The 55,769-nt window shown below is 71.0% G+C and carries 57 protein-coding genes, 4 tRNA genes and 1 pseudogene (1 of these 62 cut by a window edge); 41 read left to right on the forward strand and 21 right to left on the reverse strand.

The window, feature by feature from the left end; all coding sequences use genetic code 11:
- Nucleotides 1–104 precede the first annotated feature (104 nt).
- The 5 genes from V1633_RS17545 to V1633_RS17565 form a co-directional block, all read right to left on the reverse strand.
- On the reverse strand, nucleotides 105–1,205 hold the full coding sequence (locus V1633_RS17545; protein ID WP_331215409.1) for a GDSL-type esterase/lipase family protein: 1,101 nt from the start codon (nucleotides 1,203–1,205) through the stop codon (nucleotides 105–107).
- Between the two features lie 72 nt (nucleotides 1,206–1,277).
- Nucleotides 1,278–2,258 carry an NADPH:quinone reductase gene (locus V1633_RS17550; RefSeq protein ID WP_331215410.1) on the reverse strand — a complete coding sequence of 327 codons (981 nt, stop codon included), beginning with the start codon at nucleotides 2,256–2,258 and terminating at the stop codon, nucleotides 1,278–1,280.
- On the reverse strand, nucleotides 2,258–2,560 hold the full coding sequence (locus V1633_RS17555) for an antibiotic biosynthesis monooxygenase (RefSeq protein WP_331215411.1): 303 nt from the start codon (nucleotides 2,558–2,560) through the stop codon (nucleotides 2,258–2,260). Before V1633_RS17555 ends, V1633_RS17550 begins: the two co-directional genes overlap by 1 nt.
- A 15-nt stretch (nucleotides 2,561–2,575) precedes the next feature.
- Nucleotides 2,576–3,133, reverse strand: a complete 558-nt coding sequence (locus V1633_RS17560; RefSeq protein ID WP_331215412.1) for a TetR/AcrR family transcriptional regulator — start codon at nucleotides 3,131–3,133, stop codon at nucleotides 2,576–2,578.
- A 62-nt stretch (nucleotides 3,134–3,195) separates the two neighbouring features.
- Entirely contained in the window at nucleotides 3,196–4,575 is a 1,380-nt protein-coding gene (locus tag V1633_RS17565; protein ID WP_331215413.1) for an FAD-binding oxidoreductase, read from the reverse strand.
- 348 nt (nucleotides 4,576–4,923) lie between these two features.
- On the opposite strand from V1633_RS17565, the gene V1633_RS17570 reads away from it, so the two are divergent.
- The 6 genes from V1633_RS17570 to V1633_RS17595 all read left to right on the forward strand — a co-directional run bounded on the left by V1633_RS17570 (nucleotide 4,924) and on the right by V1633_RS17595 (nucleotide 10,992).
- Nucleotides 4,924–6,414, forward strand: a complete 1,491-nt coding sequence (locus V1633_RS17570; RefSeq protein WP_331215414.1) for an MFS transporter — start codon at nucleotides 4,924–4,926, stop codon at nucleotides 6,412–6,414.
- A gap of 21 nt (nucleotides 6,415–6,435) precedes the next feature.
- Nucleotides 6,436–7,116 (forward strand): TMEM175 family protein, encoded by a 681-nt coding sequence (locus V1633_RS17575; protein ID WP_331215415.1) that lies wholly within the window; start codon nucleotides 6,436–6,438, stop codon nucleotides 7,114–7,116.
- Nucleotides 7,117–7,159: 43 nt separating this feature from the next.
- A complete protein-coding gene (locus tag V1633_RS17580) occupies nucleotides 7,160–8,677 on the forward strand; it encodes a pyridoxal phosphate-dependent decarboxylase family protein (RefSeq protein ID WP_331215416.1) in 1,518 nt (505 codons plus the stop codon).
- Between the two features lie 135 nt (nucleotides 8,678–8,812).
- A complete protein-coding gene (locus V1633_RS17585; protein ID WP_331215418.1) occupies nucleotides 8,813–9,562 on the forward strand; it encodes a lytic polysaccharide monooxygenase in 750 nt (249 codons plus the stop codon).
- Nucleotides 9,563–9,698: 136 nt separating this feature from the next.
- On the forward strand, nucleotides 9,699–10,349 hold the full coding sequence (locus tag V1633_RS17590) for a DUF305 domain-containing protein (RefSeq protein ID WP_331215419.1): 651 nt from the start codon (nucleotides 9,699–9,701) through the stop codon (nucleotides 10,347–10,349).
- A 67-nt stretch (nucleotides 10,350–10,416) separates the two neighbouring features.
- On the forward strand, nucleotides 10,417–10,992 hold the full coding sequence (locus tag V1633_RS17595; protein WP_331215420.1) for an NADH-quinone oxidoreductase subunit B: 576 nt from the start codon (nucleotides 10,417–10,419) through the stop codon (nucleotides 10,990–10,992).
- 19 nt (nucleotides 10,993–11,011) lie between these two features.
- On the opposite strand, the gene V1633_RS17600 is transcribed toward V1633_RS17595, so the two are convergent.
- Nucleotides 11,012–12,058 (reverse strand): glucose 1-dehydrogenase, encoded by a 1,047-nt coding sequence (locus tag V1633_RS17600; RefSeq protein ID WP_331215421.1) that lies wholly within the window; start codon nucleotides 12,056–12,058, stop codon nucleotides 11,012–11,014.
- Between the two features lie 136 nt (nucleotides 12,059–12,194).
- On the opposite strand from V1633_RS17600, the gene V1633_RS17605 reads away from it, so the two are divergent.
- From V1633_RS17605 to V1633_RS17625, 5 genes are all read left to right on the forward strand, one after another.
- Entirely contained in the window at nucleotides 12,195–13,046 is an 852-nt protein-coding gene (locus V1633_RS17605; RefSeq protein ID WP_331215422.1) for an NADH-quinone oxidoreductase subunit C, read from the forward strand.
- A complete protein-coding gene (gene nuoH, locus V1633_RS17610; protein ID WP_331215423.1) occupies nucleotides 13,046–14,011 on the forward strand; it encodes an NADH-quinone oxidoreductase subunit NuoH in 966 nt (321 codons plus the stop codon). Before V1633_RS17605 ends, nuoH begins: the two co-directional genes overlap by 1 nt.
- A gap of 311 nt (nucleotides 14,012–14,322) precedes the next feature.
- On the forward strand, nucleotides 14,323–14,478 hold the full coding sequence (locus V1633_RS37005; RefSeq protein WP_407952042.1) for a hypothetical protein: 156 nt from the start codon (nucleotides 14,323–14,325) through the stop codon (nucleotides 14,476–14,478).
- A complete protein-coding gene (locus tag V1633_RS17620; RefSeq protein ID WP_331215424.1) occupies nucleotides 14,475–14,789 on the forward strand; it encodes a helix-turn-helix domain-containing protein in 315 nt (104 codons plus the stop codon). Before V1633_RS37005 ends, V1633_RS17620 begins: the two co-directional genes overlap by 4 nt.
- Nucleotides 14,790–14,898: 109 nt before the next feature.
- Nucleotides 14,899–15,333 carry a hypothetical protein gene (locus V1633_RS17625; RefSeq protein ID WP_331215425.1) on the forward strand — a complete coding sequence of 145 codons (435 nt, stop codon included), beginning with the start codon at nucleotides 14,899–14,901 and terminating at the stop codon, nucleotides 15,331–15,333.
- Nucleotides 15,334–15,411: 78 nt separating this feature from the next.
- On the opposite strand, the gene V1633_RS17630 is transcribed toward V1633_RS17625, so the two are convergent.
- Complete coding sequence (locus V1633_RS17630; protein WP_331215426.1) at nucleotides 15,412–16,812, reverse strand: MFS transporter; 1,401 nt, start codon at nucleotides 16,810–16,812, stop codon at nucleotides 15,412–15,414.
- 141 nt (nucleotides 16,813–16,953) lie between these two features.
- Here V1633_RS17630 and V1633_RS17635 point away from each other — a divergent pair, with 141 nt between their 5' ends.
- The 9 genes from V1633_RS17635 to htpX all read left to right on the forward strand — a co-directional run bounded on the left by V1633_RS17635 (nucleotide 16,954) and on the right by htpX (nucleotide 26,307).
- The gene (locus V1633_RS17635) at nucleotides 16,954–17,952 is read left to right on the forward strand and encodes a LysR family transcriptional regulator (protein WP_331215427.1); all 999 of its coding nucleotides are present in this window, start codon (nucleotides 16,954–16,956) and stop codon (nucleotides 17,950–17,952) included.
- 156 nt (nucleotides 17,953–18,108) lie between these two features.
- The gene (locus V1633_RS17640; RefSeq protein WP_331215428.1) at nucleotides 18,109–18,330 is read left to right on the forward strand and encodes a DUF397 domain-containing protein; all 222 of its coding nucleotides are present in this window, start codon (nucleotides 18,109–18,111) and stop codon (nucleotides 18,328–18,330) included.
- A gap of 208 nt (nucleotides 18,331–18,538) precedes the next feature.
- On the forward strand, nucleotides 18,539–19,186 hold the full coding sequence (locus V1633_RS17645) for a NuoI/complex I 23 kDa subunit family protein (protein WP_331215429.1): 648 nt from the start codon (nucleotides 18,539–18,541) through the stop codon (nucleotides 19,184–19,186).
- Complete coding sequence (locus tag V1633_RS17650) at nucleotides 19,183–19,686, forward strand: NADH-quinone oxidoreductase subunit J family protein (protein ID WP_331215430.1); 504 nt, start codon at nucleotides 19,183–19,185, stop codon at nucleotides 19,684–19,686. Before V1633_RS17645 ends, V1633_RS17650 begins: the two co-directional genes overlap by 4 nt.
- Nucleotides 19,683–20,147 (forward strand): NADH-quinone oxidoreductase subunit NuoK, encoded by a 465-nt coding sequence (locus V1633_RS17655; RefSeq protein WP_331215431.1) that lies wholly within the window; start codon nucleotides 19,683–19,685, stop codon nucleotides 20,145–20,147. Before V1633_RS17650 ends, V1633_RS17655 begins: the two co-directional genes overlap by 4 nt.
- The gene (locus V1633_RS17660) at nucleotides 20,144–22,129 is read left to right on the forward strand and encodes an NADH-quinone oxidoreductase subunit 5 family protein (protein ID WP_331215432.1); all 1,986 of its coding nucleotides are present in this window, start codon (nucleotides 20,144–20,146) and stop codon (nucleotides 22,127–22,129) included. Before V1633_RS17655 ends, V1633_RS17660 begins: the two co-directional genes overlap by 4 nt.
- A complete protein-coding gene (locus V1633_RS17665) occupies nucleotides 22,126–23,670 on the forward strand; it encodes a complex I subunit 4 family protein (protein ID WP_331215433.1) in 1,545 nt (514 codons plus the stop codon). Before V1633_RS17660 ends, V1633_RS17665 begins: the two co-directional genes overlap by 4 nt.
- A 19-nt stretch (nucleotides 23,671–23,689) precedes the next feature.
- Nucleotides 23,690–25,315, forward strand: a complete 1,626-nt coding sequence (locus V1633_RS17670; protein WP_331215434.1) for an NADH-quinone oxidoreductase subunit N — start codon at nucleotides 23,690–23,692, stop codon at nucleotides 25,313–25,315.
- 110 nt (nucleotides 25,316–25,425) lie between these two features.
- Nucleotides 25,426–26,307 carry a zinc metalloprotease HtpX gene (gene htpX, locus V1633_RS17675; protein WP_331215435.1) on the forward strand — a complete coding sequence of 294 codons (882 nt, stop codon included), beginning with the start codon at nucleotides 25,426–25,428 and terminating at the stop codon, nucleotides 26,305–26,307.
- A gap of 155 nt (nucleotides 26,308–26,462) precedes the next feature.
- On the opposite strand, the gene V1633_RS17680 is transcribed toward htpX, so the two are convergent.
- Nucleotides 26,463–27,398: a hypothetical protein gene (locus V1633_RS17680; RefSeq protein WP_331215436.1), complete on the reverse strand. Its 936-nt coding sequence runs from the start codon at nucleotides 27,396–27,398 to the stop codon at nucleotides 26,463–26,465.
- Nucleotides 27,395–28,345, reverse strand: coding sequence for a MerR family transcriptional regulator (locus V1633_RS17685; RefSeq protein ID WP_331215437.1), 951 nt, complete (start codon nucleotides 28,343–28,345; stop codon nucleotides 27,395–27,397). The genes V1633_RS17680 and V1633_RS17685 overlap by 4 nt, the downstream gene beginning before the upstream one ends.
- 654 nt (nucleotides 28,346–28,999) lie before the next feature.
- Between V1633_RS17685 and V1633_RS17690 the strand changes: the two genes are divergently transcribed.
- Both V1633_RS17690 and cutA read left to right on the forward strand, forming a co-directional pair.
- Entirely contained in the window at nucleotides 29,000–30,268 is a 1,269-nt protein-coding gene (locus V1633_RS17690) for an MFS transporter (protein ID WP_331215438.1), read from the forward strand.
- Between the two features lie 98 nt (nucleotides 30,269–30,366).
- Nucleotides 30,367–30,711, forward strand: coding sequence for a divalent-cation tolerance protein CutA (gene cutA / locus V1633_RS17695; protein ID WP_331215439.1), 345 nt, complete (start codon nucleotides 30,367–30,369; stop codon nucleotides 30,709–30,711).
- A 65-nt stretch (nucleotides 30,712–30,776) separates the two neighbouring features.
- On the opposite strand, the gene V1633_RS17700 is transcribed toward cutA, so the two are convergent.
- Nucleotides 30,777–31,271, reverse strand: a complete 495-nt coding sequence (locus V1633_RS17700) for a YajQ family cyclic di-GMP-binding protein (RefSeq protein ID WP_331215440.1) — start codon at nucleotides 31,269–31,271, stop codon at nucleotides 30,777–30,779.
- A 146-nt stretch (nucleotides 31,272–31,417) separates the two neighbouring features.
- Here V1633_RS17700 and V1633_RS17705 point away from each other — a divergent pair.
- Nucleotides 31,418–31,498 (forward strand) — tRNA-Tyr (locus tag V1633_RS17705).
- A gap of 219 nt (nucleotides 31,499–31,717) precedes the next feature.
- On the opposite strand, the gene V1633_RS17710 is transcribed toward V1633_RS17705, so the two are convergent.
- On the reverse strand, nucleotides 31,718–32,146 hold the full coding sequence (locus tag V1633_RS17710; RefSeq protein WP_331215441.1) for a carboxymuconolactone decarboxylase family protein: 429 nt from the start codon (nucleotides 32,144–32,146) through the stop codon (nucleotides 31,718–31,720).
- Nucleotides 32,143–32,607 carry a MerR family transcriptional regulator gene (locus V1633_RS17715; protein WP_331215442.1) on the reverse strand — a complete coding sequence of 155 codons (465 nt, stop codon included), beginning with the start codon at nucleotides 32,605–32,607 and terminating at the stop codon, nucleotides 32,143–32,145. Before V1633_RS17715 ends, V1633_RS17710 begins: the two co-directional genes overlap by 4 nt.
- A 47-nt stretch (nucleotides 32,608–32,654) precedes the next feature.
- Between V1633_RS17715 and V1633_RS17720 the strand changes: the two are divergent.
- Nucleotides 32,655–32,771, forward strand: a pseudogene (locus tag V1633_RS17720) (GntR family transcriptional regulator); the annotation flags it as partial.
- Between the two features lie 252 nt (nucleotides 32,772–33,023).
- Here V1633_RS17720 and V1633_RS17725 read toward each other — a convergent pair.
- Together V1633_RS17725 and bla are read right to left on the reverse strand one after the other, a co-directional pair.
- Complete coding sequence (locus V1633_RS17725) at nucleotides 33,024–34,394, reverse strand: alpha/beta hydrolase (protein ID WP_331215443.1); 1,371 nt, start codon at nucleotides 34,392–34,394, stop codon at nucleotides 33,024–33,026.
- 121 nt (nucleotides 34,395–34,515) lie between these two features.
- Entirely contained in the window at nucleotides 34,516–35,460 is a 945-nt protein-coding gene (gene bla, locus V1633_RS17730; RefSeq protein WP_331215444.1) for a class A beta-lactamase, read from the reverse strand.
- A 237-nt stretch (nucleotides 35,461–35,697) separates the two neighbouring features.
- Between bla and V1633_RS17735 the strand changes: the two genes are divergently transcribed.
- The 3 genes from V1633_RS17735 (at nucleotide 35,698) to V1633_RS17745 (ending at nucleotide 39,269) form a co-directional block, all read left to right on the forward strand.
- On the forward strand, nucleotides 35,698–36,615 hold the full coding sequence (locus V1633_RS17735) for a LysR family transcriptional regulator (RefSeq protein ID WP_331215445.1): 918 nt from the start codon (nucleotides 35,698–35,700) through the stop codon (nucleotides 36,613–36,615).
- A 2-nt stretch (nucleotides 36,616–36,617) separates the two neighbouring features.
- Complete coding sequence (locus V1633_RS17740; RefSeq protein WP_331215446.1) at nucleotides 36,618–37,520, forward strand: serine hydrolase; 903 nt, start codon at nucleotides 36,618–36,620, stop codon at nucleotides 37,518–37,520.
- Between the two features lie 249 nt (nucleotides 37,521–37,769).
- A complete protein-coding gene (locus V1633_RS17745) occupies nucleotides 37,770–39,269 on the forward strand; it encodes an FAD-binding oxidoreductase (protein WP_331215447.1) in 1,500 nt (499 codons plus the stop codon).
- 213 nt (nucleotides 39,270–39,482) lie between these two features.
- Here V1633_RS17745 and V1633_RS17750 read toward each other — a convergent pair whose 3' ends face one another.
- Entirely contained in the window at nucleotides 39,483–39,977 is a 495-nt protein-coding gene (locus tag V1633_RS17750; protein ID WP_331215448.1) for a MarR family winged helix-turn-helix transcriptional regulator, read from the reverse strand.
- 79 nt (nucleotides 39,978–40,056) lie between these two features.
- Between V1633_RS17750 and V1633_RS17755 the strand changes: the two genes are divergently transcribed.
- Both V1633_RS17755 and V1633_RS17760 read left to right on the forward strand, forming a co-directional pair.
- Nucleotides 40,057–40,713, forward strand: a complete 657-nt coding sequence (locus tag V1633_RS17755) for a class I SAM-dependent methyltransferase (protein WP_331215449.1) — start codon at nucleotides 40,057–40,059, stop codon at nucleotides 40,711–40,713.
- Entirely contained in the window at nucleotides 40,710–40,976 is a 267-nt protein-coding gene (locus V1633_RS17760) for a glutaredoxin family protein (protein WP_331215450.1), read from the forward strand. The genes V1633_RS17755 and V1633_RS17760 overlap by 4 nt, the downstream gene beginning before the upstream one ends.
- Here the strand turns inward: V1633_RS17760 and V1633_RS17765 are convergent, their stop codons facing one another.
- From V1633_RS17765 to V1633_RS17780, 4 genes are all read right to left on the reverse strand, one after another.
- On the reverse strand, nucleotides 40,977–42,173 hold the full coding sequence (locus V1633_RS17765; protein ID WP_331215451.1) for an RNA polymerase sigma factor: 1,197 nt from the start codon (nucleotides 42,171–42,173) through the stop codon (nucleotides 40,977–40,979).
- Nucleotides 42,170–42,649, reverse strand: a complete 480-nt coding sequence (locus tag V1633_RS17770; RefSeq protein WP_331215452.1) for a YciI family protein — start codon at nucleotides 42,647–42,649, stop codon at nucleotides 42,170–42,172. The genes V1633_RS17765 and V1633_RS17770 overlap by 4 nt, the downstream gene beginning before the upstream one ends.
- 181 nt (nucleotides 42,650–42,830) lie before the next feature.
- Complete coding sequence (locus V1633_RS17775) at nucleotides 42,831–44,432, reverse strand: alpha/beta hydrolase (protein WP_331215453.1); 1,602 nt, start codon at nucleotides 44,430–44,432, stop codon at nucleotides 42,831–42,833.
- 58 nt (nucleotides 44,433–44,490) lie between these two features.
- Nucleotides 44,491–44,793: a hypothetical protein gene (locus tag V1633_RS17780; protein WP_331215454.1), complete on the reverse strand. Its 303-nt coding sequence runs from the start codon at nucleotides 44,791–44,793 to the stop codon at nucleotides 44,491–44,493.
- Between the two features lie 37 nt (nucleotides 44,794–44,830).
- On the opposite strand from V1633_RS17780, the gene V1633_RS17785 reads away from it, so the two are divergent.
- Nucleotides 44,831–45,439: a TetR/AcrR family transcriptional regulator gene (locus V1633_RS17785; protein ID WP_331215455.1), complete on the forward strand. Its 609-nt coding sequence runs from the start codon at nucleotides 44,831–44,833 to the stop codon at nucleotides 45,437–45,439.
- 22 nt (nucleotides 45,440–45,461) lie between these two features.
- Here V1633_RS17785 and V1633_RS17790 read toward each other — a convergent pair whose 3' ends face one another.
- The gene (locus tag V1633_RS17790) at nucleotides 45,462–46,433 is read right to left on the reverse strand and encodes a Vgb family protein (protein WP_331215456.1); all 972 of its coding nucleotides are present in this window, start codon (nucleotides 46,431–46,433) and stop codon (nucleotides 45,462–45,464) included.
- The gene (gene abc-f / locus V1633_RS17795; protein ID WP_331215457.1) at nucleotides 46,426–48,114 is read right to left on the reverse strand and encodes a ribosomal protection-like ABC-F family protein; all 1,689 of its coding nucleotides are present in this window, start codon (nucleotides 48,112–48,114) and stop codon (nucleotides 46,426–46,428) included. The genes V1633_RS17790 and abc-f overlap by 8 nt, the downstream gene beginning before the upstream one ends.
- Nucleotides 48,115–48,973: 859 nt before the next feature.
- Between abc-f and V1633_RS17800 the strand changes: the two genes are divergently transcribed.
- The 11 genes from V1633_RS17800 to rplA all read left to right on the forward strand — a co-directional run.
- Nucleotides 48,974–51,511: a putative bifunctional diguanylate cyclase/phosphodiesterase gene (locus V1633_RS17800; RefSeq protein WP_331215458.1), complete on the forward strand. Its 2,538-nt coding sequence runs from the start codon at nucleotides 48,974–48,976 to the stop codon at nucleotides 51,509–51,511.
- Between the two features lie 170 nt (nucleotides 51,512–51,681).
- Nucleotides 51,682–51,754, forward strand: a tRNA-Thr gene (locus V1633_RS17805).
- A gap of 26 nt (nucleotides 51,755–51,780) precedes the next feature.
- Nucleotides 51,781–51,853 (forward strand) — tRNA-Met (locus V1633_RS17810).
- A gap of 132 nt (nucleotides 51,854–51,985) precedes the next feature.
- Complete coding sequence (gene rpmG / locus V1633_RS17815) at nucleotides 51,986–52,153, forward strand: 50S ribosomal protein L33 (protein ID WP_046567246.1); 168 nt, start codon at nucleotides 51,986–51,988, stop codon at nucleotides 52,151–52,153.
- Nucleotides 52,154–52,296: 143 nt separating this feature from the next.
- Nucleotides 52,297–52,743 (forward strand): MaoC family dehydratase N-terminal domain-containing protein, encoded by a 447-nt coding sequence (locus V1633_RS17820; protein WP_331215459.1) that lies wholly within the window; start codon nucleotides 52,297–52,299, stop codon nucleotides 52,741–52,743.
- A 1-nt stretch (nucleotide 52,744) separates the two neighbouring features.
- Nucleotides 52,745–53,137: a MaoC family dehydratase gene (locus V1633_RS17825; RefSeq protein WP_331215460.1), complete on the forward strand. Its 393-nt coding sequence runs from the start codon at nucleotides 52,745–52,747 to the stop codon at nucleotides 53,135–53,137.
- Nucleotides 53,138–53,289: 152 nt separating this feature from the next.
- Nucleotides 53,290–53,362, forward strand: a tRNA-Trp gene (locus V1633_RS17830).
- A 268-nt stretch (nucleotides 53,363–53,630) separates the two neighbouring features.
- On the forward strand, nucleotides 53,631–54,017 hold the full coding sequence (gene secE / locus V1633_RS17835) for a preprotein translocase subunit SecE (RefSeq protein WP_407952043.1): 387 nt from the start codon (nucleotides 53,631–53,633) through the stop codon (nucleotides 54,015–54,017).
- A 38-nt stretch (nucleotides 54,018–54,055) separates the two neighbouring features.
- Nucleotides 54,056–54,772 carry a transcription termination/antitermination protein NusG gene (gene nusG, locus V1633_RS17840; protein ID WP_331215461.1) on the forward strand — a complete coding sequence of 239 codons (717 nt, stop codon included), beginning with the start codon at nucleotides 54,056–54,058 and terminating at the stop codon, nucleotides 54,770–54,772.
- A gap of 245 nt (nucleotides 54,773–55,017) precedes the next feature.
- Nucleotides 55,018–55,449 (forward strand): 50S ribosomal protein L11, encoded by a 432-nt coding sequence (gene rplK, locus V1633_RS17845; RefSeq protein ID WP_331215462.1) that lies wholly within the window; start codon nucleotides 55,018–55,020, stop codon nucleotides 55,447–55,449.
- Between the two features lie 77 nt (nucleotides 55,450–55,526).
- Nucleotides 55,527–55,769 carry the start of a 50S ribosomal protein L1 gene (gene rplA / locus V1633_RS17850; protein WP_331215463.1) on the forward strand. The gene runs 471 nt beyond the window's last position, so only the first 243 of its 714 coding nucleotides appear in the window; it begins with the start codon at nucleotides 55,527–55,529; the stop codon falls past the right edge of the window.

Consider the following 55,769-nt stretch of genomic DNA (forward strand, 5'->3'; position numbering starts at 1 on the left):
TCGGTAGCCTATTTCCTCCCTGGTTCCGCCCCGGTCTGGCCGTCAGGCTCGGGAGGTCTGCGCCCATCGAAGGGCCTGGACGTGTCGCCGACGTCCGGGCACCCCTACAGCGCGAGGTCGTCCAGGTTGACGGCGTCGGCCATGGCCTCGGCGCCCCTGTCGTTCAGGTGCACGCCGTCGCCGCTGTCCAGCGCGGGGTGGATGTGGTCGGGGGCGTGCGGGTTCGCGACGGCTCGGGCCACGTCGACAACGGCGTCGAAGGTGCCGGTCGTACGGATCCAGTCGTTCACCTCGCGTCGGATGGCAAGACCCTCCGGTGTGCTGATCCCGGGCGCGGCACCGGCGAAGGGGCCGATGGTGGCGGCGAGGATCTTCAGTCCGGCCGCGTGGGCGCGGTCGGCCAGGGTGGTGAAACCTTCGACGAGGGCGTCGGCGGTGACCGGGGGTTCGCCCAGCATGCCGGGAAGACCGAGGTCGTTGATGCCGAAATGCACCAGGACGTGGGTCAGCGCGGGTATCGACAGGACATCGTGGTCGAAGCGCGCCAGCGCGTGTTCGCCGACTCCGTCGCGGGTGAGGCGGTTCCCGGCGATGCCCTGGTTGACCACCCATCCTCGGTCGAGGCGCCGGTTGAGGAAGTCGACCGAGCGGCGGTTCGCGCTGGTGGTGGTGCCGACTCCCTCGAACCAGGAGTCGCCGAAGGCCACGGCGATCGCGGTGTCCGGCGGGGCGGGCACGTCGACGCCCGCGATGTGGAACCTGGCCGCCACCCGTTCCGACCAGGCGGGGGCGGGCGACGCGACGTGGTTCCCGGCGACTATCTGGGCGATCTCCGCCGGCAGGTGGGAATAGGTGGCCAGCCCGGTCCTCTCCGGGAAGTAGAGGCTGACGACCAGGTCCGTGCCGGCGGCGACGGCGAGATCGACCGGATCGGTGACGGCCTCTCCGCCCGGTGCGATGACGTACCGCTCGGCGCCGTCGAAGGTGAGGGCGGCCTGCCGGTGCCCGACGGCGACCGTCGCGGCGCCGATGGTCAACGGGGCGCGGCCGTAGCGGTTCGTCAGACGTACCCGGATGGCTTCTCCGCCGCCGGCCATGTGCAGCACCTGACGTACGGTCTGGTCGGCGAAACCTCGAGGCTCACCGAACTGGAGCTGTTCGTAGGGACTGATGACCCCGGTACGGAAACCGGCTGTCCAGATCATGGTCGTTCCATCGGGTCTCGGCGTGGGTGGCAGGGTCTCGGGTCGGTGGCGGGGAGGGCGTGGCCGGGTTCCTCAGACGTCCAGCACCACCCGGCCCCGGGTCTGGCCGTGCTCGACCAGTTCATGGGCCTGTGCGATCTCCGCCAACGGCAGCCGGGCGGAGATCGGGTAGCGCAGGTCACCGGCGACCAGGGCGGCGGTCAGTTCGGTCGCGGCGGCCTCGTTCGCCGACTCCGGGAAGTCGTCGTTGCTGAGGAACCGGACCGTGATGTTCTTGAAGCCGAGCGGCCAGTACGGGATGCGTGGCTCGGCCGCGCCCGTGGCGTAGGTGGCGATCACGCCGCCGACGCGGAGGATTTCCAGATTGGTCGCCAGGTTGGCGTCGAAGGCCAACTCGGCCACCCGGTCGACTGGTTCGCCACCGGTGTATTCGAGGATCCGGGCGGCCACGTCGCCGTCGGCGGTGTCGACCGCGTGGTGCGCACCCGCGGCGAGCGCGTGTTCGACCTGGTCCGGGGTGCGTACGGTGGCGACCACGATGGCGCCGCCCCGGCGGGCCACCGCCAGCGCGGCCCGGCCGACCGCGCCGAGGGCTCCGGTGACGAGTACCCGTTGGCCGGTCACCGGCCCGTCGGCGAGGATCGCCCGGTGGGCGGTGATGCCGGGGATGCCGAGTCCGGCGGCCTGCTCGTACGGCACGTCGGCGGGCAGCGGCACGGCGTGCCGGGCCGGCACCACCGTGTGTTCGGCGGCGGTGCCGAACGGGCGGTACGACTGGGCGAGGTAGACCCAGACCCGTTCGCCGATCCGGGACGGGTCGACGCCGAATCCGACGGCGTCGATGACGCCGGCGCCGTCCCCGTGTGGGACTACCCGGGGGAACGACATCGTCGACCCCCACCAGCCCTGCCGTTTGCCCAGGTCGCCGACGTGGATCCCGGAGACCGCCACCCGGACCCGGACCTCGCCCTCGCCCGGCCACCGATCGGGCAGCTCGCCGACCTGGAGCACCTCGCGCGCCGGGCCCTGCCGGTCGTACCAGGCCGCGCGCATCAGGCGTCCGCCGGTTCGGTCATGGTGCCCTCCTCGACGCTGACCACCTCGTCGATCAGCGAGAAGAACGCCTGGATGCCGGGCCGGTCGCCGCCCCGGCGCCTGGACTCGGCGAAGTCCTCGGGCGAGCGCCAGAAGACGATGTCGAGCCAGACGTCGGCGGTCAGCCGGATGAGCTGCGCGCCGAGGAAGCCGGTGCGGTCGGTCTGGAAGTCGCGCAGCATCGCCGGCCGTGCGGCCAGCAGGGCGTCGGCGCGCTCGGCGGGCGCCCGGAACCGGGTCATCTCGACGGTGGTGGTCATCGTTCCTCGATCCGTTCAGGTACTGGGTATCTGGTCCTTGACGCCCAGCATCAGCCTGAGCTGGGTCAGCAGGACGTCGCGGAACTCGGCGGCGAACGGCGTGGGAGGACGCTGTACGCGGAAGATGATCAGCCCGGCCAGGGCGGAGAGCAGGAAGTCCGTGACGGCCTCGGCGTCGTGGGCCAGCGTGAACTCGCCGCGCTCGGCGCCTTCCCGTACGGCGGCCAGGAACGGCGCCCGGTACCGCGTCTGCACTTCGGCGCTGTAGTCGCGGAGGTCGTCGTCGCGCATCGCGGACCGCCAGAACTCGACGAGGATCTGCCGGGTGCTCTCCGCGTTGTGCAGACTCCGGTCCGTCAGCGCGACCAGTCGCCGCCACGGGTCGGCCTCGGCGGTGGCGACCTCGTCCAGGGCGTCCACCTCCCGGTCGGTGAAGACCTCCATGGCCTCGATGACCATGTCCTCCCGGGAGCCGAAGTAGTTCTGCAGGGTGCTGATCGCGACGCCGCTGGCCGCCGAGACGTCGGTGAACCGGGTGTGCTCGTAGCCCCGGGCGGCGAGTACAGCCGCCACGGCTTCCAGGACGGCGGCCCGCTTCGCCCCGCCCGCACGTCTTCTCCGAACCGCCATCCCCGTCATGCCTGCGGGGGGATGTTGTGGTTCCAGCGGAACATGTTCTGCGGGTCCCACCTGGTCTTCGCGGCCCGGAGCCGTTCGTAGGTCGGCTCGTCGTACGCCAGCCGCACGCTCTCGACGGAGGTGTCGGCCGGTGACAGGTAGCTGGGGTGCTTCCGGCCGTCGAGCCGGGTGAGCCGGCCGGCCAGTTCCAGGCCCGGGTCCCGGTCCAGGGCCGGTGCGCCGGGCGGGACGGCGGTCAGCGCGAACGCGGCGAAGGCGACATCGCGCCGTACCGCGTTCGGGTGCTCCGGAGGTCTGCCGAACGCGCCGCCGAGCTGGGTCAGGTTGACGAGCGTGATGCGCCCGTCGGAATCCGGGCCCGCGAGTTCGATGACCGCCTCCACCGCCGACGGCGACAGCTCGTCCAGGGTGACGAAATGCTCGACGGCGGTGCCGGGATCGGTCGGGTCGTTGGCGATGGTGGCGATCCGTGAGACGGGCATGGTGGTCACGGTGTCGGCGAGCACCGGGGCGACCGCCCGCATCGGGGCGATCAGTGTCTCGCCCTCGGCTGCCGGGCCGAGGTGGGAGAACCGTACGAAGATGCTGAGCTTCCCCCGCATGGATTCCGGGACGAAGGGCAGGTCGGGTGCGCGCAGGAAGACGACCGAGGAGGTCAGGTTGTCGGGCGCGTGGGCGGTCAGCGTCCGGTAGGCCTCCAGTACCTCGCGCGCGTTCTCGCCGGAGAACTGGAGGGATCCCGCGTACAGTTCGGTGACCGGGAAGAGGCTGAACTCGATCGCGGTGACGACACCGAAGTTGCCCTTCCCGCCGAGCAGGGCGAAGAACAGATCCGGGGCGGAGTCCGCCGTGACGGTACGGATTTCGCTGTCCGGGGTGACGATGTCGATCGCCCGGACGTGGTCGGCCGCGTAGCCGAAGGCCCGGCCCAGGGTGATGCTCACGCCGCCGCCGAGCGTGTAGCCGACGACGCCGACCTGCGGTGAGGACCCGGCGAGCGGGGCGAGCCCGACCTTGGCGGCCTCCTCGACCACCTGTCCCCAGGTGACGCCCGCTTCGACCCGGGCGGTCCGCTGCTCCCTGTCGATCTTCAGGCCGGTCATCCGACGGGTGGTGATCATGACCGCCTCGGACGGAACGGACAGGGAGGGCCCGTGTCCGGTGTTGAGGACCGCGACCGAGCGTTTCTCCTCCCGTGCGAAGCGGACGGCCGATCGCACGTCCGCCGCGTCGGTGGCCGCGACGATCACGTACGGGTGGTGGGCGACGGTCGTGTTGAACACCGCCGCCTCGTCGGCGAAACCGTCGTCACCGGGGAAGAGGACGGGCCCTCGAACAGCGGCCAGCGCGGACGGGATGTGGGCAGGGTGGGACATGTCGGGCCTTCCTTGACCAGGCTGCGGCGCCGGACGCGAGCCAGCCTGTCGTCAGCGGCTGACGGGCGGCGTGCCGTACCTGTCGGTGTCGCGGGTACCGGTCCGCGGGGTTGTCGTCGACCACGCGGGAGGCCCGTACGAGCCACCGGCATGGAAATACGGTATCGCCGTACCGGATCGGCCGGGCAACCGTCGACCTCAAGTGTTAGGCAGAACACCCTGTTTTGCCTGGCTTATGGCTGACCCGGACCGGGCCCCGACCCGGGGCGGCGGTACGCCGATCGGTCGGCAGGTCCGCACGAACGCGGGAGCCCGTACCCAAGATCGTGGCAGATAACATTCCGGCGCATGGATGCCCCGCAGGCCGGCAGCGGTCCGACGGTTCGCCCGGTGTCCCGGGCCGGTCTGCCTCGGCGGGTGCACGCCGGCTACGCCCTCGGCTCGCTCGCCACCGGTGCCTTCGGCACGGTGCCCGGCCTGGTGCTGCTGCCGTACCTGACCGACACCCTGGGCGTGGCCGCCGGGGTGGCGGCCCTGCTGGTACTGCTGCCGAAGGCGTGGGACGTGCTGGTCAACCCGGTCGCCGGCCGGATCTCCGACCGGACCCGTTCCCGGTGGGGCGCCCGGCGGCCGTACCTGCTGTTCGGCGGGCTCGCCCTGGCGGTGCTCTTCGCCGCCATCTTCGCCGCCCCGTTCCCGGGCGACGCTGCCGGCGGCGGCGTCCCCGGACCGGCCGCCGCCGGGTACGTCGCGGTGGCGTTCCTGCTCACCGCGACCGCGTACGCCTTCTTCCAGGTGCCGTACGTGGCGATGCCGGCCGAACTGACCCCGGACTACCAGGAGCGGACCCGGCTGATGACCTGGCGGGTCGCCGTACTCGCGGTGGCGATCCTGGTCTCCGGCGCGGCGGCGCCACTGGTGGTCGGCGCCGGCGGTGACGGCGTTCCCGGGCACCGCTGGCTGGGACTCTTCGTGGCGGTGCTGATCGTGGCCGGCGCGGTGGGGGCGTTCCTGGGCACCCGCTCCGCGCCGACGGACGCCGTGGTGGCGAGCGAGCCGACCCTGCGGGCCCAGCTCGCGGTCGCGGCCGGGAACCGGCCGTTCCGGCTGCTGCTGGTCTGCTTTGTCGTCCAGTCGGCGGGCATCGCGACCGTGCTGGCCGGGGTGAACTACTTCGCCGAGCAGATCCTGCGGGATCCGGAGACCGGGCCGACGTTGCTCTTCGCCTGTTTTGTCGGGCCGGCGCTGCTGGTGATGCCACTGTGGAGCCGGGCCGGCGCCCGGCTGGGCAAGGTCCGGGCGTTCGGCGTGGCGTCGCTGCTGCTGGCGCTGGGCGCGCTGCTGCTGGTCGCCGCGCCGGTGCTGCCGGCCTGGGTGGTCTACCTGGTGGTGGCGGTGATCGGCGCCGGCTACGCCGGGCAGCAGGTGTTCGCGCTGGCGATGCTGCCGGACTGCATCGCGTACGACACCGCGCGGACCGGTCGCCGGCAGGCCGGTGTCTTCACCGGACTCTGGACGGCGGGTGAGACGTTCGGGCTGGCGCTCGGGCCGGGCATCTACGGCCTGGTCCTGCAACTGTCCGGGTACGTCTCCTCGTCGACGGGTACCGCGGCGGTGCAGCCGGACAGTGCCCGGGTCGGGGTGCTGCTCGGCTTCACGGTGCTGCCGGCGCTGCTGATCGGGCTGGCGCTGCTGGCGGTACGCGGCTACGACCTCACCCCGGAGCGGCTGGCCGCCGTCGGCGCCCCGGCCGGCCACCGGGAGAACGCCCCGGCCGGCCACCGGGAGAACGGGCCGGAGTTGACCGCCGTACCGGAGCGGCACCCTGACAACGGGTGATTATCTGATTACGGTTTGCTGGTGACGGAGGCGGAGGGTGACCCGGGCCGGCCCGGCACGCTCGGGCGGGTGTCCGAGACCGACCGGTTGAAGGCGTTCAGCGACGGCGTGTTCGCGATCGTCATCACGCTGCTCGTGCTGGACCTGCGGCTGCCGCCGCACGAGCCGGGCGGCCTGCTGCGGGGCCTGCTGCACGAGTGGCCGGCGTACCTGGCCTTCACCCTGTCCTTCGGTTACATCGGGGTGATCTGGCTCAACCACCACTCCCTGCTGCGGCTGGTCAGCGGCGTGACCCGGGCACTCAACTGGATCAACCTCGCGGTGCTCTTCGGCGCCGTGGTCCTCCCGTTCTCGACGATGGTGCTGGCCTCGGCGATGACGCGGGAGAGCAACGACTTCGACCACCGGGTGGCGGTTGTCCTCTACGCCCTCAGCGCCGGCCTGATGTCGCTGCCCTGGATGCTCCTCTTCGAGTACCTGCGGCACCATCCTGAACTGCTCGCCAGCGGGGTGACCGTGGAGTACGTCCGCAGCCAGGTGCTCCGGCCGCTCACCGGCCTGATCCTGTACAGCCTGAGCGGGATACTCGGCTGGTTCGTGAACCCGACCCTCGGCCTGGTCCTGATCATCGCGATGGTCATCTACCACGCCTTCACCAGTGAGGGCCTGCGCAGAGGACGTTCCGGTCACCCGCGACGTTGACCATGCCCCGGATTTCCGGGCGACGGCTGTTACGGTGGCCGCCATGGTCGAGGCGCTGCCGGCTGAGGGTGTACCCGCGGATCAGATTATGGCCGAGCTGCGTGACCTGCGGACGGCGGATCTGCCGACGCACGGCGGCCGGCTCTTCGCCTACGTCTACGACCCGGCGCTGCCCGGTCTGGACGAGCTGGCGACGGCGGCGTACGCGTTGTCGGCGCACGTCAACGGGCTCGACCCGACCGCGTTCCCGTCCCTGCTGACAATGGAGAACGCCCTGGTCGGGGCGGCGTCCCGGCTGCTCGGCGGTGGTCCCGGCACGGCAGCGCCGGATGTGGTCGGCAGTGTCACCGGCGGGGGTACCGAGTCGCTCATCCTGGCGGTCAAGGCGGCCCGGGACGCCCGGCCCGAGGTGACCCGGCCCCGGCTGGTCGTGCCGGCCACCGGGCACGCCGCGTTCGCCAAGGCGGCGCACTATCTCGGGGTCGCCCTCGACCAGGTGCCGGTGTCGGCGGAGACGTTGCGGCCGTCGGTCGACGACGTCCGGGCCGCCATCGGGCCGGAGACGGTCCTGGTCGCCTGCTCCGCGCCGTCCTACGCGCACGGGGTGGTGGATCCGGTGGCGGAGATCGCCGAAATCGCGGCGATGGCGGGGGTGCGCTGCCACGTGGACGCCTGTTTCGGCGGCTGGGTCCTGCCGTACCTGCGTCGGCTCGGCGTACCGGTGCCGCCGTTCGACTTCACGCTGCCCGGCGTCACCTCGATCTCGGTCGACCTGCACAAGTACGCGTACACCCTGAAGGGGGTGTCGGTGCTGCTGCACCGGGACGCCGCGGCACGTCGGTCGCAGTACTTCGCGTTCGCCGGATGGCCGGGTTACACAATGGTGAATCCGGTGATCTCCTCCACCCGTTCCGGCGGGCCGATCGCCGCCGCGTACGCCACGCTGCGGCACGTCGGCGACGACGGTTACCTCCGGCTGGCCGAGCAGACCCTGGCCGGGGTACGCGGAATCGCCGCCGCGGTGTCCGGGGTGGACGGTCTGCGGCTGCTCGCCGAACCGGAGTCGACGGTGGTCTGCTTCACCCGTACCGACTCCGGCCCGGACCTGTTCGTGCTCGCCGACGAGCTGGCCGGGCGCGGCTGGCACTGCCAGCCCCAGTTGTCCTACGCCGGCCTGCCGGCCAGCATCCACCTGTCGGTGACCGCCGCGGTGGCGCCCCGGGTGCCGGAGTTCGGTCCGGATCTGCGCGCCTCGGCCGAAGCGGCCCGCCAGGCGGGGCCGGTACGACTGCCCGCCGAGGTGCTGGCCCTGGCCGGCGCGCTGACCCCGGAGCTGCTGACCCCGGAACTGGTCGCTGGTCTGGCCGCCGGGCTGGGTCTGGGTGCCGCCCCGGGGGAGTCGTCCGGGGATGCCGGCGGTCCGGCCGGGGACGGTGGTGCCAGCGGGCCGTTGCCGGTGCGGATGGCGCTGGTGAACACGCTGCTCGACGCCGTACCGCTGGCACTGCGGGAGCGGTTGCTGGCCGAGTTCCTCGGCCTGTTGCAGCGACCCACGTACTGATCCGCCCGCCGGCCGGAAGCGCCCGGGGCCGGGGTCCGGTATCGATCCATCGACAAATGTTGCCGCGATGTATTTACTGTTAAGAATCCTTCTTTTATGTTGAGGAGACCTTCCCGATTACCTGAGGAGCCCGTGATGCGAAGATCCGTGGTTCTGACCCTGGGGACGGTCGCGGCCGTCCTCGCCAGCGTGCTCGTGGCCGCGCCGGCCGCCCAGGCACACGGCTACATCTCGTCTCCGCCCAGCCGGCAGGCGCTCTGCGCCCAGCGGGCGGTGCCGGACTGCGGCCAGATCCAGTGGGAGCCGCAGAGCGTCGAGGGTCCGAAGGGCCTGCGCAACTGCCACGCCAACATCGCGCACTTCGCGGTCCTCAACGACGACGGCCGCGGCTGGCCCGCCACCTCGGTCGGCAACACGGTGACCTTCAACTGGGTCATCACCGCCCGGCACTCCACCAGCACCTGGGAGTACTACATCGGTGGCTCCCGCATCGCGGTCTTCGACGACGGCGGACGGCAGCCGGGGGCCACGGTCTCGCACACCGTCAACCTCGGGGGCCGGACCGGTCGGCAGAAGGTGCTGGCCATCTGGAACATCGCCGACACCGCCAACGCCTTCTACAACTGCGTCGACGTGCAGGTCGGCGGCGGTGGCGGCAACCCGAACCCGAACCCCACCCCGACCCGTACCACCACGCCGCCCACGCCTCCGCCGACCACCAACCCCACCCCACCGCCGGCCGGCGGCACCTGGCGGGCCGGCACGGCGTACCAGGCCGGCAACACGGTGACCTTCAACGGGGCCACCTACCGCTGCCGTCAGGCACACACCGCGATCCAGGGCTGGGAACCCCCGAACGTCCCCGCCCTCTGGGAACGGGTCTGACCCTCGACACCCGTGACGGGTCCGCGCCGAGCACGACGCGGGCCCGCCGCACCGGTTCACCCCACGGCAGGCCCGTCACCCGCAGACCGGCCCGGACCGGGACCGGGACCTGACGGAATCGGATCGGAGGAGAAGGATGGCGCGCTGGCGTCGTACCGCACTCGTCGTCGCGATGCTGACGCTCGGCGGCTGCGGGTCCGTCCCCGCCGCCGCGCCGGTCGGCGCGCCCGCCGCACCACCCGGCCCGGCCCCGACGTCGGCGGCGCCCGGGGCGTCGACCACATCCGGGTCGCCCGGGGCGTCGGCTGCCTTCAACGCCGCCGACGTGATGTTCCTGCAGATGATGGTCACCCACCACGGTCAGGGCCTGGACCTGGTACGACTCGTGCCCGACCGGGCGCGGCGGACCGAGGTGACCGTCCTGGCCGCCGCCATCGAGGTGACCCAGCGGGCCGAGCAGGAGACGATGCGGGGCTGGCTGCGCGACTGGGGTAGGCCGACCGAGGCGGACCCGAACGCGCACGCGCACGCCGACCACGGCGGACTGCCGGTGACCGGACCGGAGCAGATCGCCGCGCTGGGGTCCAAGACCGGGGCGGAGTTCGAGACCGCCTTCCTCAACCTGCTGATCGGCCACCAGCACGGCGCTGTCGAGATGGCCCGGACGGAGCTGCGGTCGGGGACGTACCCCGAGGCCCGCGAGCTGGCCCGGCGGATCGAGCTGTCCCGGACCGCGCAGATCGACCAGATGTTGAAGCTGGTGGGTCAGGCCGGTTCGGCGGGGTAGCTGTACCCGTCCGGGCCCTCGGCGTTGTGGTTCACTGTCGGGTGAGACCACGAGAGGGGGGCGGGTCGTGCAGCTACCGGCGGTGCTCGGCGAACCGATCCGGTTCGTGCTCAACTGGGGCCGGCGCTACTCGCTCTGGGTCTTCAACTTCGGGCTGGCCTGCTGCGCCATCGAGTTCATCGCCACCAGCATGGGCCGGCACGACTTCATCCGACTCGGCGTCATCCCGTTCGCGCACGGGCCACGCCAGGCCGACCTGATGGTGGTCTCCGGCACGGTGACCGACAAGATGGCCCCGGCGATCAAGCGGCTCTACGACCAGATGCCCGAACCGAAGTACGTCATCTCGTTCGGCGCCTGCTCCAACTGCGGCGGGCCGTACTGGGACTCGTACTCGGTGACCAAGGGCGTCGACCAGATCATCCCGGTCGACGTGTACGTACCGGGCTGTCCGCCCCGGCCGGAGGCGCTGCTGCACGGCATCCTGATGCTGCAGGAGAAGATCGCCGCCGAGCAGTCCGGTTTCGGTGGTGTCGCCCGCCCTGACGAGCTCGCCTCCCCCGCCGACCAGCGGCCCGGCCCCGGCGCCGGGCGCAGCGTCGAGGCGCTCACCGCCCCACCCGTTCCACCGCCCCAGGGCTGAGCGGGGCGCGGCCACCCGGTCACCGCTGGAAGTCGATCACGACCTTGATGTCGTCCGGCTCCCGCTGGTACGCCTCGGCGTACGCCTCCACCGGCACCCGGCGGCTGATCATCGTGTCGAGCCAGTCGGGATCGGCGGCGGCCAGCGCCTCGGCGGCGAGTTCCCAGTGCCGCCGGTTGGCGTTCACGGTGCCGAAGACGACGTTGTTCTCCAGGACCAGCGCCCGGTTGAGTGCCCCCGCGTCGAAGTCGATGGTCCGGCCGCCGGTGGAGACGCCGGTCAGGCAGACGATGCCGTTCGGCGCCGCCTTGCACATCGCGTCCAGGATCACCGGCGGGGCGCCGGTGCACTCCAGCACGATGTCGAACTCGGACTCGATCCTGGCCACGTCGCCGGTGTGGAAGCGCGCGCCCAGCGCCTCGACCAGCGCCGGCTTCGCACCGCTGGCCGTACGGTTCAGCACGTGCACCTCGAAGCCGCGCTGGCTGGCCAGCAGGGCGGCGAGCAGCCCGATCGGTCCCGCCCCGGTGACCAGTACGGTGTGCGGCTCCCAGGTGGACCGGGAGCCGATCCGCTCGATGTGTTCCCATGCCTTGGCCAGGATGCTGGTCGGCTCCAGCAGCATGCCCAGCCTGCCCAGTTTCGGGTCGAGGCGGACGGCGAACTTCGGCGGCACCCGCCAGCGGTCCCGGGCGAAGCCCGGCAGGCCCTTGATGCCGTGCTCGGTGTAGCGGCCGTTGCGGCACATGTCCCACTCGTCGGCGGCGCAGTTGGAGCAGGGCACCGGGTCCGGGTACCGGACGATGCCGGCGACCAGGTCGCCGGGGGTGAGCGAGCCGGTCGGGTCCTCGATCACCCGGCCGAGTGACTCGTGCCCGAGCACCAGGCTGTCCAGGCCCGGCGGCGGCTCGCCGTGGCCACCCTCGATGACCTCGTGGTCGGTACCGCAGACGCCGACGGCGATGGCCTCGACCAGCACCGCACCCTCGTCGGGGCCCGGCTCCGGATGGTCCCCGTCCAGCCGCAGCGAGTCGGGCCGGCCCGGGATCACGGTTATCGCACGCACCTGGTTGATTGTTCCCTCCCGGCCCGTCCGGCATGCCCCGAACCAGCCGACCTCGTTCTGCCGGGGGAGGTGTTGACGTCCTGGTCGGAGGTGTTGACCGGCGACGTGGACGCCGGATGGCCATAGGATCGCGGGCATGACGCCGGAAGAGGTCGGGAACCGGTTGGCCACCCTGCTCGCGGGCGCGGATGCCGCCGCGGCCGCAGACGCCGACGCCGACGCGGCAGTGGATGCCGACGCCGACGCGGCAGCGGATGTGACCGTCGGCCGGTCCGGCGGCCAGGCGTACGCCCGGGCGACCGTGGACGTGCCGCGGGGCAGGTGGCGGGCGGCGCTCCGGACGGCCCGGGACGATGACGAACTGGCCTGCGACTTCTTCGACTGGCTCTCCGCCGTCGACGAGTTGGCCGCCGGCTTCGACGTGGTGGTGCACCTCTGGTCGACCCGGCACCGGCACGGGCTGCTGCTGCGTACCCGGGTGCCCCGGGAGGAGCCGGCCGTTCCCTCGGTGGTGGATCTCTTCCCCGGTGCGGCCTGGCACGAGCGGGAGACGTACGAGATGTTCGGCATCACCTTCGACGGGCATCCCGACCTGGCTCCGCTGCTGCTGCCGCCGGAGTTCGAAGGGCATCCGCTGCGCAAGGAGTTCGTGCTCGCCTCCCGGGTCGCGAAGGCCTGGCCGGGGGCGAAGGAACCGGGCGAGTCCGAGGCCGGCACCGCCCGCCGGCAGGCGATGCGGCCGCCGGGCGTACCGGCTCCGGGAGAGTGGGGACCTGCGTCGGCCGTACCCGGGGTGGAGAGTCCGCCGGAGCGTCCGGCCCGGCGGCGGCCCACCACCGGCACCCCCGGCACGCCGCCGCGCCGCCCGGTCTCCGGCCCGCCGGTCTCCGGCCCGCCGGTTTCGGGGCCGCCGGTTTCGGGGCCGCCGGCCGCCGGGGCGACACCGCCAGCCGGCCCGGGGACGACCGACGACGGGGAGGAGTCCTGATGCCGCTCTGGCTGGAACTGCTGATCCGGGTCGTCGGGGTGGTCGCGGCGTTCCTGGTCCTGCCGCTGGTGGTCGGGCAGGCCGAACACAAGGTGATGGCGCACATGCAGGGCCGGCTCGGCCCGATGTACGCCGGCGGCTTCCACGGCTGGGCACAGCTCATCGCCGACGGGGTCAAGTTCGTGCAGAAGGAGGACGTCACCCCGCGTGAGGCGGACCGGGCGGTGTTCCGGCTCGCTCCGGTGGTGGCCCTGGTGCCGTACCTGCTGGCGCTGCTGGTCATCCCGCTCGGCCCGAACGACCTGGTCGGGCAGCCGCTGGACATCGGGCTGTTCTTCGTGCTCGCGGTGGTCGGCGTCGGGGTGGTCGCGGTGCTGATGTCGGCGTGGGCGTCGGCGAACAAGTACAGCCTGCTCGGCGGGCTCCGGGGCGCGGCCCAGCTGCTCGGCTACGAGCTGCCGCTGGTGCTGGCGGCGGCGAGCGTGGCGATGGCCGCCGGTACGTTGAGCCTGCCCGGCATCGTCGAGGCGTGGCAGCCGTGGTGGCTGATCTGGCAGGCGCCCGCGATGCTGGTCTTCTTCGTCGCCGGGCTGGCCGAGATCCGCCGCCCGCCGTTCGACATGCCGATCGCCGACTCGGAACTCGTGTTCGGCTACATGACCGAGTACACCGGGCTGCGGTTCGCGTTCTTCCTGCTCGCCGAGTACGTCGGCATCGTCGTCATCGCCGCGCTGACCACCGTGCTCTTCCTCGGCGGCTGGCAGGGCCCGTTCGGCGACGAGTACCTCGGCTGGCTCTGGACCCTGATCAAGGTGTTCCTGGTCTCCTTCGTGATCATCTGGTTCCGGGTGACGTACCCCCGGCTGCGTGAGGACCAGTTGCAGCGGCTCTGCTGGCTGGTCCTGGTGCCGGTGGCGCTTGGCCAGCTCGTGCTGACCGCCGGGGTCAGGCTCGCCCTCGCCTGACGCGCGATCGGCTGCCGCTCGCCGATGGCCAACACCTCGCCCGGCTATTTAGTCCGGGCTATACTCCAGTCTGTGTCCAGACCGAGGTGGACTGTCAAGGTCACCGGCGATGTCCGGACATGGCTTCGTGAACTGCGGCGGTCTGACCCGGAGACCTACCGCTCGGTGAACGTCGCGATCGACATCCTTGCTGAGGTGGGGCCGGGTCTGGGGCGGCCTCTGGTTGACACCCTGCGAAATTCTTCGATCTCGAACCTGAAGGAGAGTTGCGGCCTCGTTCCGGTCGGGACGTCGCAGTACGGATCCTGTTCGTGTTCGACCCGTGGTCTCAGGCTGTCTTGTTGGTGGCCGGCGACAAGGCTGGCAACTGGTCGAGTTGGTACGCCGGGGCGATCTCTCAAGCAGAGCGAGTGTTTGCTGATTGGATCATCGGCGAGGCGCAGCGGAGAGAGGACAAGGAGCAGTGACGGAGTTTCATGACTGGGAGGCGGTCCGGGCGGAGCTCGATGACGGGGACGAGGCTGCGTTGCTGGCTGAGCGGGCGCGTACGGACGCGTGGGTGAATGCCTTCCACCTGGCTGAGGAGCGTAAGCGGCTTGGCCTCACCCAACGTGACGTTGCCCAGGCGATGGGAGTCACGCCCGGTCGGGTCAGCCAGATCGAGAACGGCGACCTTGATGTGAACGAGGTCGCGACGCTCGCCCGGTACGCGCAAGCTCTTGGCGCGAGGCTGCGGATCATCTTCGACTACGGCACCGACCTACGGCAGATCGCCTGAACATCGTCAAGATTGCGGCTTCAGGGCTGGTCCCGGCGGACGTTGGCGCATCGGAGCGGCGGTCGGCGCGGGGACAAGGGATCGATGACTTTCGCCTAGGCTGCCGCGCATGCGATTCAACAAGGTACATCCGGCCTTTGTGGCGTTACTGGTGGTGTCGTTCATCGGCCTCGCCGTCAGCTTCCTGCTCATGGTGAACGCGTCCGGTGCCTGCATCGCCGACAACGGGACGCACACCGTGGACGCCGCCTGCGTCCGTAAGGCGGAGAACGAGGAGAGCGCTGGCCTGATGATCACGCTTGCGAGTCTCACCATCATGCTCGGCGGGGTCGGCTTCCAGGTCGGCCGTACGAACACGCAGCCGATGGGCCTGCCGTTGCCCGTACCGTCGATGGCGGGCGCGGCGCCGGCCAACCCCGGTCAGCCCCAGCCTTACGCGCCGTTCCAGCAGCCTGCGGGCTACCCCACTCCCGGCGGGCCGACCCTACCGGGTCAGCCCGGCCCCGGCGGAAACCCGAACCCTCACCACCCGCCGCGCTTCTGACCACGGCGGCATCCGCCGGAACGCGATCGGCGGCGAACGGGAGCGGGTGTCGAGGGGAGGGCCGGTCGGTCGAGGGCTTCACGAACCGCTGGCGGTCCGCCGTCGCCGCAGGCCGGTGGCCACTGCCGCCACGGCACAGACGCCCGCGCAGAGGACCAGGGCGGTGGCGGGCCCACGACCGGCCCCGGAGCCGTCGACGGTGACGAAGGCGCCGGCCACGGCCACCCCGAAGGTTGCGCCGACCTGCCGTACCGCGTTGAGCAGCCCTCCGGCGGCGCCCGCCGTCCCAGGCGGTGCCGTGCTGACCACGGCGGTGGCGAGCGCGGGCAGGGCAAGCGACACCCCGAATCCGGTGCCCAGCAGCCCCACCACCAGCAGCGGGTATGACGCCTCGGTCGCCACGGCCGCGCCGAGGGTCAGCCCGGCCACGGTCAGCAGCACCAACCCGGCCAGCACCGGCTTCGCCGGACCGGTCCGGGCGACGATCCGGCCGGTCAGCAACGGGTTCACCGCGAACGGAACGGTCATCGGCAGGAACGCCAGGCCGACCTCGACCGGACTCAACCGCAGCGTCTGCTGGAACACCAGGGGCAGCACGAACAGCATTGCGGACATCGTGAAGTTGACCGCCGCTCCGGCCAGCAGCGCGGACCGGATACCGGGAGCCCGGATGACGGCGGGGGCGAGTACCGGGGCCGCGCTGCGCCGTTCCCGTACCGCGAAGAGCACGCCGGTGGCGCCGGTGGCGACCGCCGCCGCGACCCCGTGCCGTACCGCACCGGAGCCGAACGCGATGAGTGCGTCGGTCAGCAACCCGAGCGCCACGCACGCGACGAGTTGGGTGGGCCAGTCGACGGTCCGCTCTCCACGGGGGCACCGCACCAGGGCACCGCTGGTCAGCGCCAGCACGACGCCGGCCAGCGGCAGGTTGACCAGGAAGATCGCCCGCCAGCCGGCGAGGTCGACCAGCACACCGCCGACGATCGGGCCGGCTGCCAGCGCGGCACCGCTGGTCGCGGCCCAACCGGCAACCGCCTTCGCCCGGGCGGCCGGCTCCGGGTAGAGCTTGGCGATCATTGCCATCGAGGCGGGCACGGTCGCGGCCGCAGCGGCCCCGAGCAGCCCGCGCAGCACGACGAGGGTCCCGACGTTCGGCGCCAGCGCGCACAGCAGGGAGACGAGACCGAAGACGGCGATGCCGGCCCGGAACGACCGGTGCGCGCCGTACCGGTCGGCGACCGCGCCGGCACAGAGCAGCAGACCGCCGAAGACCACGGTGTACGCGGTGACGACCCACTGGAGGCCGGCCACCGAGCCGTTTAGTGATCTCGCCAGGTCGGGTTCGGCCACCGACAGCACCGTCATGTCGAGCAGCACCATGAAGTAGCCCAGCGAGATGCCGAGCAGGGCGTACCTTCTCGTCCCGGGTCCGGCCGGCACGTCGGGTCGGGTGGGGCGGGTGAGGGGGACGGAGGTCATCAACTTCTCCCGAAGGTCGGAAACGGCGCTGCCAGCCTCGATCGGTGCCGTCCCCGGTTCCACCGGCGTTGCCGTACGCCGCGTTCGGAATATCCGTACGCGGCGGCGGCGTTGAGCCCCACCGGACGGGAGGGGAAGCCGGTGGAACTGCGTCAACTGCGTACCTTCGAGGCGGTCGCACTCCGGCGTACCGTCACCGACGCCGCCGTCGACCTCGGTCTGGCGCCGTCCTCGGTGTCGGAGCAGATCCGGGCCCTGGAGAAGTCACTCGGGGTGGCGGTGTTCGACCGGGGCCCCCGGGGCATGCGGCTGACCCCGGCGGGTGAACGCCTGCTGGGCTGGGCCCGGCGCCTCCTCGATCAGGCCGAGCAGGCCCGCCGGGAGGTCACCGCCGCGCCGTCGGTGCTGCGGCTCGGTGCCCTGGAGACGATCGCCGCCACGCACGTACCCGGAGTGCTGGCCCGACTGACCGAGCGCCGACCCGACCTCACCGTCGAGGTACGCGCCGACGGCGCCCGCGACCAGCTCCTCCACGCGGTCGGGACCGGCGACCTGGACGCCGCGCTGCTACTGGACACCGGTGACCGGCTGGGCGACCTCGGCTTCACGCTGCCACCCGCACCGCTGGACTTCGTCGATCTGGAGCCGGTGCCGCTGGTGCTGGTCGCCGCCCCAGACCATCCGCTCGCCACCGCCACCACGAGCGACAGCGGCACCGCCACCAGCGGCGCCACCGACAGCGCCGCCGCCACCGCCACCACGAGCGACAGCGGCACCGCCAACCGGCTCACCCGTGCGGCGCTACGCGGCCAGAAACTGCTGGTGAACATGCCCGCCTGTTCGTTCTGGCTGGCCGGCGAGCGGTTGCTCGGCGCGGATGTCGAACGGGTCCGGGCCGGCGGTGTGCCGGTGATGCGGGCCTGGGCGGAGCAGGGGCTCGGCATCGCCCTGCTGCCCGAGTTCGCGGTCGCCGACCAACTCGCGGCCGGCGGCCTCCGCAAACTCGCCCTCGACATCCCGGAACTGCACCTCCGGCTGGTGTGGCGGGCCGACCGGGAGAGCGACCCGGCGGTTCGCCAACTCCTCTACGCGGCCAGCGCCCAGCGGCCGATGGCCGGGCCGACGTCCCGCAGACGCTGACCGGCGCTGACCCGTCGAGGTGAAGGTTCCGATCTGGGACGTCCCAGGTTGCGACAACCGATCTCCCGTATTGACAGCCCTTGCTGCGCTCGGAATGGTGTGACTGTCGTTTGATGTCGACAGTTGTGCCTTACTGGCCGATCGGGAGGGGATCAGGTGGTCGACAACGGGCCGAGCGTGCCCCGTCGCCAGCTCGGGCGGAGCGGCGCCGTCTGGCGCAAGAGCAGCCGCAGCAGCAACCAGGGTGCCTGCGTGGAGGTCGCCACCAACCTGTCCGGGGTGGTCGGCGTACGGGACAGCAAGGACCGGCAGGGGCCGGTGCTCGCCGTCGAACTGTCCTCCTGGACGGCGTTCGTGGAGTTCGTCAAGCGGCACTGATGTGGCAGCGGCACTGACCAGTGCGGATCAGGCCCCGGCCGTGCTGTCGGGCTTGCCGTGTGTCTGGTCGGCCACCGCCGAGGCGAAAGGTGACCGGCTCCGGAGGCGCTGGGCGGGAGGGCAGCCAAATCCGTCACGCTCGGCCACCGCACCGCTTCAAGGGCGGGGGTGGTCGCGCTCGAACGGCCGACACGGCAGGATATGGCGCATGAGCATCCCGGGCGAAGGACTGGCGAAAGGGCTGGCGGTCACCCTCAAGACGATGACCCGCCGCTCGCACACCCAGCAGTACCCGGATGTCGAGCCTGACCTGCCGCCCCGCTCCCGGGGCGTCATCGCGCTGCTGGCCGAGAACTGCACGGTCTGCATGCTCTGCGCCCGGGAGTGCCCGGACTGGTGCATCTACATCGACTCCCACAAGGAGGAGGTGGCGATGCCCGGCGCGGCCCGGCCGCGTCAGCGCAACGTGCTGGACCGTTTCGACATCGACTTCTCGCTCTGCATGTACTGCGGCATCTGCGTCGAGGTCTGCCCGTTCGACGCCCTCTACTGGTCGCCCGAGTTCGAGTACGCCGAGTACGACATCCGGAACCTGCTGCACGACAAGGAGCACCTCGGGGAGTGGATGGCGACCGTACCGCCGCCGCCCGCGCACGACCCGAACGGTGAACCCTCGAAGGAAGAGACCGCCGCCGCCCGCAAGGCGGTCGGCCCCGGCACCGCCGGGGACACGCCGGGCCGCCCGGCGGTACGGGCCCAGCGTCCCGCCGCCCGCCGTCCCGGAACGGGCCCGGCATCCGCCTCCGGGACAACGCCGGAGGCCGGCACGCCACCCGACGCCGAGGAATCCTCGTGACCGCCGCCGACGTCCTGATGCTGGCCCTCGGGGCGGTCGCGGTCGGTTCCGGGGTGCTGGTGGTCTCCACCCGGCACCTGGTCCGGGCCGGGCTCTACCTGGTGGTCAGTCTGGCCGCCGTCGCCGGCCTCTTCCTGGTGCTGACCGCCGAACTCGTCGCCTGGGTGCAGTTGTTGATCTACGTCGGCGCGGTGGTCGTCCTGCTGCTCTTCGCGGTGATGCTGACCCGGGCGCCGATCGGTGCCGCCGACGACCTCGACCGACCCGGCTGGCCGGCCGCGCTGATCGGCGGCGGGACCGGGCTCGGCCTGGCCGCGCTGCTGGTGGACGCGTACCGGTGGTCGACTGTGGAGCTGCCGGAGCCGGGGACTGCCGAACGGCTCGGTACCGAGCTGTTCAGCTCCTGGGTGCTGCCGTTCGAGGTGCTCTCCGTACTGCTGCTCTCCGCCCTGGTCGGCGCGATCGCGATCAGCGTACGGATCCCGGGGCGGCGCCCGTGAGACCCGTCATCCCGTACGTCGTCGCCGCGCTGCTCTTCGGCCTCGGCGTGTACGGCGTACTGCGCCGCCGCAACGCGGTCCTGGTGCTGATGTCGGTGGAACTCATGCTCAACGCGGTCAACCTGCTGCTGGTCACCGCCAACACCGCCCCGCTGGCCACCGCGCTCGGCCGGGCCGCCCCGGCGCCGGTCGCCCCCGAGCCGTCCCCGGCCGCCGAGACCGCCGCCGCCCTGCCGTTCACCGGGCAGGCGTTCACCCTGTTCGTGATCGTGATCGCCGCCGCCGAGGTGGGCGTGGGGCTGGCCATCGTGCTTCAGCTCTACCGGCTGCGCGGCACGGTGGTGGTCGACGACGTACGCCTCGACGCGCACACCCCGGACGCCGGGCCGCAGGCGATCGTGGCCGCCCCGCCGGCCGCACCCGCCTCGGGCGGGCCGGCGACGAGGGGAGCGGGGACGTGACCGCCGTGCACACGCTGGGCGTGCTGCTGCCCGCCGTACCGTTCGGGCTGGCCCTGCTCGGGCTGCTGCTGCCGCAGCGGTCCCGGGCCGGCGCGGCGGCGCTCGGCATCGTCGGCGCGGCGGTGTCGCTGGCGGTCGCGGTGGCGCTGGCGGTCACCCTGGACGGCCGGGCCACCGACGCGGCCGTCGAGTGGATCAACTTCGGCGGGTTCTCCGTCACCCTCGGCGTCCGGCTCGACCCGGCGGCCGCCCTGGTCGCGGTCGCGGTCGGCGCGGTGGCGCTGGCCGTGCAGGTCTACTCGGTCGGCTACCTGCGCGACGACGACCGGTACGCCCCGTACGCCGCGCAGATCAGCCTCTTCACCGCCGCGATGCTGCTGGTGGTGGTCTCCGGCGACCTGATCCTGCTGCTGGTCGGCTGGGAGGTGATGGGCATCTGCTCCTATCTCCTCATCGGTCACGACCGACGGCTGCCGGAGGCGCCGGCCGCCGCCGTGAAGGCGTTCCTGGTGACCCGGGTCGGCGACGTCGGCTTCCTGCTCGGCATTGTGCTGCTCGGGGTGACCGCCGGCAGTTTCCGGATCGCCGACGTGCTCGGCCACGATTACTCGACCGGCCAGCTCACCGCCGCCTGCCTGCTGCTGCTCGCCGGGGTCGCCGGCAAGAGCGCCCAGTTCCCGCTGCACACCTGGCTGCCGGACGCGATGGCCGGCCCGACCCCGATCTCCGCGCTGATCCACGCCGCGACCATGGTGGCGGCCGGCATCTACGCGGTCACCCGGCTCTTCCCGCTGTTCGAGGCGGCCCCGGCGGCGCTGGCCGTACTCGGCGTGATGGGGGCGGTCACCCTGCTGCTCGGGGCGCTCGCCGCCACCGCCCAGGACGACATCAAACGGGTCCTGGCCTGGTCGACGGTGTCGCAGATCGGCTACATGGCCGGGGCGCTCGCCGTCGGCTCGCCACCCGCCGCACTGTTCCACCTGCTCAGCCATGCCGCGTTCAAGGCGCTGCTGTTCCTCGCCGCCGGTGCGGTGATCCACGCGGTCGGCAGCAACCTGATGTCCGCGATGGGCGGGCTGCGCCGGCCGATGCCGGTCACCTTCTGGTGCACCCTGGTCGGGCTCGGCGCGCTGGCCGGGGTGCCGCCGCTGGCCGGTTTCTGGAGCAAGGACGGCATCCTGGTCGTCGCCGAGCAGGCCGCCCGGCACCCCACCGGCCCGGCCGCCGCCTGGGTCGGCTGGCTGGTCTGGATCGCCGGCCTGGTCGGGGTCGTGCTCACCGCCTGGTACGCCACCCGTCTGCTGCTGCGCACCTTCCTCGGCCCGTCCCGGGCCCAGCCCCACCCGATCGACGGTGCGCCGACCGACACCCCGGCGGCGGTGGCACTGGACGCACCCGCCCCTGGAGCGGACCGCACCCTCGGCACCGCGCCGCTCGACGCCCCGGCGAGCGCACCCGCCCCGACCCGGGCCGGCGTGCCGCACGACCCGCCCGGGCTGCTCCGCTGGCCGATCCTGCTGCTCGCGGTACCGAGTGTGGCGCTCGGGCTGGCGGTCTTCGTCACCCCGTTCCGGTCCGCGCTCGCGCTGGACGAGGCGCACCTGGACGGCTTCGTGATCATCCCGGTGGCGTTGCTGGTGCTCGGGGCGGGACTCGCCTGGTGGCGCTGGCGGGCTGACCCGACCGTCGACCCGGCGACCGGACTCGGGCCGCTGCGTCCGGCCCTCGCCCACGCGTTCTGGCTCGACCAGGTCCAGCACGCCCTCGTCGTACGACCGGTCCGGGCGCTCGGCCGGCTGGCCAGGCGTACCGACGAGGTGGTGGTGGACGGGGCCGTCGAGGGGACCGGCCGGGGCACCACGGGTCTCGGCACCGGCCTGGCCCTGCTGCACCGGGCCGGCGTACCCCGGGCGGCGGCCGCGGTGCTGGCCGGCGCCCTGCTGCTCGGTGCCGCCGCACTCGTCTGGGGAGGTGCGACGTGAACCCGGACGGGACCGTCGCCCTCGGCGGGGTCGCCCTGGTCGCCACCATCGGGTTGCCCGCGCTCGGCGCGATCCTGCTCGCCCTCCTCCCGGCCCGAGCCGACCGGGCCGCCCGGATCACCGGTACGGTCTTCGCCGCCGCCACCCTCGTGGTCGCCGCCCTGCTGGCGATCGGCGCGAACACCGGCGGCTGGTTCGGCTACCAGCCACCGTCCGCCGGCCCACCCGGGGTACGCCCCTGGCACGACCTCGACCTGAGCTGGGTACCCGGCCTCGACCTGCGCTTCCACCTCGGCGTCGACGGGGTCTCCTACCCACTGGTGGTGCTGACCGCGCTGCTGACCCTGCTCTGCTGCGGCTACACCCTGTGGCGGGTGCCGACCCCGGGACGCGGCCGGACCCTGGTCGCCCTGCTGCTGGTCGTCGAGGTCGGCATCCTCGGCACCTTCCTCGCCCTCGACCTCGTGCTCTTCTTCCTCTTCTTCGAGGTCGTGCTGCTCCCGATGTACGCGGTCATCGCCATCTGGGGCGGCGAGGACCGCCGGCACGCGGCCCGGAAGTTCGCCCTCTACACCCTGTTCGGGTCGGTGCTGCTGCTGGTCGGCGTCTTCACCGTGGTGACCGCCGCCGGCACCGCCGACCTGGTGGCGCTGACCGGTGGCGACGGACTGTCCCGGGGCACCCAGCTGGCGGCGTTCACGCTGCTGGCGATCGCCTTCGCGGTGAAGAGCCCGCTCTGGCCGCTGCACTCCTGGCTGCCCGACGCGCACACCCAGGCGCCGACCGTCGGCAGTGTCATCCTCGCCGGCGTACTGCTGAAGATGGGGACGTACGGGCTGATCCGGGTGGCGGTCGGAGTCGCCCCGGAGGGCGCCCGCTGGGCCGCCCCGGTGCTCGGCATCCTCGCCGTCGCGGCGATCATCGTCGGTTCGCTGGTCTGCCTCGCGCAGAGCGACCTGAAACGGCTGATCGCGTACTCCAGCGTCGGGCACATGGGTTTTGTGCTGCTCGGCATCGCCACGCTGACCGCCACCGGCATCCAGGCGGCGCTGATCGGCAACATCGCGCACGGCGTCATCACCGGACTGCTGTTCTTCCTCGCCGGGGCGATCAAGGACCGTACGCACACCGGCGCCCTGACCGAGCTGAGCGGGCTGCGCGAGTCGACGCCCCGGCTGGCCGGGCTGCTCGGCTTCGCCGCGATCGCCTCACTCGGGCTGCCCGGCCTCGCCGGCTTCTGGGGCGAGGCGTTCGCCGTGGTCGCCGCCTGGCAGCGCGGCGGTCCACTCTGGACAACCCTGGCGGTGCTGGCCGCGTGCGGCGGGGCACTCACCGCCGCCTACCTGCTCCGGCTGCTGCGCCGGGTCAGCCACGGGCCGGCCAGCCCGGCGGTGCTCACCCTGACCCCCGGCCTCAGCCACGCCGAGCTGCTCGCCTGGAGTCCCCTGGTGCTGCTCGCGCTCGCCATCGGCCTCGCCCCGACCCTGGTACTCGGAGTCGCCGAGACACCGGTCGGCGCCCTGCTGGAGGCGATCCGATGAGCCGACGGCGGGAGTTGGCGTGACCCAGACCGTGGACAACGTGGCCCTGCTGCCGGCGTACCTGGCCGCCGGTACGGCCGTACTCGTGCTCCTGGCCGACCTGCTGGTGGCCCGGCGCGGCGCGACGGTGGCCGTCTTCGCGACCGGGATCGTCGCCACCGGCCTCGGCGCCGTCGTGGTCGGGGTCGGCGACGACCGCCGCCGGACGTTCTGTGTCGGCGAGGCCTGCTCCTACCAGTGGACCGGTCGGGCGGCCCTGGTCGGCTGCCTCTTCGCCCTGCTCACCCTCGGGGTGCTGGCGTTGTCGACGCCGCTGCTGCGCACCGGGCAGGTGCCGCCGGGGGAGTACTGCTTCCTGCTCGCCTGCTCGATGACCGGGGGTGTGGTGCTCGGCGCGGCCGGTGACCTGATCACCCTGATCGTCGCGTTGGAGACGCTGACCCTGCCGCTCTACGTCCTGGTCGGGATCCGGCAGCGCAGCGTCGCCGGAGCCGAGGCGGCGCTGACCTTCTTCGTGGTCAGCGTGGTGGCGACCGCGGTGACCCTGCTCGGCGCGGCACTGCTCTACGCCGTCACCGGAGTGGTGCACCTGAGCCTGCTCGGTGCCGCCTTCGAGGCCGGGCCGACCCTGCTGGACCTGCCGCTGGCGGTGGTCGCGGTGGCGCTGGTGGTGCTCGGGCTGGTCTTCAAGGTGGCGGCGGTGCCGTTCCACGCCTGGGCCCCGGCGACGTACGACGGTGCTCCGGTGCCGGTCGCCGCGTACCTCTCCACCGCCTCGAAACTCGGCGGGGTGGTCGCACTGCTCGCCGTCGTCGGCAGCGGCGTGGTCTCGGCGGTGGTCCCGTCCGCCCCGACCGCGTTGCCGGCCACCGCCCCCGGGGCAGCCACCCCGCTGCCGGCCGAGGTGACCGGCCCGGTGCTGGTGATCGTCGCGGTACTGACCATGACCGTCGGCAACCTCGTCGCGCTGCGCCAGCGCCGGATGGTGCGACTGCTCGCCTGGTCGTCGGTGGCGCAGGCGGGCTACATCCTCGCCCCGCTCGGCGCGTTGGCGCTGTCCGCCGGCCGTACCCCGGAGGCGCTCGACACGGCTGTCGCCGCCGCGGTCGCGTACACGGTCTTCTTCGTGCTGCTGGAGTTGGCCGCGTTCGCCGCCGTGGTCGCACTGCGGCCGGTGGTCGCCGACGGCGGCGAGATCGACGACTACCGGGGCGCGGCCCGCCGCCGGCCGTGGATCGGGGCGGCGTTCGTGCTGGCCCTGGTCGGGCTGGCCGGACTGCCGCCCGGGTTGGCCGGGCTGTTCGCCAAGGTCACCGTCGTCCGGTCGCTGCTGGACGGCGGCGCCGGCTGGCTCGCCGTCGTGGTGGCGCTGAACGCGGTGGTCGGACTCGCCTACTACGTACGGGTCGCCGCGACCCTGTACGCCCCGGAACCCGACGCGCTCCGGGCCGGTACGGCTGCCGCCGCCCCGCCGGTACCGGACGATCCGGCCGCGCCGGCGGCGCCCGCCGACGGTGCCGCCCTGCCTGGTCCGGCGGTGGTCCGGCCGAGTTGGGCGGTAGTCGCCGCGCTGGCCGGCGCGACCGGGGTGGCGATTGTCGTCGGCTTCGCCCCGCAACTGGTCCTGGACGTCGCCGCCCTGTGACAACAGGGCGTTTTCCCAGGTAGTTCACAGTCATATCCGGATTGTTGAGGGGGTATCCGGTTGTTGAACCGGTCAGCGGGTCCACCGGCCCGCGCACCGAAGGAGTTATCGTGCATAGCCATCACAACGGGCTCAAAACAGCCGCGCTACTTGGCCTGCTCACCGCTCTGATCCTCGGCGTCGGTTACTGGTTCGGCGGCAGCGGCGGTCTGGTGATCGCCGTGCTGATCTCGCTGGCCATGAACGCCGTCAGCTACTTCTGGTCGGACAAGCTCGCGCTGCGCGCGATGCGGGCGCAACCGGTCACCGAGGCCGAGTTCCCGGCGCTCTACCAGATGGTTCGGGAGCTGGCCACCGAGGCCGGTCAGCCGATGCCCCGGCTGTACGTCAGCCCGACCATGCAACCCAACGCGTTCGCGACCGGGCGTAACCCGCAGCACGCGGCGGTCGCGGTCACCCAGGGCATCACGCAGATCCTGGACTACCGGGAGCTGCGCGGCGTGATCGGACACGAACTGTCGCACGTCTACAACCGGGACATCCTGATCTCCAGCGTGGCCGCCGGCCTCGCCGGCATCATCACCATGCTGGCGTACGTCGCCTGGTTCATCCCGCTCGGCGGGAGCGACGACGAGGACGCGCCGAACCCGGCCGTGCTGCTGCTGACGCTGATCCTGGGCCCGATCGCGGCCAGCCTGATCCAGTTGGCGATCAGCCGTAACCGGGAGTTCCAGGCGGACGCCTCCGGCGCCCGGCTGACCCGGGACCCGCTGGCCCTGGCCAGCGCCCTGCGCAAGATCCACGCGGGTACCCAGCGGCTGCCGTTGCCGGCCGACAACCGGCTGACCAGCACCGCCCACCTGATGATCGACAACCCGTTCAAGGGTGGTGGCGTGGCGAACCTCTTCTCCACCCACCCCAACATGGACGAGCGGGTACGCCGCCTGGAGCAACTGGCGTACAGCGGCGGCCCGGTGCAGTACCAGGGCTGACACCGCTCGCCCGACCTCTGACGGCCCCGGGCTCTCCAGCAACCGGTCGGCCCCGGCTCTCCAGCGCTTGAGAGCCGGGGCCGATTCGTCTGTCGGGAGGGTTTCCGGTGGGGCCGTTCGTGGTCCCCGGCGGTTGTCGGGTCGGCGGGGTCCCGTCAGTGCGTCCGCTCGCCGACGTCGGCCCGGGTGTCCCCGGCCAGGTGTGAACCCAGCGCGGCGAGCGCGGCCGCGGGATCGTCGGCGAAGAACCGGACCGTCCGGACCTCGGCGCGACGTCCGAGCGGACGCACGGCGGTCATCGGCGCGGTCAGCTCCAGCAGCAGGTTCGTCTGGGCGCCGACCGCGACCGCGAGTTGCTCTCCGGTGACCCGGATGGTCCCGGACTCGTCGTACCGGCGGATCCGACGGGCTTCGCCGACCAGGTGGCGGGGGACCCGCAGGTCGAAGAACGCCCCGTAGCGGATCCGCACCTCGTCAGGGGTGATCACGTGCGGTCGGGTGACGATGGCCGCGACGACCGCGAGCACGGTCAGGATCCCGTACGCCTCGACGACGACGAGCAGGGTGCGCAGCGCCACCGGGGCGCCGAGACCGCGGAGCAGGATCTCCACCGCGACCAGCTCGATCACCATCACGATCAGGAGCACGGTTGTCATCCCGGTCTGGGCCCCGGTGTACGGGACGGCGGTGCCGCCCCTCGGCACCCCGTGCCGGCGACCGCTGACCCAGAGGGCGAGGCTGACCAGGTTCTTCACGTCGAAGCTCATGATCCGGCGTACCGGCTCAGGAAGCAGCCGGTCGTAGACCGTCCACAGCGCCGCCCGGCGGGACGTACCGGCCCGGCGGGCGTCCCGGAACAGCCGGTAACCGGCGAGCAGCTCCACCCCGAGAGCCGTCGCGACGAGAAATTCGGCCACCACGACCAGCGGACCGGGCAGCGGCACCCCGGAGAGCAGCAGCACGAGGAGCAGCAGCTCGGCGGGTATGAGGGAGTAGAGCACTCCCCGGGCGAGCCGTACCAGCCGGTCGACGCGTACCGCCCCGGGCGGCTCCGCCCGCCGACGCTCGGCGGTGTCTCCCTGACCGGTCACGACGGTTCCCTGTACCGGCGGGCGGGCTGTCGCCCGTCCAGCCCGGAAGCCGCCAGCCCGGGAGCCGGTCGCGGCCCTGACTCCGGCCTCGGCTCCGGCCCTGGCTCCGACCTCGGCCCTGGCTCCGGCGCTGGCGGCAGCCTGTCCGGGTCGGTCAGCCGTCCGCGTAGCCGGCGCATGAGGAGTCGGACGACCTCGGCCTGGGCGGGGGACAGCTCCGTCGACATCATCGCCAGCCACTGCTCCGCCCCCGCGTCGTCCACCTCGGTCAGCAGGGTCGAGAGCAACTCGGTTGGAAGACGCGTGGCGAGTTCCCCGGCGACCTCGTCGGCGAGGACGGCGACCCGGGGGTCCCCGGGCGCGGCATCGGCGAGTTCGTCCAGCCGGGCGTAGTGGGCAGCGGCCCGCGCCGCCGCCTCGGGTGTGGCGAGCGGTCCGAACAGCTCGGCGTAACCGGCGCGGGCGGCCGACGATGATCCGGCCCCGGCCACGGTGCTCCCGGTCGGTCCGTCCCCGGCGAGGGTGAGCAGGTCCCGGTCGAGCCGGGCGATCGGCGAGTCACCTTGCGGCAGGGTACGCAGCACCGCCGCCAGCTCGGGAGGGACCGTCGAATCGACGTCGAGTTCCGCCTCGGCCAGCAGTGCTGCCAGCCGGTTGCGGCGGGCGGTGATCGCCGCCTGCTGCCGGGCGAGGTCGGCGTCCAGTTCCTCCAGTACCTCGCGTAGTTCCCGGCCCTGGGCATCGGCGAGGATGTCCCGGATCTCGTCCAGCGACAGGCCGAGTTCGGCGAGCCGGCGGATCCGGGCGAGCAGAACCGCGTCCCGCAGCCGGTACTCGCGATAACCGTTGCCGAGCCGCTCCGGTTCCGGCAGCAGCCCCAGATGGTGGTAGTGCCGGACGGTACGGGTCGAGACCCCGACCATCGCGGCGAGTTCGCCGATCCGCATGACACCAGTAGAAACGTTGTCGCCACGTCAAGGTCAATGTCGGCCGGCGGGTGGACCGCGACGGCACCCTCGGGGACGGCCACGCCGCCGGTGGTGGCGGGTCCGGGGGTGCTGCCGACCGCGACGAGGCCAGGGGCGAGGAAATCTTCTCCGGCGATGACGGGTCGGTGCCGGTAGCGTGGAAGGGTAACCGTCGGGATCGGTGAGAACCGGAGGTGCGACGGATGACGGAGATCGTCGTGGAATCGGCGGGGATCGCTCTGTTCGTGATCATCGCCGTTCTGGAGGTGGCGTTTTTCGGTTGGGCACTGACGGACGTCCGTCGGCGGTTCCCCGCCCGTCGTAGGACTGACCGAGCCGGCCACCGCTGACCGAGCCGTCGGAGCCAGCGTCCGGCTGTGTCCGCCACACCGGCCCGTACCGGTACGTTGACGGGTCCGCGTTGCCGCGCCCGTCTGCCTACTGCGCTGGCGCCCGCTCGTGCTGCGCCCGTCTGCCTGCCACGCTGGCTCCCGCTCCCGCACCGCTGTACGTGCCTGTTGCGGCACTAATCCAGTTCAGTCGGTTAACGTGCTCGCGTTAGGGTCGGTAGGACCTTCACCCGTTACGTCACGGGATCCGTCGTGACCGTCGAAACCCCAGGAGTGCCCGCTCGTGACCGCGCTGCGTCAGTACCTTCAGGTGTGGCGGATCCCCGGTGCGCCGATGCTCCTGATCGCCGGCATCGTCGGGCGACTCGGCATCGGCATGACCCCGCTCGCCCTGCTCATGGTCGTCGAGCAGGTCACCGACCGGTATTCCCTGGCCGCCGTCGCCGGTGGCGTGTACGCGCTCGCCGGTGCCGCACTCAGCCCGATCGCCGGCCGGATCGCGGACCGGGTCGGACCGAGCCCGGTGCTGCTGGTCACCGCCGTGGCCCACCCGGTGGCGCTGATCGGCCTGCTGCTCGCCAGCCGGGCCGGAGCCGACGCCCTCGTACTGATCTTCTCCGCCTCGGCGGTCGCCGGGGCGACGTACCCGCCGTTGACCGCCGCCATCCGGGGCGCCTGGAACGACCTGACCGACCCCGCCTCCGGCCGGTACGGCCTGCGCAACACCGCACTGGCCGCCGAGACCTCGCTCTTCGAGATCGTGTTCGTGGTCGGCCCGACCCTGGTCGCGGTCTTCGTGCTGGTCGCCGACGCCGCTGCCGCGCTGCTCGGGGCGGCGGTGGTGACCCTGGTCGGCACCGTCACGGTGGCGCTCGGCAAGGTGATGCGAGGCTGGCGTCCGCACCCGCAGGACGCGCACGCCAAGGGCCTCGGCCCGCTGCGGGTCGGCGGATTCCCCGCGCTGCTGTTCTGCGTGGCCGGCCTCGGCATCGCGTTCGGCGCCGCCGGGGTGGCCGTGCCGGCGTACGCGACCGCGCATGATGCGTCGAACGCGGAGAGCCTGGCCGGGATCCTGCTCGCCATGTGGGGGACCGGCAGTGCGATAGGCGGGTTCTGGTTCGGCACCCGGCCGCAGGCCCGGAACGCCGCCCGGCAGTTCGCCCAGCTCCTCGGCCTGCTCGCGGTCACCTTCGTGATCTTCGCGGTGATGCCCGGTCCGCTCGCGCTCGGCGTGGCACTGATTGTCGGCGGGGCGACCATCGCCCCCGCACTGACCCTGGAGAACACCATGGTCGGTCGGATCTCGCCGGCAAGCATGCTGAACGAGTCGTACACCTGGGTGGTCACCGTGGCGGTGGCGGCGAGCGCCGCCGGCGGCGCCGGGGCCGGCATCCTGGTCGACCTGGTCGGCGTACCGTGGGCGTTCGTCTTCGCCGGGGTCGCGGTCGCGGCCGCCGCGGTGGTCGCGGCGCTGCCGACCGGTTCGATCGCCCGGGCCGAGGCGCGGGCCGAGGTACGTCTGGAGCGTGCCCTCGCCACCGAACCGAGCTAGCTCGTTCCCGGTTCGGTGTCTTCCGTGCGGGTCGTCCCGTTCCTCGGCGGCGCGACCCGAGGTGCCCGGCGGGCGGCAAAGGGTCGTAGCCTCCTGCCATGGAGGAGACCTGCGAGGTGATCATCACCGCGGCGGAGGCGGACTGGCTGGCCGAGTTCACCCGTCGCCTGGTGACGGAGCGGCTCGCCGCCTGCGGACACAACACCGCCACGATCCGCTCGATCTACCGCTGGGAGGGGAGCGTCCACGACGAGGACGAGGCCCGGGTGGCCCTGCACACCCGGCGGACCCTGGTGCCGGAGATCGTGGCCCGGGCGAATCAGGAGCACCCGTACGAGGTGCCCTGTGTGATCGCCCTGCCGATCGTCGACGGCAACCCGGAGTACCTGCGCTGGATCATCGCGGAGACCCGGGAACCGGCGGAGCCGGCAGCGGAGGACTAGACAGAGCTACACGGGGGCGGCCCGAGTCCGGGCCCGCCCCCGTGTGGCTCGTCACGCTCCGGCGGTCACCGGTAGTTGGTGAACTGCAGCGCGACGCCGAAGTCCTCGCCCTTCAGCAGCGTGATCACGGCCTGCAGGTCGTCCTTCTTCTTGCCGGTGACCCGCAGCTGGTCACCCTGGATCTGCGCCTGGACACCCTTCGGGCCCTCGTCGCGGATCTTCTTGCTGATCGCCTTGGCCTTGTCCGACTCGATGCCCTGGATGATCTTGCAGTCGATCTTGTACGTCTTGCCCGACGAACGCGGCTCGCCGGCGTCCAGAGCCTTCAGGGAGATGTTCCGCTTGACCAGCTTCTCCTTGAAGACCTCCAGGGCCGCCTTGACCCGCTCCTCCGTCTCGGCCTCGAGGCTGACCGCCTCGTCGCCGGACCAGGAGATAGCGGCGCCGGTGCCCCGGAAGTCAAACCGGCTGGTGAGCTCCTTCTCCGCCTGCCGGAGGGCGTTGTCGATCTCCTGCCGGTCGACCTTGCTGACGATGTCGAACGACGGGTTGGCTGCCATGGTTGCGCTCCTGCTGTTTGCGTCATGAAGGTGTGCCGGGGCCGCCGGGTGGCGGTACGACAAGCCGACCGTACCCGGTTGCGCGGCCCCCCGATGCAACCGCTATCCTTGCTTCCGCTGCCGCGCTTAGCGGGGCGGCACGCCCAGGCGGGTTGCCCGAGCGGCCAATGGGAGCGGACTGTAAATCCGTCGCGAAAGCTACAGAGGTTCGAATCCTCTACCCGCCACAAACAGCAAAAAGGGCCACTGACCAGCGCGAACGCCGGTCAGTGGCCCTTAGCGTAGGTCCCGCTGAGTCTCAGCCCGGACCGTTCGATCTCACTCGTCGTGTCGCATACGTGTCGCCGAGATCAGCCCGGTTTCGGACTGCTCAGGCGGTGGCGTTTCCTCGGGCTCCCACAGTGCTAGCGGCTGCTGGCCTTGGTGGAGGAGGTGCGGCAGTCGGGTTACGCCGGGTCGTCACGCGTGGCGAAGACCTCGCGGGCGGCGAAGGTGGCGTTCACTGCACGGGGGAAGCCGCAGTAGACCGCGGCGTGGAGGATGGCCTCGGTGATCTCCTCGCGCGTCAGGCCGACGTTGAGCGCGGCGCCGATGTGGACCCGCAGCTGCGGCTCGCATCCGCCCAGAGCGGTGAGGACGCCGATGGTGACCAGCTGCCGGCTTCGGGGGTCGAGTCCGGGACGGTCGTAGATGTCGCCGAAGGCGAAGGCTGCGACGTGGTGGCCCATGGCGGGGTTGATGTCGGCCAGTGAGTCGATGACGGCCTCGCCTTGGTGCCCGTCGACCTGGGACAGCACGCTCAGGCCGTGCTCGCGGCGGGCAAGGCTCTCAGGGCTGTTGATGTCGTACTGGGCAGTGCTGGTGGTTCTCGTCATGGCTGGGGTGCTCCTCCATAGGTGGCGATCTTGTACTCGGTGGCGGCCAGGGCCAGCTGCAGCTGAGCGATCTGTGAGCGCAGGGTGTCTCGGTGCTCCAGCAGCATGTCGAGGCGCTCGGGCACGGTGGACTGGCCGGCGTCAACGAGGCCGATGTAATGACGCAGGTCAATGATCGACATGCCAGAGGTACGCATTCGAGTGAGGAAGACCAGACGTCGGACTGCCGCAGCGTCGTACCGGCGGTGGCCGGCGCTGTCCCGCGCGACCTGGACCAAGCCGATCCGTTCGTAATAGCGCAACGTGTGGGGATTGATCCCCAGGTGCGCTGCCACCGTGGCGATGTCCCACTCGGTTGCATCGTCATCGCGAGCGAGCTCGCGCAGCGACTCGATGGAGACCCCACCTGGCGGGTCCACCGCGAGGCGCAATGCCTCCCGGAGTGCGTCATCAACTTCCATGCCGTGCACGCTAGGGCTGTGAGCGCGCTCTAACGCAAGGATCCCGTCAAGTCCTGATCTCGGACATGACGGTGCCGATGGCGTTGCCCGCCCGTGCCGAAACGCAGGCGGACGCCCCGGCCGTACGGGAGCGCGCCGAGCGCATCACCCGCCGGGCGGCGGAGTGGTCTTCACACTGCGCCGTACGCCCGGGATGACCGACGCGGAGTTCGAGCGGGACACCGCCGTTGGTCGGCGCGGACCTTGCCCGTCTGAAGAGGGTTCTGGAGAGCGCCGGCACCCGAGCAACCATGGCCGGCTGTTGTGCATGTGCCGGGCGGATCTGACAGGCACGTGGTGGGACTTTCGGGGCGCATGACTGGCCGGCGAGCGGCAAGGGTGTCCGCCGGCCAGCCGGCGGACACCCTTGGTCGGCATCAGCGGGGAAGATCGAACGGCCGGGGGTACGGGGCCGGCCGGTAGGTGAGGTACCCGTGCGTGACCCCCGGGTCCGACTCCGCCGCGAGCCGGTTCAGCGTCGCGGGCCGGGTGTCGGGCCACCGTCCGGTGCTGATCCTGCCTTCGAGGGTGCGAACGGCCGCCAGCATTTCACCGGCGGTGAAGGTGCAGTGTCCGGCCCGGTGCACGTACGCCTGGCGGAGCAGCCGCGAGCGGCTGGCATCGCTGACTGCCTCGTCGTAGGCGTGCTCGACCTGTACCGGAACGAGCGGGTCGCCGGTGGTGTGGATGCTCACCATCGGCATGGTGAGCCGACCGGTGAAGGAGATGTTCCGGCTCATGTAGCCGACCGCTGTCGGGTCGGCGGTGACACGCGGTGCGCTGGCCAGCGCGGCAAGATCGTCGCGCAGCGACAGTCCTGACCGCGCGTACAGTTCCTCGACCTCCTGTCGGATGGCGGAGTGAGCGAACATGCGGTCGTAGTCGGCGCCGGTGTTCCAGGACATGTTGCCGCCGGCGTGCTCCTCGGCCTCCTGCCGCCAGGAGAGTCCCGTTTTGAGGAACTCGCGGAGCACCTCGAACTGGTTGCGCTGCGCGGTGTCGTGGTCGTTCGCGTCCGGCTCCGGCTGTGCCGGGTTGGTCCATGCCGGGATGTTGCGCAACGCCGCCGCCAGTGCGATACGTGCGCGGCCCTGCGCGGTTGCCTGTGCCGCGTCGAGGGCGGTGGTCAGTTCGACGGTCGAGGCGAGTGCCGTGGCCTGGTCGGGCAGGCGTACCAACGGCGCGGTCGAGCCCGGTGCCAGCAGGGTGCGGATGGCGAACATCGTGTCGAGGCTGTTGTTCCAGTTGGCTACGGCACCTTGTTCGAGCCCGCACATGGTCACGGTGCCGTCGAACCCCTGGCTGTACCGCTCGGCGAGCCCGGTCGTGATCATGCCGCCCATGGACGTGCCCCAGGCGATCGTTCGACGGGCCGTACCGAACCGGGCCCGGAACTCGTCCAAGGCGCTGAGTTGGGCCGGTAGGGCCTGTTCCACCACCCAGCCGGTCTCGGGGTACGAGGATCCGACCTGGGCGTACCCGGCCGCCAGTAACGAGGTGCGGACGTCGTCGCTGGGCGCGTTGCGGGCCGGGTTCGGCACGCCATCGGGCAGATAGCCATGGCTGTAGAGCAGGACGGTGCCGTTCCAGTTTGCCGGCACGTCAATCACGTAGGCCGAGCCGTCCGGAAGTACGCCCTCGAGATGGGCGGTGGTGACGGAGCGCGCAAGCGCGACGTCCGGACTGACGGCGAAGCTGAGCGGGGCGACGAGCAGTAGTGCCAGGAGTGCGGTGGCAGGTCTCTTCACGGGCGGCAGGTTCCTTTCCGGAGCCGGGTCGGATATCGGCGTTGCACCTGTCGTGCAGGGGGAACAACCGCGACGGCGTCGACGCAGATTCGTCGAGAGACTGCGCAGGCTCGGTCAGCAATCAGCCTCCTGCCTGTTGCACGAGCCTGGCTGTTACGTACGCGGTGGTCTCGGCGAGGAGGGCCTGGTCGTATTTGGCGTCCCTGGTGCCCTTGCTGGACATGATCGCGATGACGAGTGGGGCGGCGTCGGGTGGCCATACCACCGCTATGTCGTTGGCGGTGCCGTAGTCACCGGTCCCGGTCTTGTCCGCCACGGTCCATTCCCGTGGTACGCCAGCCCGGATACGTTGCGCGCCGGCAGCGGTGGCGTTGCGCTCCAGCAGGTCGCGGAGGAAGGCACGCTTGTCCGCCGGCAGGACGTCCCCCAGCAGGATCTTCTGGTAGTTGGTACCGAATGCCCGGGGCGAGGTGGTGTCGCGGGGATCTCCCGGGGTGGCTTCCGTGATCGTCGGCTCCCACCGGTCCATCCTGCTGACCGTGTCGCCGAGGCTACGTAGGTACGCCGTGAACCGGGCCGGCCCGCCGAGGTCGCGGAGCAGTAGATTGCCGGCCGTTCCGTCGCTGTAGCGGACCGCGGCATCACACAGTTGTCGGATCGTCATTCCGGTGGCCACATGCCGCCGGGTGATGGCCGCGCTGTCCATCAGGTCGCCTTCGGCGTATCTGATGACGGTATTCAGGTGGGACAGCGGGTTGCGGTGCAGGACAGCCGCTGCCGCCAGTCCCTTGAACGTCGAGCAGAACGCGAACCGTTCGTCCGCCCGGTAAGCGATGGTGGCCCCGGTGTCGGTGGCGAGGGCGTACACGCCCAGGCGCGCGTCGAACTTCCTCTCCAACTCGACCAGTTGACCGTGGTGATCGCTCGCCGCAATGGAGGGAGACGAGGACGCACCGGCTGACGGTCGCGTCGCTGTCCTCTTGTCTTCCGCACATCCGGCCAACGGCAGGAGCGCCGCCACCCCCAGAAGAGCGCGGCGCGTGATGACCGGCTGTCGTGATGTCATGACCTTCCCTCCACCAGGCGAGTAACGACTGACGCAAGCGGGCTGGAGTTGGTTTGCCGTAGCTGGAGTGACCACAGGCCACAGCTCCCTTCGGCACCTCATTACCGGCAAACCGTCATCTATCCGAAGAGATGGCCCAGGTCGGGCGGAAAGCAGTCTGGCACCCGGCAGTGCATGCTGTCCAAGACAGAAATGCGTAAACCAATGCTGATTTCGCATAGATGTAGGCTGCCGGCCGTGGACATCGTCAGGGCCTGCCAGGCGTTCGTGGCGGTAAGTGGGCATGGCAGCTTCACCGTGGGTGCCGCCGCGGCAGGCATGCCGCAGTCGGTGGCCAGCCGGCGGATCGCCGCTCTGGAGGAGCACTTCGGCGCGAAGCTGTTCGACCGGTCGTCGCGAAACGTCAGTCTGACCCCGTTCGGCCGGGACATGCTGTCCTCGGCCCGGCGGCTGGTCGAACTCGTCGAGGCGATGGAGCATGACGCCGAGCGCGCCAGGCAACGCCCGTTCCGACTGGCCGTACCGGCGGTCTCCGCCCCACGCCAGCTCGCCGGGCTTGTCGCCGAGGCGCGTCGGCACGACCTGAACCTCGCCCTACGCGCAGCCGGGCCGGGTGAACGCGCGGCACTCGCCCGGACGCTGGAGGTCCGGGCGGCGATCGTGTCCGTACCCGCGGACGGAGCGCCGTGGCGGATACCGTTGGGGCTGGCGGGCAGCGCCGAGCCGGCGGGGCAGACGATATACGTGGAAACCCTCCGCGCCGGCCGGGCCGGACGTGCGGCACGCCGCCGGCGCCTCTGGATCCAGCCGGAGGACGACGTGCCGCACGTACGCGACCGGGCGATCCGGCTACGGAACGAGGTCGGCCTGCAACCCACCCAGGTCGCGGTCGCCGCCTCACTCGTCGACGCCGCGGCCGACGTGCTCGGCTCGGCCGACCTGTTGCTCTGTTCCGCCGTCCAGGCCGACGAACTGGGCCTGCACTGGCGGCCGATCGGCGAGGTGGAGCTGGTACGCGGTTACGACGTCGCTGCCGGACTGCGCGAGGACGCCCAGCGGATCCGGGCCCTCCCGCTGGCCACGATCGGGCGCTGCCTCGGCATGCCGGACCACGGCAGCCGGAGCGGCGACGTGCCGGGCGACGGTGAGGCGTAGCGGTGGGGACGACGAAGGTTCTGCGCGACGCGCGGGAGGCCCTGCACGACGGCGGCCTGCGCGGCTCGTTTCTGGTACGTGACCTCGACACCGGCAACGAACTCGCGATCGACGCCGAGGTGGAGTACCCCATCGCCTCCCTGGTCAAGGTGCCGCTCGCGATCGCCACGCTGGAACGTGTCGGACGCGGCGAACTCGACCTGGCCACGGCGATCGTGGTGCAGCCCGGCCGCGTCACCGCGCCGGGACCGACCGGCCTGACCAAGTTTCGGCACCCGGCCACCGTCGCGCTCGAGGACCTGCTCTACCTCAGTACGGCGATCAGTGACGGCACCGCGGCCGACGCGCTGTTCGCCCTCACCCCGCCCGCCGCGGTCAACGCGGAGCTGCGGCGGCTTGGCTACGACGGCATCGTGGTACGCCACCTCATGGGGGACCTCACCGAGACGCCAGCCGAGCGGTTCGCGCCGGCCGAGGGGCATCTTGCCCACTCTCTCGCCATCGGTGCGGCGACAGCGGGACAGGGGCACCCGGTGGCCCAGCTCGACATCAGTCGCGCGAACGTCGGGTCGGCCCGGACCTTCGTCGACCTGCTCGAGGGATTGTGGCGGCCGACGACGATCCAGCCTGCCACCGCGGCGCGGGTCCGCGAGCTGATGAGGAACAACGTGATCCGGCAGCGGCTGGCTCCCGACTTCAGCTCCGACGCGTCCCGATGGTCGTCGAAGACCGGCACTTTGCTGAACCTCCGACACGAGGTCGGGGTCGTTGAGCACGCCGATGGGCAGACGTTCGCCGTCGCCGCCCTCACCGAATCCCGCGTACCAGCCGTGCTGCAGCCCGAGGCGGAAGCACTGATGGCACACGTCGCCCGGATGCTCCGCGACCAGTTGCGGATGGCCTGAGCGGATGGGTTGGTCGACCCGCGCCTGAAACACCGCCGCCCTGCGTTTCGGCGGCACGCTACGGGCCGTTGAGCGGCAGCGTCGGTCTGTCCCACAAGAGGTGGTTCAGCGTCACCCGTCCGGGGTTCGGGGCGGGAGTTCGGATTTGTGAGGAGATCTCCCGTATTGCGGTGACTTCGCGTGCCAGACGGAGAACGAGGGTTCTTCCGGTCGAAGACTGGCGCAATCCGCTCGAGAGGACACGGGGCCATGCACGATCTTTCTCGCCGCAATCTGCTCAGGGCGACGGCGGCCGCCGGTGCCGGGGCCGTCGTTCTCCCGGGCATCGTGGCCGGGGGTACTCCGGCCATCGCGGCCGACGGCTGGGGTGCATACCCCGGCGCGAGGAGCGAGCCGGCGACGCTGACCGGCCGGATCGTCCGCCCCCAGGATCCCGGGTACGCGGACGCGAGCCTCGGCTGGGACGAACTTTTCGTACGGTATCCGCTGGTCATCGTCTTCGCCCAGGAGACCCAGGACGTGGTCAACGCCCTCACCTGGGCGCGGCAGAACGATGTCGCACTGCGGGTGCGGAGCGGCCGCCACAGCCTCGAGGGCTGGTCGAACGTGGACAACGGCATCGTGATCGACGTCAGCGAGTTGAAGTGGGCCCAGATCGACGAGGCCGCCCGGGTCGCGACGGTCGGCGCCGGGCTCAACCAGTTGGAGGCGGTGACCACGCTCGGTGAGCATGATCTCGCGGTCACGACCGGTACGGAGGGAAGCGTCGGCCTGTCCGGCGCGACCCTCGGCGGCGGCTTCGGGTTCCTCACCCGCTATCTCGGCATGGCCTGTGACAACCTGATCGGGGCGGAGATCGTCGTCGCGTCGGGTGCCGACGGCGCGAAGGCCATCGAGGTGGATCTGAAGAACCACCCGGACCTGCTCTGGGCGCTCCGCGGAGCGGGAAACGGCAACTTCGGGATCGTCACCTCGCTCACCTACCGGGTAACTCCACTGAGGAGCGTGGCGTACCTGCAGGCGACCTGGGAGGGCCTCGACGATCTCCACGCGGTCTTCGACACGTGGCAGCGCACCGCACCGTTCGCCGACAAGCGCCTCGGAACCCAGCTTGAGATCCACACATCGCAGATCCTGCTGTTCGGGGTACTCGCGGACGGCTCGGAGGCAGAGGCGGAGGAGTTGCTGGACGCGATCCTCTCGATCGGCAGCCCCGAGGTCACGGTACAGACCGGCGGCTGGGGCGACATCTACGCCGCGTTCCAGATTCCGACCGAGGACGAGCCCGCGAACTGGAAGTTCTTCTCGCAGTTCAGCAACAAGCCGTTCCCGGAGAAGGCGATCAGCCTGATCCGCGAGTTCATGGAGAACGCCCCGTCGGAGGACAGCAACTTCTTCACCCAGGCGTTCGGCAAAGGGGCTCAGACGAGGGAACCCCGCGGCGGCTCGGCGTTTCCGCACCGCGACGCGCTCTTCTACTCCGAGCCGGGCGTCGGTTGGGGTACCCGTGGAGAGCCGGACAGCGGCGACGACACCACCCCGATCGCCCAGGCCTGGATCGCCGAGTTCAGCCGGGCGCTGCGGCCCTACGTGGACGGCGCCTACGTCAACGTGCCGAACATCGGGATGCAGGATTGGGAGACCGCCTACTGGGGCGCCAACTTCGAGCGGCTGCGCAAGATCAAGGCGAAGTACGACCCCCACAACGTCTTCCAGTACGAGCAGAGCATCCCACCCGCGTCACGCTGACCCACAGCGGTGCCGGCTGACCGACCAGGGCTCCCGCTGCCCGGGTTACCGCAGGGCGGCCCGCTCGTCGATCCGACGTGTCGGAACGGTGGGGCACGGTGTCAACGCGCACGGCTCTCTCGCCCTCGCCCGGAAACCGCCCACCGGGCCGTACGTCGGAGTGGACCGGTGGGACCGGTAACCGTCGCGTGAGCCGGTGAACCGGTGGTTCGGCTAGGGCGTGTCTGGTCCGGTGACGTGGCTTGTCGGGGTGAGCCGTGCCGTGAGCAGGTCGAGGGTGCTGACGAACCGGGTCACCTGCTCCGGCCCGAGGCCGGCGAACAGTCGCCTGGCGGCGGCCTGGTAGTCGGCGGCGAGTTGTTCGGTGACGGTACGTCCGGCGGTGGTGAGTTCGACGAGGATGGCCCGGCGGTCGGTGGGGTGGCCGCGCCGGCTGACAAAGCCGGTTTCCTCGAGGGCGTCGACGAGGGCCGTGATGTTGCGGGCGGTGACGCCGATGGCGTGGGCCAGTTGACGTTGGGTGGTGGGGCCCTGACGGTGGAGCTGCCAGATGACGGTCGCCCGTGCGCGGCTGAGGCCCCTGGCCACCAGGCCCGCCTGCAGGTAGGCGTTGACGGTGACCGAGAACGCGAAGAGCCTCTCCATGGCGTCAGGGAAGTCCTCGCATGCCGGGGTGGCCAGCTCCAGCTCATTGTGTATGTCGTTCACTATGTATAGCCTCCATGTTTATCGTACCGGCAACGGTTGATCCCCCACGTGCGGGATCTTCGCGGGAAGGTGTTGATCCATGGCAGGGATGTCACACCCGATCTTCGCCCGGGTCTACGAACGGGTGAGCGTGCTGATGGACCGCGCTGGTGCCGCCGATCACCGGCGGGCGCTCGTCGCGGACCTGCGCGGCCGGGTGATCGAGATCGGTGCCGGCAACGGACGCATGTTCCCGCACTACCCGGCGTCCGTTTCCGAGGTGGTGGCGGTCGAGCCGGAACCGCGGCTACGGGCGCTCGCGGTCGACGCCGCCTCGTCGGCGCCGGTGCCGGTGCGGGTGGTCGACGGACTGGCCGACGCCCTGCCAGCCGCGGACGGGGAGTTCGACGCGGCGTTGGTGGCGTTGGTGCTGTGCTCGGTGCCCGACCAGCCCACCGCGTTGGCGGAGATCCGGCGGGTGCTGCGCCCTGACGGCGAGCTGCGGTTCTACGAGCACGTGGCCGCCGCCGAACCTGGTCTACTGCGGCGTACGCAGCGCTTGGCGGACGCGACGGTGTGGCCACTGCTCTTCGCCGGCTGCCGGACCGGCCGCGACACCGGTGACGCGATCGCCAGCGCCGGTTTCAGGATCGACGAGCTGGCGCGGTTCCGATTTCCGGGCACGGGGTCGAGCAGCCCGGCGGCACCACACATCCTGGGCCGGGCCACCCGTACGCCCGACGAGGTGCCGCGGTGACCGGCGGCGACGACGGCCAGGTGCCGGTGGTCGTCTACACCCGGCCGGGTTGCCCGTACTGCTTCCTGCTCCGACGCGGGCTGCGCCGACGTCGGATCGTGTTCACCGAGGTCGACATCTGGGCGGACCCGGCCGCGGCGGCGGCGGTCCGGGCGGTGGCAAACGGCAACGAAACCGTGCCGACCGTGCACGTCGGAGGGGAGTGGTTGGTGAACCCCCGCGCCGGGACGGTCGGCAAACTCGCCCGTCCCGATCCTCGGTAGTCAGGCCCAGCTGAGGCGCTGGCGGAGCAGGGACTGTTCGGCGGGGTTGGCGGTCAGCGCCAGCGCCCTCTCGTCGGCGGCCCGCGCCTCGTCGGGCCGGTGCAGGTCGCGCAGCAGTTCGGCCCGGGTGGCGTGGAACAGGTGGTAGCCCGCCAGCACATCAGCGAGCCCGTTCACCTCGTCGAGGGCCGCGACCGGCCCGGCGACGTACCGGTTGGCGACCGCGCGGTGCAGCCGGGTGACCGGTGACGGGGCCAGGTGCAGCAACATGTCGTAGAGAACCCGGATCTGCGGCCAGTCGGTCGCCTCCCATCCGGGCGCCTCGGCGTGACAGGCCACGATCGCCGCCTGGAGCTGGTACGGGCCCGGCCGCCGCTGGGCGGCCGCGGTGGAGATCAGCCGGGTCGCCTCGGTGATCCCCGCGCGGTCCCAGAGCGTCCGGTCCTGGTCGGGCAGCTGTACCAGGTCGCCGTGTTCGTCGAACCGTGCCGCGGCCCGGGCCCGGTGCAGTCGGATCAGGGCGAGCAGCCCGGTCACCTCCGGTTCACCCGGCATGAGGTTGTGCAGTGTCGCGGCGAGGAACTCGGCGTCGTCGGCCAGGTCCCGACCCCGCTCCGGCTCGGCGGTGCTGGGCAGGTACGCCTCGTTGAACAGCAGGTACACCACGGCCAGGACCATGGCGAGCCGGTCACCGAGCTCGTCCGGGCCCGGGACCCGGTACGGGATGCCGGCCTGGGCGATCTTCCGCTTCGCGCGGGTGATCCGCTGCCCGACGGTGCTCTCCGGGATCAGGAACGCCTTTGCGATCTGGGCCGTGGTCAGCCCGCACACCACCCGGAGGGTGAGCGCCACCTGGGCGGTACGGGGCAACGCCGGATGGCAGCAGGTGAAGATCAGCCGCAGCAGGTCGCCCGGGTCGGGCTGGGCGGGCCAGACCAGGAGGGCGAGTTTGCCGCGGTGCAGCGCGTCCCGGCGCAGTACGTCCAGCCCACGTCGTCGGGCGACGGTGTAGAGCCAGGCGTCCGGCCGATCCGGGATCCCGTCCGCCGACCAGTGGCGTAGCGCCGCTTCCACCGCGTCCTGGACCAGGTCCTCGGCGGCGCCGAAGTCCCCGGTGAGGTGTACCAGCGAGGCGGCGAGCCGGCCCGCGTGGTCACGGACCACCCGGGCCAGCTCGTCGTGTGGCACGACGGTCATCCGGCGACGGGCCGGATCTCGACGATCGGGCAGGCGGGCCAGACCCGGACCATGGCCAGCGCCTCGTCCAGGTCCGCGACGTCGATCTCCACGTAGCCGCTGATCACCTCCTTGCCCTCGACGAACGGGCCGTCGGAGACCAGGGGCTCCCCGCCGGCCAGGCGCACGGTGGTCGCGGTGTGCGCCGGCAGCAGATGGGTGTGGTGGGTGATCTTGTCGCTGTGGTCGGCGAACCACTGCTGCACCCGCAGGTAGGCGCGTTCCTGCTCCGCGCCGTCCATGGCCTGCAGGTCGGCGGCGAACTGCTCGGTGTCGACGAACATCAGCACGTACTTCATCGTCCGGTCCTCTCGGTTGCCGGTCGGTGGCGCGTACCGGTCGACCGTGTCGCCGTGCACCGCCGACCGGGCGGCGGTCGTCGTCTCGTAGACGACCGGCGGGAGCCCCGTTCCGACATCCGGGCGACTGAGCCTCACCGAACCGAACGATCCGACCCGGGTACGGCGGTGGCCGTCTCCCCGATCATCCAACAGCCGACCGGCGGGCCGGCGCATCCGAGCGGCGGTTCGGCACCGGCAACACCAGGGACCGGATCCCCTGATGTCCCGGGGATCAGTCGAACCGCCCACTCGGGCGCGCCGATGCCCGGGGGAGAATTTATCGATGACTGTCGTAGGGATGATCGTCGCTGGTCACGCCGTTGTGTGGGGCGTAGTCCAGCCAGCCGGGCACGCGGTCGCGTGGACCGATGGGCAGGTCCTGCCCGGCCGCCGGCCCTTTGGCCTGCGCCTCGGTCGGCTCGACGGCGGCGCAGCGCGTCCCGACGCGCGGCACGGTCAGGCTGATCAGGTAGGCGTCGGTGGTGCCCCGGGTGCAGTCGCTGCGGTCGTACACGCCGTGGCCCCAGCCCTCGTAGGTCAGCAGTACGGTGGCATCGCGGGACTGTCGGTGGGCGTTGACGGCCCACGCGTAGGCGGTCGCCGGGTCGTGTAGCGCATTGAGCATCAGGATCTTCGGCGCATCGGTGATGCGTAGGCGGTGCTGCGGGTTCACCGTGTCCCCGGAGCGGCCGATGCAGGCCGCCACCGCGTCGCTGCCCAGTGGGGAACCGAGCATGTTGGGCGCGATCCGGTTGGTATGCGAGGTGAGCGCGACGAACTCCCGGTGGTTGCGCACCGGGAGGCTCCAGTCCAGGCAGAACACCGCCGGGAACGGGTACGCCGTCAACTGCGGCTTGTCGGCGGCCCCCGACGCCGCCCGGGTGGAGGACTCGTTCAGCACCGACAGGAACTCGGCGAGCGGCGTCCAGGTCGGACCGTAGAAGTCACTGAAGGCCCGCTCGCGGATCTCCTTCGAGGTGATCACGTTCGACGATCGCGGGTGGGACAACCCGCCGCGGTCGGCCCGTTCCAGCAGGCTGTGCCACACCTTGACCACGTCCTGGTCGTGCAGTGCGCAGGACTCGGTGCGGTCGCACCAGGCGACGAACTCCGCGAACGAGTCTTCGGCGGCCACGGCCTCGGTCTCGGCGAAGCCCCAGGTGTCCAGGCTGTGGTCCATGGTGCTGTCGAGGACCATGGCGCGGATGCGGTCGCCGTGCCGCTCGGCGTATTGCTGGCCGATCAGGGTGCTGTACGAGAGGCCGAAATAGGTGATCCTGCGTTCGCCCAGTGAGCGGCGCAGGGCGTCCATGTCCTCGACCACGCTGAGGGTGTCCACGTGGTCGAACAGCGGGCCGGTGTTGGCGCGGCAGTCGTCGGCCAATTCCCGGTTGAACCGGGCCAGGTCCTCGAACTCGGCCTGGTTGTCCGGCGGGAACGGCGGGCGCTGGTCCAACTTCCGCAGGGAACACATGACCGGCGTGCTGCGGGCGATGCCGCGTGGGTCGATGCCGATGATGTCGAAGCGCTTCTGCACCTCAGGGCTGAAGTATCTGTGGGCCACCAGTGCGAAGTCGACGCCGGAGCCGCCGGGGCCGCCGAGGTTGATGAACAGCACGCCCTCGCGCTTGGCCGGGTCGGTGGCCTTGCGGCGGGCCAGCGCGAGGGTGAACTTCTCGCCGCCCTGGTCGGCCCAGTCAACCGGCATGGGGATGGTGCCGCACTCGACGTCGGCCGTCTCGGGGCACGGTGCCCAGGTGACGTTGGCGCGGTAGCCGCGGTCGCGGTCCACAGGCGCGGCGCCGGCGATGCCGATGCTGCTCGCGACGAGCGCCGCGGCGGTCACACCGATGCCGAGCACCCGGATGATCGGTCGCACAATTCCTCCTTGTTCCTGTCACTCTCAGGCGATCGAGTCAGTTACGAGCGGTTATCAGCTACGGATGGCGACCCTCTTTGCGGCCATCGTCACGACGCGTGTCCCGCGCCACGGCAGTCCAGGCGGTGTGGGCGATCGTGCGGGCAGCCCGCCGGTCCGACAGGTGGCGGTCGATCGTGTCGTGGACCAGGTCCCGCGTCCGGTCGGAGATTCGGTTGCCCCGACGGAGCCACGCCCGTAGGACGACGATCGCGATCACCCCGAGCAGGAGCACACCGCAGATGATCACCGCGTACCGCAGCAGAATGAGGTTGAGGATCATCGGGATCCGCTCGTCGTCGACCTGTTTTAGCAGCATCATGCTAGATACGCTAGCACGGCCATGCTAAAACTGTGAGGTGCCCAAACATGTTGATCCCGAGCAGCGTCGACTCCTGGTCGCCGACGCCGTTCTCGACGAGATCCTCGACAACGGGATCCAGTCCGTGACCCTTGCCCGCATCGCGCAGCGCACCGGACTGGCCATCGGCAGCATCCGCCACTTCTTCACCGACTTCGACGAGGTGCTGACCTTCACCTTCTCGGTGATCGTGTCCCGGATGCGGGACCGGTCCGAGGGCTCGGAGGGCGACAGCGGCACGGACGCACTCGACACCATCGGTGCGATGCTGCTGCGTTCAGCGCCGGGCCGAGTGCCGCACCGGGAGAACGTCGCCTACCTGGAGTACCTCATGCGCGCCCGTACGATGCCGCACCTGAGAGCCGAGATCTCCCAGACGCAGGCCGCGGGTGAACAACTCGTGGGCGACCTCGTTCGCGCCGCCTTGTCGGACACCGGGGCGTCCGACGAGGACGTCCGACTGGAGACCATCACGATCACGGCGATGCTCAACGGCCTCGCGCTCACCGACGCCCACGCGACGGAGCCGCTCGACGAACGCGACGTGCGGCAGATCATCGCCCGCATGCTGGAGCGGCTCCGCGGGGCCTACCCGGCGGGAAGCTGACGCGGTGGCCGGACCGGCCCCGTCACGCTGACCCACCGCCGTGCCGGCTTCCGTACCGGGCGACACTGCCGATCTCGAGTGCGACCCAGGGCGCCCCGTCCGGACCGATGGTGATGCCGTGTGGCTCGGATCCGGGCGTCGGCAGGTCGTACTCCCGGATCTCGCCGTCCACGGTGATCCGGCCGACGCGGTTGGCGCCCCACTCGGTGAACCAGCATCCGCCGGCCGGGTCCGCCACGATGGCGTGCGGGCGGGCGGCCCGGTCCGGCAGCGGAAATTCCTGGATCCGACCGTCCGGGGTGATCCGGCCGAGCTGTCCCGCCCCGATCTCGACGAACCAGAGGGCGTCGTCGGAGCCGGCGGTGATGCCGACCGGTGCGGCCCCGTCCGTCGGCAGCGGATGGACCGTGGTCGTGCCGTCGAGGCCGAGCCGGCCGATCGCGTTCGCCTGGTTGAGGGTGAACCAGAGCGCGTCGTCCGGTCCCACCGTGATCATGGCCGGCATGCCCTGCCTGGTGGGCAGTGGATACTCGGTGACCTCGCCGGTCACGGTGATCCGGCCGATCCGGTCGGTGTTCATCTCGGTGAACCAGACAGCATCGTCGGGGCCGGCCGTGAGCCCGTAGGGTCCACACTCCGGCGTCGGCAACGGGTACGACGTCACCTCGCCGGCCGGCGACACCCGTCCGATCCGGTGGTCCCGGATCCGGGTGAACCACAGTGCGTCGTCCGGACCGACCGCGATCACCGACGGGCCGGCCGCGATCACCGACGGGGAGACAGTGTCCCCGTCCGGGTCGACCGCCGGTTCACTCCCGACACCGTGCACGGGAGAGCGCTCGGTGCGGCCGTCGACGGTCAACCGGACGATGGCGTCGGCGTGCACCAGGGTGATCCAGAGCGCGCCGTCGGGACCCGCCGTGATGCCGTACGGCCCGTCGCCGGGCGCCGACACCGGGATCTCCCGGATCGACGGTGGGGTGTGCTCACGCATCGCCGTCTCCTCCTGTCATCGGGATGTGGCGTCCGTACCGGCCGGCGGACATGGTGCGGTGCGTGCCACGCCAGCGGTGCCGGAACCGCCGGTCGTGGCTGACCACGACCAGCGCGCCCGGGTAGTCGTCCAGAGCCGTCTCCAACTCCTCGACCAGACCGGGCGAGAGATGATTGGTGGGCTCGTCCAGCAGCAGTACGTCGGCAGGCACGCTGAGCAGCCGGGCCAGGGCCAGCCGCTGTCGCTGCCCGGTGGAGAGCCGACCGACCGGCACGCTGATTCTGTCCGGATCGAACAGGCCCAGGGCCAGGAGTTGGTCCAGGTGCTCGTCGGCCGTCCCGGGCAGCCCACGCCCGAACGCGGCGAGCAGCGTCTCCCGTGGGTCGGCGACGGTCGGCTCCTGCGGCAGGTGACCGATCCGGCCCCGACGGAGCACCCGACCGGTGTCGGGTCGCAGGGTGCCGGCCAGGGCGGCGAGCAGAGTGCTCTTTCCCGCCCCGTTCGGTCCGGTGATCAGCAGTCGTTCGCCGGCCCGCACCGTCAGGTGGACCTCGTCGAGCCGGTTGTGGACCGTCACCGCCACGGCCTCCAGCAGCGGCGGAGGCTCGTTCACGGCTTCCGCCGCCGAGGTGGCCGGGATGGGGGAGTCGGTGGTGCGGGGCGAGACCGGGAGCGTGAACCGCAGGGGCTCCGGGGGCGGTGGCACCGGACGGTCGATCAGCCGCTGTAACCGTTGCTCGGCGTTGCGGACCCGGCTCGCCACGGACTGCTGGACCCGAGCGCCGTGCCGGTCGTACGCCATCTTGTTGCGGTCCTTCATCATGCGGCCGGGCGCGACCTCGCGGGCGGTGGTCGCGGCGACCTCCCGCAGCCGGTCGATCTCGGTCCGCCACCGGAGGTGGGCCTCGGCCCAGCGCCGGCGCGCCGCCGCCTTCCCGGCCAGATAACCGGAGTATCCGCCGCCGTAGCGGACCAGGGCGCGGCGGTCACCGTCCACTTCGATCAGTGTGTCGGCGACCTGTTCGAGGAAGACGCGGTCGTGCGAGACGACCACGGTGGTCCCGGAGCGGCCGCGCAGGTGTTCCGCCAGCCAGGTCAGCGCCGCGTCGTCGAGATGGTTGGTCGGCTCGTCGAGCAGCAGCACCTCCGTACCGGCGGCCAGCACCGCCGCCAGGTGCAGCCGGGCCTGTTCGCCACCGGAGAGGCTGCCGAGCCGTCGGTCCCGGTCGACGGTGGCCAGTCCGAGGCCGTGCATCGCCCGCTCCACCCGGGCGTCGGCGTCGTACCCGCCGCGTAACTCGAAGACGGTCAGCAGGTTGCCGTACTCGGCGAGGTCGCGCTCGTCGCCGGCGGCGAGCAGCGGTTCCAACGTCCGCAGCCGCGTCTCGATCTCGCGCAGTTCGGCCAGGGCGTCGTCGATGACCTGCCGCACGCTCAGGTACGTCGGCAGCGGCGCGTCCTGTCCGAGGTATCCCAGGCCGCCGTCGGTGACGACGGTCACCTGCCCCTCGTCGGGCTTCTCCCGACCGGAGAGCAGGCGCAGCAGGGTGGACTTGCCGGAGCCGTTCTCGCCGACGATGCCGCTGCGCTCGCCAAGGGCGATGGCGCAGTTGACCGAGTCGAGGACGGTGTGTTCGCCGTACGACCTGGTGACGGCGTGGAGGCTGAGTTGGGTGGGCATCCGGACACTCCGAAGCGTTGGCGGTCATGGCCGTCCGTGGGGACGGCGCGGGACACGGGAACGCTTCATCGGAGCATCGGAGGACCCCTTAACGCGACGACTGTGGCAATAAGATTCTGGCATGGCGTCACCCTCACGGCGAACCGGTTTTTCTGCCCCGCCGACCGCCCGCGCCCGCGCCGGCGCCTTCACCGCCACCACACATTCGGAGGTCGACTCTTGAAGAGGTGTGTTCGGCGGCGCTCGTCGTCCCTCTGATATGGACGGAAGTTCCGGCATTTCCGACTATCGGGGCGATGGGCATCGGGTGATTCTATGGCGATTCGTCCGCGATACCCCGACTTATATAGATAAAGCTCTTTGAGTCTAATACCGCATCGGCGGAGTTTGTTAGGGGCGATCCTCTACGGGTGGTGAGTCGTATTGAGCGCTGAGTGAATCATGTCGACGATCTGCCGCCGAGGTGGTTGCGGCCGGGCGGCGACATTACCCCTACCGAACGGTTGGACTTGCTCGGATGCATGGTTCGTTGGGTGGGTGACGCCTTTGTGGTGACTGCCGACTGTGGCACCATCATGGAACATCTACTTCCTCTACCTCACTTCGACGGGAGCAACCAATGCCTGCACGGAGGCTGGGCCGGCTCGTGGGCTCTCTCCTGCTGCTCGCGGTGCTCGCCATAGGCAGCTACGCCGCCAGCGCGGGCGGATTCACGAATTTTGGCCAGCAGTCGGTCGCAACTTCCGTCGACTCGACGGCAGTCGACTCGCCAACTCGTGCTGACGCTGTCCTCGCCAACGATTGGCAGTGGGCCTAAGCGGCCATCGACGCCGGGAGGGCTCCGTACACCGGGAGAGACATGCCTGACCGTCCGACCCCGACCCGGAGATCAGCGGAGCGTGCCTGGCTGATCACCGGACCGCTCGCGATGGTGGCGGTCGTACTGTCGGTTGTGCTCGGGGTGTCGGAGGACGAACCCTTCCGGAACTGGTATCTCGCCGTTGGACTGCTGGGCCTTGTCCTGCTGGCCGACCGACCGGTCCTGCACGTGGTCGTCCAGCGCCAAGTGGCGATCATCACGATCACCGAGGTCTGCCTGCTCTTCGCGTTCTTCCTGGTGCCACCGCTGACGGTGGCGGTGATCTTCACTCTGAGTGCGCTCATCGCCAACCTGCGTCGTCGGAACGTGGCGACGAAATTCTGGTTCAACGTCGCCCGTGGGGCGGCCGCCGTGTCAATGGCCGGCATCGTCCTGCTGGCCCTGCCTGAGATGCGCGGTTTCGGTCCGGGCACCTGGGCGATCCTGGCTGCTGCGGTGGCCAGCCATTCGTTGGCCACACTCGCCGCCGTCGCCGCCGTCTTCGCCCTGATGCACGGCGCACAGGCCGGCTGGGAGGTGATCCGTACCTCCGGGCCCGGTCTGATCACCGTCGGGATCAACGTCGCCGTCGGGCTGGTGATAGTGATCTGTGTGCGGGCGAACCCGTGGTCGGTGCTGCCGCTGCTCGCCCTGGTCGGCGGGGCGGTCCTGCTCTATCAGTCGTACGGTCAGTTCTTCCGGCAGCACCGTGCGCTCACCGACGTCTACGAACTGACCAAGGCGATGAACGCGAGCAGCCAGAACGACGCGCTGGCCGACGCGCTGCTGGGTCGGGTCCGGACGATCATGCGCGCCGAGTACGCCACCCTGTGGGTGCCGGCCCAGGGCCGGCACCCGGAGGTGCTGCTCACCGCCCGGGTCGAGGATCCGGGGTTGCTTGACCTCTCGCGGACGCCGGTGACGATCCGGGAGAACGCCCGCGAGCAGGGTCGAACGGTCGCCGTGGGCAGCAGTCTCGGCGGGGACCAGCGGATGCGCGAGGCGTTGCAGGATGCGAACCTCAAGGAGGTCATCGTCGCGCCACTGCGTTCCGGTCAGGTGGTGATCGGGACGCTGGAGGTGGTCAACCGGATCGGCGGCCGCCCGGTCAGCCACTTCACCCCGGCGGACGTCCAGATCCTCGAGACCATCGCGGCGCACGCCGCCGTGGCGCTGGAGAACTCGCGGCTGGTCGACCGGCTGCGCTATGACGCGTACCACGACGGGTTGACCAACCTGCCCAACCGGCGGCGCCTGACCGGTGCCCTCGAAGAGGCGGTCCGGGTCCGGGCGCCGGACGAGGTCGTGGCGGTGCTGCTCTTCGACGTGGCAGGGCTCCGCCAGGTCAACGAGTCGGTCGGGCATGCCGCCGGTAACAAGGTGCTGGCCGAGGTCGCCGCCCGGCTCCGCGCCGCGGCCCCGCCCGGGGCACTGGTGGGCCGGGCCGGCAGCGACGAGTTCGTGGTGACGCTGCGGCTGGAGAGCGTCGACGCCGCGCTGGCGCTCGCCGCCGAGCTACGCGGGCAGATCCGGGACCGGATGGTCTTCGACGTACTGGTGCTGGACGTGGACACGGTGGTCGGGGTGGCGGTCCATCCCGACCACGGCAGCGATCCGGCGACCCTGCTGCAACGCGCCGACCTCGCGGTGACCAAGGCCAAATCGGCCCCGGACGGCATCCAGCTGTTCAGCCCCGGGCTCGAGTCACGATCCTCGCGCCGGCTCGGCCTTGCCGGCGACCTGCGCCGCGCGCTGGAGAACGCCGAGGTGGAGGTCTACTACCAGCCCAAGGTCTCGCTCACCGACCGGCGGCTGCTCGGGGTCGAGTGCCTGGCCCGGTGGGAGCATCCCGGGCACGGCGTCGTGGCACCGGAGGACTTCGTGGCGGTGGCCGAGCACACCGGGCAGCTCGGGCATCTGACCGAGCTGGTGCTCGCCGAGGCGCTGCGGCGCAGCCGGGACTGGACCGCCGACGGGAATCCGCTGCCGGTGGCGGTCAACCTCTCCGCGCGTACCCTCGCCGACCAGCAGTTCCCGGCCCGGGTGCAGGAGTTGCTCACCGAGTACGACGTCGCCGCCGAACTGCTGACCCTGGAGATCAACGAGGCCGGTGTGCTGGACGGCACGGAGCGGGCCCTGCCGGGCCTGCGCCGGTTGCGCGACATCGGGGTACGACTCTCCGTCGACGACTTCGGCAGCGGCCACTCGTCGCTGTCGTACCTGCGTCGGCTGCCGGTCAACGAGGTCAAGGTCGACCGGTCGTTCGTGCAGGGGATGGCGACCGACCCGGTGGACCTGGCGATCGTCAACGCGATCGTGACCCTCTCCCAGCAGTTCGGGCTGGCGGTCGTCGCCGAGGGTGTGGAGAGTGAGCTGACCCTGGAGCTGCTGCAGGACATCGGCTGCCGGATCGGCCAGGGGTTCCTGTTCAGCCGCCCGCTGCCGTACGAGCGTCTGGAGGCCTGGTACGCCGCCCAGACGGAGTCCGAGCCGCATCCTGTCGCCGGCGACGTACGGCGGCTGCGCGCCGTTCCCTGAGCGCCCGGGGCGCCCGTCTCCGGGTGTCCGGCCAACCCCGTTCCCGCGCCACCGGTGGCGAGCCGCCGGGTCCGTCGTACGTGTCGCCGGTGTCCGGGGGATCTGATTTCACCTCTCGGCGGACGCCGTGTACTCTTACCCGTGCGCGCCACCGGAAAGATCGCGTGCGCGCCCCCTTAGCTCAGTCGGCAGAGCGTCTCCATGGTAAGGAGAAGGTCTACGGTTCGATTCCGTAAGGGGGCTCAGAGGGTTCAGCTGGACCCGTCCACGGCGGTGTAGCTCAGATGGCAGAGCAAGCGGCTCATAATCGCTGTGTCGCCGGTTCAAGTCCGGCCACCGCTACTTTTCGGTAGCCGGGCAAGCCCGGTACCGGAACAAAAGGGGCGCCGCCGGCGCCCACTTTGCGTGTCCGCGTGGCGAGCGTCTACGCTGGTACGTCGTAGTTGATTCCGTTATCGAGGAAGGCGCCCCGCCGTGGCCAAGGCGACCGATGTCCGTCCCAAGATCACTTTGGCGTGCGTGGAGTGCAAGGAGCGCAACTACATCACGCGTAAGAACCGCCGTAACGACCCGGACCGCATCGAACTGAAGAAGTTCTGCCCCCGGGACGGCAAGCACACCCTGCACCGCGAAACCCGCTGACACCGGGCCGACCAAAGTCGGCTACCGGATCTTCCGACCGCCGTCCCGACCCGGCCGAGCGCGCTTCCAGGCCCGCTCAGCCGTCGTCGGGGCGGCGATGTCGTTTTCCGGCCGTCCCGGGCCGGCCGTGTAGGTTCGGCGGCATGTCGCTGGACCCGTCCTTCGTCGGCCGTACCTATCCGCCGACCGCCCCCTATCAGGTGGGGCGCGAAAAGATCCGAGAGTTCGCCACCGCGATCGGCGCCACGGACCCCGCCTACCACGATCCGGACGCCGCGAAGGCCCTCGGCCACGCCGACGTCGTCGCGCCGCCCACCTTCCCGATCGCGATCACCATGGCGGCCAGCCGCCAGATCGTCGACGACCCGCAGCTCGGCATCGACTACAGCCGGGTGGTCCACGGTGACCAGCGGTTCCAGTACGTCCGGCCGGTGGTCGCCGGTGACGAACTGGTCTGCGTCAACACCGTCGACGAGATCACCACCCGGGGCGGGCACGGTTTCCTCACCACCCGGACCGAGGTCAGCACGACCGCCGGGGAACCGGTCGTCACCGTCTGGTCGAAGCTCGTCGTACGCGGAGGGGCCTGATATGGATCTTGCTACCCGTACCTTCCGGATCACCCGCGCGGACCTGGTCCGCTACGCGGGGGCCTCGGGTGACTTCAACCCGATCCACTGGAGCGACCGGTTCGCCACCAACGTCGGCCTTCCCGGGGTCATCGCGCACGGCATGTTCACCATGGCGCTGGTCGGCCGTGCGGTGACCGACTGGGCCGGCTCCCCGGACGCGGTGGTGGAGTACAACGTCCGGTTCACCCGGCCGGTGGTGGTGCCCGACGACGACGAGGGCACCGAGATCGAGGTGAGCGCGGCGGTCCGGGAGGTTACCGAGGACGGCCTCACCCGGCTCGACCTGACCGCGACCTGCCAGGGGGAGAAGGTTCTCGCCCAGGCCCGGGCCGTGATCCGTACGCCGGCCTGAGGGCGCCCGGCAGGGGCCGGCGGACCTGTCGCCGGCCCCGAGCCGGAGGACCGGTTGGGAAACTCGTGCCTCTACCCGTACACTGGTCCGCCGTGGGGCAAAGTGACCCCTGCTCAGGCGTGTACGCCCGATCAGGGATCAACTGCCCCCACAGGGGTGTAGCTCAATTGGCAGAGCAGCGGTCTCCAAAACCGCAGGCTGCAGGTTCAAGTCCTGTCACCCCTGCGCCTACGGCCTGACCGATCCCGGGATCGGCGTCGCCACCACCACTGGCGACCGGCCCGTGTTGGTGGTGTCGGCGGGGCTGACCGAGCGGAGTGTCCGCCGAGGTCCGTTCCACCGCCTCCGCCGGCCGCGGGCCGTTCCGGGGGACGGTCGTCCGGGGGTTCGGTCGAGGGCGGTCAGCGTCCGCGGCGGAGACTCCGGGGTCGGCGTGACCACGCAGCACGCGTTCACCGACGCGTGTACCCACCACCCGGCGACGGAGGGCGAAGTGGCCGAGAAGAATCGGCGCGACGAGAACGACGACGACCGTCTCGAGAACGAGGCGATCGATGACGTTGTCGACGATGACGCCGACGACGAGGCGGAGGAGCCGGTCTCGCGCGGTGGCACCGCCACCCGGGAGCGGACCAAGACCGACTCGGCGGACAGCCGCAAGACCAGGACCGAGGGACGGGTCGGAATTTTCGGCCGGCTTGCCCGGTTCTTCCGCGAGGTAGTGGCGGAACTGCGTAAGGTCATCTGGCCGACCCGTAAGGAACTGCTGACCTACACCGCCGTGGTGGTCGTGTTCGTCGCCGTGGTGCTGACGATCGTGGCCGGGCTGGACTACGCCTTCGCGAAGGGCGTGCTGTGGGTCTTCGGCGGCTCCAGCTGACCACCTGCCCCACCTGCTAGTGACGGAAGTGAGCGAGCGTGCCTGAGTACGACGAGACCGCCGAGACCACGGACGAGCAGTCCGCGGTGGCGACGGCGAGCGGTGCCGAGTCGGTCGAGGCCGCCAACGAGCCGGAGTTCGGGACGACCGAGCCCGACGAGGACTTCGATCCCGTCGCCGAGCTGCGGCAGAAGCTGCGCTACGCGCCGGGTGACTGGTACGTGGTCCACTCGTACGCCGGTTACGAGAACAAGGTCAAGACGAACCTGGAGACCCGGATCACCAGCCTCGACATGGAGGAGTTCATCTACCAGGTCGAGGTCCCGACCCGCGAAGAGGTCGAGGTCAAGAACGGCAAGCGCCTCCAGGTGCAGAACAAGGTCTTCCCCGGCTACATCCTGGTCCGGATGGAGCTGACTCCGGAGTCGTACTCCTGTGTCCGCAACACCCCGGGCGTGACCGGCTTCGTCGGTGCGACCGACCGGGCCGACCGGCCGGCGCCGCTCTCCCTCGACGAGGTGCTGAAGTGGCTCGCCCCGGCGGTGGAGACCGAGACCAAGAAGGCCAAGCCGGAGATCAAGGTCCTCGACTTCGAGGTCGGCGACTCGGTCACGGTCACCGACGGTGCCTTCGCGTCGCTGCCGGCCACGATCAGCGAGATCAACGCCGACCAGCAGAAGCTCAAGGTCCTGGTGTCGATCTTCGGCCGGGAGACCCCGGTCGAGCTCAACTTCAACCAGGTCGCCAAGATCTGACGATCCGCCGCCCGCCGGTGGCCCGGTCCGGCTCCCGCCGTGCCGGCCCGGCGGAGGTCGGACGCCCGTGGAGTACCCCGGGCCGTCGGGTCCGACCGGCCGGCACCCCGTCAGGCGACCTCGGCGACCCGCCGGATCGTCTCCTGCGCTACTCTTGACCGTCGCCCGTCCGCAGGCGCGTTTGACCGTGCGCGCCGTCGGGTGCCGTCAGGTGCACGTTCCCAGTTTCAAGCCCAGGAAGAGACATGCCTCCGAAGAAGAAGCTCGTCAAGACGTTCACGCTTCAGCTCCCGGCGGGCCAGGCCACCCCGGCACCGCCGGTCGGCCCGGCACTGGGTCAGCACGGCGTCAACATCATGGAGTTCTGCAAGTCGTACAACGCGCAGACCGAGGCGCAGCGCGGTGACATCGTGCCGGCCGAGATCAGCGTGTACGAGGACCGGACCTTCACCTTCGTGCTGAAGACCCCGCCCGCCGCCCGGCTGCTGCTCAAGGCCGCCGGTGTGCCGAAGGGCTCCGGCGTGCCGCAGAGCACGAAGGTCGGCTCGGTCACCCGCGCCCAGCTGCGGGAGATCGCCGAGAAGAAGATGGCGGACCTCAACGCCAACGACGTCGACCAGGCCGAGAGGATCATCGCCGGCACCGCCCGGTCGATGGGCATCACGGTCAAGGAATAACCCGGACCCCCGACCCAAGCTGATCGTGGGAGGGCCGCGTGGATGCGGCCCGCCAGACACCACAGGAGTGTTCACCGATGCAACGCAGCAAGAGCTACCGCAAGGCAGCTGACTCCATCGACCGGAACAAGCTCTACACCCCGGTCGAGGCCGTCCGGCTGGCCAAGGAGACCACCTCGGTCAAGTTCGACGCCACGGTCGAGGTCGCGATGCGCCTCGGCGTCGACCCCCGTAAGGCCGACCAGATGGTCCGGGGCACCGTCAACCTGCCGCACGGTACGGGTAAGACCGCCCGCGTGATCGTCTTCGCGGCCGGCGCC

Source organism: Plantactinospora sonchi (assembly GCF_036422035.1).
Classification (GTDB): domain Bacteria; phylum Actinomycetota; class Actinomycetes; order Mycobacteriales; family Micromonosporaceae; genus Plantactinospora; species Plantactinospora sonchi.

Bases quoted from the DNA above. Each gene is read 5' to 3' on its own strand.
- V1633_RS17700 (WP_331215440.1), bottom strand. From the start codon at position 31,271: ATGGCAGCCAACCCGTCGTTCGACATCGTCAGCAAGGTCGACCGGCAG.
- bla (WP_331215444.1), bottom strand. From the start codon at position 35,460: ATGACATCACGACAGCCGGTCATCACGCGCCGCGCTCTTCTGGGGGTG.
- V1633_RS17685 (WP_331215437.1), bottom strand. From the start codon at position 28,345: ATGCGGATCGGCGAACTCGCCGCGATGGTCGGGGTCTCGACCCGTACC.
- nuoH (WP_331215423.1), top strand. From the start codon at position 13,046: ATGCCGCTCTGGCTGGAACTGCTGATCCGGGTCGTCGGGGTGGTCGCG.
- V1633_RS17710 (WP_331215441.1), bottom strand. From the start codon at position 32,146: ATGACGAGAACCACCAGCACTGCCCAGTACGACATCAACAGCCCTGAG.
- V1633_RS17630 (WP_331215426.1), bottom strand. From the start codon at position 16,812: ATGACCTCCGTCCCCCTCACCCGCCCCACCCGACCCGACGTGCCGGCC.
- V1633_RS17780 (WP_331215454.1), bottom strand. From the start codon at position 44,793: ATGATGCTGCTAAAACAGGTCGACGACGAGCGGATCCCGATGATCCTC.
- V1633_RS17825 (WP_331215460.1), top strand. From the start codon at position 52,745: ATGGATCTTGCTACCCGTACCTTCCGGATCACCCGCGCGGACCTGGTC.
- V1633_RS17745 (WP_331215447.1), top strand. From the start codon at position 37,770: ATGCACGATCTTTCTCGCCGCAATCTGCTCAGGGCGACGGCGGCCGCC.
- V1633_RS17590 (WP_331215419.1), top strand. From the start codon at position 9,699: ATGGCGCGCTGGCGTCGTACCGCACTCGTCGTCGCGATGCTGACGCTC.
- V1633_RS17605 (WP_331215422.1), top strand. From the start codon at position 12,195: ATGACGCCGGAAGAGGTCGGGAACCGGTTGGCCACCCTGCTCGCGGGC.
- V1633_RS17645 (WP_331215429.1), top strand. From the start codon at position 18,539: ATGAGCATCCCGGGCGAAGGACTGGCGAAAGGGCTGGCGGTCACCCTC.
- rplK (WP_331215462.1), top strand. From the start codon at position 55,018: ATGCCTCCGAAGAAGAAGCTCGTCAAGACGTTCACGCTTCAGCTCCCG.
- V1633_RS17565 (WP_331215413.1), bottom strand. From the start codon at position 4,575: ATGTCCCACCCTGCCCACATCCCGTCCGCGCTGGCCGCTGTTCGAGGG.
- V1633_RS17570 (WP_331215414.1), top strand. From the start codon at position 4,924: ATGGATGCCCCGCAGGCCGGCAGCGGTCCGACGGTTCGCCCGGTGTCC.
- V1633_RS17585 (WP_331215418.1), top strand. From the start codon at position 8,813: ATGCGAAGATCCGTGGTTCTGACCCTGGGGACGGTCGCGGCCGTCCTC.
- V1633_RS17790 (WP_331215456.1), bottom strand. From the start codon at position 46,433: ATGCGTGAGCACACCCCACCGTCGATCCGGGAGATCCCGGTGTCGGCG.
- V1633_RS17755 (WP_331215449.1), top strand. From the start codon at position 40,057: ATGGCAGGGATGTCACACCCGATCTTCGCCCGGGTCTACGAACGGGTG.
- V1633_RS17800 (WP_331215458.1), top strand. From the start codon at position 48,974: ATGCCTGACCGTCCGACCCCGACCCGGAGATCAGCGGAGCGTGCCTGG.
- V1633_RS17765 (WP_331215451.1), bottom strand. From the start codon at position 42,173: ATGACCGTCGTGCCACACGACGAGCTGGCCCGGGTGGTCCGTGACCAC.
- cutA (WP_331215439.1), top strand. From the start codon at position 30,367: ATGGAGGAGACCTGCGAGGTGATCATCACCGCGGCGGAGGCGGACTGG.
- V1633_RS17625 (WP_331215425.1), top strand. From the start codon at position 14,899: ATGCGATTCAACAAGGTACATCCGGCCTTTGTGGCGTTACTGGTGGTG.
- V1633_RS17580 (WP_331215416.1), top strand. From the start codon at position 7,160: ATGGTCGAGGCGCTGCCGGCTGAGGGTGTACCCGCGGATCAGATTATG.
- abc-f (WP_331215457.1), bottom strand. From the start codon at position 48,114: ATGCCCACCCAACTCAGCCTCCACGCCGTCACCAGGTCGTACGGCGAA.
- V1633_RS17820 (WP_331215459.1), top strand. From the start codon at position 52,297: ATGTCGCTGGACCCGTCCTTCGTCGGCCGTACCTATCCGCCGACCGCC.
- V1633_RS17545 (WP_331215409.1), bottom strand. From the start codon at position 1,205: ATGATCTGGACAGCCGGTTTCCGTACCGGGGTCATCAGTCCCTACGAA.
- V1633_RS17555 (WP_331215411.1), bottom strand. From the start codon at position 2,560: ATGACCACCACCGTCGAGATGACCCGGTTCCGGGCGCCCGCCGAGCGC.
- V1633_RS17715 (WP_331215442.1), bottom strand. From the start codon at position 32,607: ATGGAAGTTGATGACGCACTCCGGGAGGCATTGCGCCTCGCGGTGGAC.
- V1633_RS17550 (WP_331215410.1), bottom strand. From the start codon at position 2,258: ATGCGCGCGGCCTGGTACGACCGGCAGGGCCCGGCGCGCGAGGTGCTC.